Consider the following 41,736-nt stretch of genomic DNA (forward strand, 5'->3'; position numbering starts at 1 on the left):
GACGAGCGGACCCTGCTGCCCGACCCGATCGAACTGCTGGACGCGGCCGAGACCCTGGTCGACGACGGGTTCACCGTCCTGCCGTACACCAACGACGACCCGGTGCTGGCACGCAAGCTGGAGGACGTCGGCTGCGCGGCGATCATGCCGTTGGGCTCGCCGATCGGCTCGGGCCTGGGCATCCGCAACCCGCACAACTTCGAGCTGATCGTCGAGCACGCGCGCGTGCCGGTGATCCTGGACGCCGGGGCCGGTACGGCGTCGGACGCGGCGCTGGCGATGGAGCTGGGCTGCGCGGGGGTCATGCTGGCCTCGGCGGTGACGCGGGCGCAGGAGCCGGTGCTGATGGCGGAGGCGATGCGGCACGCGGTGGAGGCGGGCCGGCTCGCCCGGCGGGCCGGGCGCATCCCGCGCCGGCACTTCGCCGAGGCGTCCTCACCGACGGCCGGCCGGGCGGTGCTGGACCCGGAGCGCCCCGCCTTCTGACCGGAACCGGCGGCCCCGGCGCGGCTCGGCGCGGACGGGCACGGACCGGCACGGGCCGGCACTCACGGGCCTCGGCACCGGCACGCACGGGCACGGCCCCGGGCACCAACCTCGACACCGGCACCGACCGGTCCGGCCCCGCGTGGGTTGCGTCACAGCTCCGCTCCAGTACCGGCCCCCGGCGGCCGGGCCGGACCCCGTGTCGGTGGCGGCTCGTAGACTCACCTGCGTGGACACGACCCTGCAGGACCCTCTGGTCGGGCGGCTGCTCGACGGCCGGTACCGCGTCGACGCGCGGATCGCGGTCGGCGGGATGGCCACGGTCTACCGGGCCGTGGACACCCGCCTGGACCGCGTGCTCGCGCTGAAGGTGATGCACCCGACGCTGGCGGCCGACGGCGCGTTCGTCGAGCGGTTCATCCGCGAGGCCAAGTCGGTCGCCCGGCTCGCCCACCCCAATGTGGTGCAGGTCTTCGACCAGGGCACCGACGGGGGATACGTCTACCTGGCGATGGAGTACGTCTCCGGCTGCACCCTGCGGGACCTGCTGCGCGAGCGCGGGGCGCTCCAGCCCCGGGCCGCGCTGGACATCCTGGAGCCGGTGCTGGCCGCGCTCGGCGCCGCGCACCTCGCCGGGTTCGTGCACCGCGACATGAAGCCGGAGAACGTGCTGATCGGGGACGACGGCCGGGTCAAGGTCGCCGACTTCGGACTGGTCCGGGCCGTGGACACGGTCACCAGCAGCACCGGCGCGGTCCTGGGCACCGTCTCCTACCTGGCGCCCGAGCAGATCGAGCAGGGCACCGCCGACCCCCGGGTCGACGTGTACGCGTGCGGTGTCGTCCTGTACGAGATGCTGACCGGCGCCAAGCCGCACCAGGGGGACTCCCCCGCCCAGGTGCTCTACCAGCACCTCAACGAGGACGTGCCGCCGCCGTCGGCCGCCGTGCCCGGCCTGGCGTTCGAGCTGGACGAGCTGGTCGCCTCGGCGACCGCCCGGAACCCGGAGGTCCGCCCGTACGACGCCGTGGCGCTGCTCGCCGAGGCCCGCCGGGCGCGCGGCGCGCTCACCGACGAGCAGTTGGACGCCGTACCGCCGCAGGCGCTGGCCCAGGCGCACGACAACGCGGACGACCGCACCAGCGTGCTCCCGCGCTCCCTGGCCGTGCGGCCGCTGCCGGTGAACGAGGCCGACGAGGTCACGGACGCGTTCCACCGCACCAGCAGACTGGCGGCCCCGCCGCCGGAGCCCCCGCGGCGCGGCGGCCCGGGGGTGCGGCGCGGTCCGCTCGCCGTCGTCGTCGCCGTCCTGCTGGCGCTCGGCGTCGGCGCGGGCGTCTGGTACATCAACTCCGGCCAGTTCACCAAGGTCCCGCCGCTGCTGGAGAAGACCGAGGCGCAGGCCCGGGACCGGCTGGCGGACGCGGGCCTGGCCGTCGGCGACGTGGAGCACGCGTACAGCGACACGGTGAAGCGCGGGGCGGTGATCAGCACCGACCCGGCGGCGGGCACCCGGATCCGCGGCAACGACTCCGTCTCGCTCACCGTCTCCGACGGCCCCGAGACGGTGAAGCTGGCCGATCTGAACGGCTACAAGCTGGACCGGGCCCGGTCCGTGCTGAAGCAGGACGGGCTGGAGCCGGGCATGGTCACCCAGGCGTTCAGCGAGGACGTGCCCAAGGGCTTCGTGGTCGCCACCGCCCCGAAGGCGGGCACGACGGTGCGGGCCGGTTCCGCGGTGGCGCTCACCGTCAGCAAGGGCCGAGCGGTGGAGGTGCCGGACGTCACCGGCGAGGACCTCGCCGACGCGCGGGCCGACCTGGCGGAGGCCGGGCTGAAGGTGAAGGTCGCCGCCGAGCGGGTCACCTCCGACGACCACGAGGCCGGTCAGGTCGCCCGGCAGACCCCGGCCGACGGCAGCCGGGTCGCCGAGGGCGGCACGGTGACGCTGACCCTGTCCAAGGGCCCGGAGCTGGTCGAGGTCCCGGACGTGGTCGGCGACAGCGTGGACGACGCCAAGGAGGAGCTGGCGGCGGCCGGGTTCGAGGTGAAGGAGGACCGGGGGCTGCTCGGGCTGTTCGGCGACACCGTCAAGAGCCAGTCCGTCGAGGGCGGCGACACCGCCCCGAAGGGCTCCACGATCACCCTGAAGATCCGCTGACCCGGCCCCGTACGCGGTCGGCCCGGGGACCCTGGCATCCTGGGTCGGGAGATGAGTACGTCACCCCCGCCCCCGCCAGTCCCCCGCAACCCCGTCGGCGCGCACGTCCCCGTGGCCGGCGGACTGCACTCGGTGGGCCTGTCCTACGCCCGTGACCTGAAGGCCGAGGCCGTCCAGGTCTTCGTCGCCAACCCGCGCGGCTGGGCCACCCCGGCGGGCAACCCCCGGCAGGACGAGGCGTTCCGCGCCGCCTGCGCGGCCGGGTCGATCACCGCGTGGGTGCACGCCCCGTACCTGATCAACTTCGGTTCGCACACCGAGGCGACCGTGGAGCGGTCGGTGGAGTCGCTGCGGCACTCGCTGCGCCGGGGCCGGGAGATCGGCGCGCTCGGCGTGGTCGTGCACACCGGCAGCGCCACCGGCGGCCGGGACCGGTCGGTGGCCCTCGCCCAGGTGCGCGAGCACCTGCTGCCGCTGCTGGACGAGCTGACCCACGACGACGACCCGTACCTGCTGCTGGAGTCCACCGCCGGGCAGGGCGCCTCGCTGTGCTCGCGGACCTGGGACTTCGGCCCGTACTTCGAGGCGCTGGACGCCCATCCGAAGCTCGGCGTCTGCCTGGACACCTGTCACATCTTCGCCGCCGGGCACGACCTGACCGGCCCGTCCGGCGCCCACCAAACGCTGGACCTGCTGGTGGACACGGTCGGCGCGGGCCGGCTGAAGCTGATCCACGCCAACGACTCCCAGGACGTGGTGGGCGCCCACAAGGACCGGCACGCCAATATCGGCGCCGGCCACATCGGCGAGGACCCGTTCCGCGCGCTGATGACGCACCCCGCGACCGAGGGCGTACCGCTGGTCATCGAGACACCGGGCGGCAAGGAGGGCCACGCGGCGGACGTGGAGCGCCTGAAGAAGCTCCGGGACGGCTGACGCCCCGCCGGACCCGGGGCCCTACAGCTCGGGCCCCTCCCCCGGCTCCTCCTGGTACGAGTACCGCTGCTCCCGCCACGGGTCGCCGATGTTGTGGTAGCCGCGCTCCTCCCAGAAGCCCCGGCGGTCGGCGGTCATGTACTCGACACCGCGGACCCACTTGGGGCCCTTCCAGGCGTACAGGTGGGGAATGATCAGCCGGAGCGGGAAGCCGTGCTCGGCGGTGAGCAGCTCGCCGTCCTTGTGGGTGGCGAAGAGGGTGGTCGCGGCGGCGAAGTCGGAGAGCCGCACATTGGCGCTGTAGCCGTACTCGGCCCACACCATCACATGGGTGACTTCGGGGGCGGGCGGGGCGAGGTCGAGCAGCGCCGCGGCCGGGATGCCGCCCCACTCCGCGCCGATCATGCTGAACTTCGTCACGCAGTGCAGATCGGCCACCACGGTGGTGTACGGCAGGGCCGTGAACTCCTCGTGGTTCCAGCGGTGCTTCCCGCCGTCGGCGGTGGCGCCGAAGACCCGGAACTCCCAGCGCTCGGGCCGGAACCTGGGGACCGGTCCGTAGTGCGTGACCGGCCAGCCGCGCTGGAGCCGCTGTCCCGGTGGGAGATCGGGCTGTGCCGGTCCCCCTGACGCCCCTTCTCCCGGTTCCTGTCCCAGCGGCTGACCCATGTCCCCATCCTGACAGACCGGTGGCGATGCCCTCGAACGGGGCCCCGGCAAATCGCCTGATAAGCCGCAACTACCGCTAAGCATGTCCTTACTTACTAAGTCAAGACTTACTGGACGATCTTCGCCACCGATGCAATCATGCGGCGCAACCTGCCCGTTCCCGGTGGAAGGAGCCTCTGCGATGCAGGGCGACCCCGAGGTCATCGAATTCCTCAACGAGCAGCTCACCGCCGAGCTGACCGCGATCAACCAGTACTTCCTGCACTCGAAACTCCAGGACCACAAGGGCTGGACCAAGCTCGCCAAGTACACCCGCGACGAGTCCTTCGACGAGATGCGGCACGCGGAGCTGCTCACCGACCGCATCCTGCTGCTGGACGGCCTGCCGAACTACCAGCGGCTGTTCCACGTCCGGGTCGGGCAGACGGTCACCGAGATGTTCCGGGCCGACCGGGAGATCGAGGCCGAGGCCATCGACCGGCTGCGCCGGGGCGTGGAGGTGATGCGCAGCAAGGGCGACATCACGTCCGCGAACGTCTTCGAGGCGATCCTCGCCGACGAGGAGCAGCACATCGACTACCTGGACACCCAGCTCGAACTGATCGAGAAGCTGGGCGAGCCCCTGTACCTGTCGACGGTCGTCGAGCAGTCCCAGCCGGACTCCACGATGCCGTGAACCGGGCCCCGCGGGATCGTTAGGCCGCTTCGGGAAGCTCCGCGAGGGCCGGCGCGCCCTGGTCGATCAGCTCCCGGCGCGGGCAGGCGCCCCGGCCGAGCAGCGCCTGGATGCGGCGGACGCAGCCGCCGCAGTCGGTGCCGGCCTTGCAGGCGGAGGCGATCTGCCGGGGCGTGCAGGCGCCGGCCTCGGCGTGGGACCTCACCTGTTCCTCGGTGACTCCGAAGCAACTGCAGACGAACACGCCGGTTCACCTCCCGGGCGGGGTCAGGGTCGTGCCGTACCGACTGTCGACCGGAGAACCCGCTCTGGCCGGTGAGGCAAACCTAACCTTACCCAGGGCGCGGGTGGCGGGAAAGCGGAGGGGGCGCGGATCGTGTGTGACCCGCGCCCCATTCCCGCCCGCGAACGGGCCGGTGTCACTGATCCCGGTACATCTCCGCCACCAGGAACGCCAGGTCGAGCGACTGGCTGCGGTTGAGCCGCGGGTCGCAGGCCGTCTCGTAGCGCTGGTGCAGGTCGTCCACGAAGATCTCGTGGCCGCCGCCCACGCACTCGGTGACGTCGTCGCCGGTCAGCTCCACGTGGATGCCGCCCGGGTGGGTGCCGAGCGCCTTGTGCACCTCGAAGAAGCCCTTGACCTCGTCCAGCACGTCGTCGAAGCGGCGGGTCTTGTGCCCGGAGGCCGCCTCGAAGGTGTTGCCGTGCATCGGGTCGGTCACCCAGGCGACGGTCGCGCCGGAGGCGGTGACCTTCTCGACCAGCTCGGGCAGCTTGTCGCGGACCTTGTCGGCGCCCATCCGGACGATGAAGGTCAGCCGGCCCGGCTCGCGCTCCGGGTCCAGGCGCTCTATGTACCGCAGCGCCTCCTCGGCCGTGGTGGTCGGGCCGAGCTTGATGCCGATGGGGTTGCGGATGCGGGAGGCGAACTCGATGTGCGCGTGGTCGAGCTGCCGGGTGCGCTCGCCGATCCACACCATGTGCGCGGAGACGTCGTAGAGCTGCCCGGTGCGGGAGTCGACGCGGGTCAGCGCCGACTCGTAGTCGAGCAGCAGCGCCTCGTGCGAGGAGTAGAACTCGACGGTCTTGAACTCCTCCGGGTCGGTGCCGCAGGCCCGCATGAAGTGCAGCGCGTTGTCGATCTCCCGGGCGAGCTGCTCGTAGCGCTGGCCGGACGGGGAGGAGCGCACGAAGTCCTGGTTCCAGGCGTGCACCTGGCGCAGGTCGGCGTAGCCGCCGGTGGTGAAGGCGCGGACCAGGTTCAGCGTGGACGCCGAGGCGTGGTACATCCGCTTGAGCCGCTCGGGGTCCGGGACCCGGGCCTCTTCGGTGAAGTCGAAGCCGTTGACCGAATCGCCCCGGTAGGTCGGCAGGGTCACGCCGTCGCGGGTCTCGGTGGGCTTGGACCGCGGCTTGGAGTACTGCCCGGCGATCCGGCCCACCTTCACGACCGGCACGGACGCGGCGTAGGTGAGCACGGCCCCCATCTGCAGGAGGGTCTTCAGCTTGGCCCGGATGTGCTCGGCGGAGACCGCGTCGAAGGACTCGGCGCAGTCGCCCCCCTGGAGCAGGAACGCCTCTCCGCGGGCGACGGAGGCCATGCGGGCGCGCAGTTGGTCGCACTCGCCGGCGAAGACGAGCGGCGGATACGTCTCGAGCTCGGCGATCACATCGCGCAGAGCCTCGGCATCCGGGTACTCGGGCTGCTGCGCCGCGGGCAGGCTTCGCCACGTCGCCTGGGCGGCGACACTTCGGGAATCAGCGTTCACGGTCACCCGCCCAACAGTACGCGGTCGGTCACGGCGTCCACCACGACGCCCATTGGGTGAGACACGCACCGTCCGCGCGGCGGCCGGGTCGTGTACCGTGCCTGGCATGTTCGCGCACTCGACCCAGAACTGGTGGTGGACCGCTCCTTCGGCGGCCCGCTGACTGCGCGTATCCCGACTTCGCGAAGGCCGCCCGAGAGGCGGCCTTCGGCGTTCCACGGCCCGGGTCGTCTCTCCTTCCCCCGCAATGCTCCCGGAAGGAACCCGACCGATGAACCTGCTCGACCTGCTCGACGACCCCCGCCCCTTCGCCCTGCTGCGCCGCCGCCCCCCCGGCCGGGACCGGGACACGGTGGAGGTGCTGCTCGGCCCGGTGGCCCGGCACGACCGGCTCGCCTCGCTGCCCGGCGAGTGCCTGGCGCTGGTCCCGTTCCGCCAGATCCGCGAGCGCGGCTTCGACGTCCGCGACGACGGCACCCCGCTGCTCGCCCTGACCCCCGAGGAGCGGTACGAGGTCCCGCTCGCCGCCGCCCTGGAGCAGCTCCCGGACCGCGCGGTCCGGGTCGAGGGCGGGGGCTTCGACGTCGGCGACGAGGAGTACGAGGAGATCGTCGGGCGGGTGCTGCGGGAGGAGATCGGGCGGGGCGAGGGCGCCAACTTCGTGATCCGGCGGACCTACCGGGGCGTGCTCCCGGGGTTCGGCCGGGCCGGCGCGCTGGCGCTGTTCCGGCACCTGCTGGCCGGCGAGCGGGGCGCGTACTGGACCTTCCTGGTGCACACCGGGGACCGGACGCTGGTCGGGGCGAGCCCGGAGGTGCACGTCCGGATGAGCGGCGGCACGGTGGTCATGAACCCGATCAGCGGGACGTACCGCTATCCCGCCGAGGGGCCGACCCCGGAGCACCTGCTCGGCTTCCTCGCCGACCGCAAGGAGATCGAGGAGCTGTCGATGGTGGTCGACGAGGAGCTGAAGATGATGTGCGCCGTCGGCGACCGGGGCGGGGTCGTCGTCGGGCCCCGGCTGCGGGAGATGGCGCACCTCGCGCACACCGAGTACGAGCTGCGCGGCCGGTCCTCGCTGGACGTGCGGGAGGTGCTGCGGGAGACGATGTTCGCGGCGACGGTGACCGGCTCGCCGGTGCAGAACGCCTGCCGGGTCGTCGAGCGGTACGAGCACGGCGGGCGCGGCTACTACGCGGGCGCGCTGGCGCTGATCGGCCGGGACGCGGGCGGCGCGCAGACCCTGGACTCGCCGATCCTGATCCGGACCGCCGACATCGACGCGGCCGGGCACCTGCGGGTGCCGGTCGGGGCGACGCTGGTACGCGGCTCCGACCCGGCAGGCGAGGTCGCGGAGACCCACGCCAAGGCGGCCGGGGTGCTCGCGGCCCTCGGGGTACGGCCGGGCCGGCCCCGCCGGGAGGCCGCCCGGCCGGGGCTGGCCGAGGACCCCCGGGTGCGGGCCGCGCTGGACGGGCGCCGCTCCTCGCTGGCGCCGTTCTGGCTGCGGATGCAGGAGCGGTCCGGCGAGCTGACCGGGCACGCCCTGGTGGTCGACGGGGAGGACACCTTCACGGCGATGCTGGCGCACGTGCTGCGCTCCGGCGGGCTGGAGGTCACCGTCCGCCGCTACGACGAGCCGGGACTGCGGGCGGCGGTGCGCGGGCACGCGGGGCCGCTGGTGCTGGGGCCCGGCCCCGGCGACCCGGCCGACCCGGCCGACCCCAAGATGCGGCTGCTGCGCGGGCTGACCGCCGAGGCGCTGCGCGGCCACCGGCACGGGGTGCTCGGCGTCTGCCTCGGGCACGAGCTGATCGCGGCCGAGCTGGGCCTGGACATCGTGCGCAAGCAGGTGCCGTACCAGGGGGCGCAGACCGAGATCGACCTGTTCGGGCGGCCAGAGACGGTCGGCTTCTACAACAGCTTCGTGGCGCGCTGCGACGCGGAAGCGCACGAGGAGCTGGCCGCGCACGGCGTCGAGGTCAGCCGGTCGGCGGGCGGGGAGGTGCACGCCCTGCGCGGACCGGGCTTCGCCTCGGTGCAGTTCCATCCGGAGTCGGTGCTGTCGCTGAACGGCGCGGCGATCGTGCGGGAGCTGGTCGGTCAGCTCCGCGGCACCAGCACGTTGGCCGAGCGGCGTCCGGCCCGGTAGTCCAGGACGTTCTCCGCGGTGGCGGCGACGATCTGGCCGACGGCGTCCTTGGTGTAGTACGCCTGGTGCGAGGTGACCAGGACGTTGGGGAAGGTGACCAGGCGGGCCAGGGTGTCGTCCTCGATCGCTTCGAGGGACTTGTCGAGGAAGAACAGGCCCGCCTCCGCCTCGTACACGTCGAGGCCGACGCCGGTGAAGCGGCCCGCGCGCAATTCGCCGACCAGGGCGGCGGTGTCGACCAGGCCGCCGCGGCTGGAGTTGACCAGGATCGCGTCGTCGCGCATCGACTTCAGCGCGGCGGCGTCGATCAGGTGCCGGGTCTCGGGCATCAGGGGGACGTGCAGGGTGACCAGGTCGGCCTCGGCCAGCAGCCGGTCCTTGGGGACGTAGGTCATCCCCAGGTCGCGGCAGACGGGATTCTCGGTGACGTCCCAGCCGAGCAGCCGCATCCCGAAGCCGTGCGCGATCCGGGTGAACGCCTCGCCGATCTTCCCGGTGCCCAGGACGCCCGCGGTGCGGCCGTGCATGTCGCGGCCCATCAGGCCGTGCAGCCGGAAGTCGAAGTCCCGGGTGCGGGTGGAGGCGCGCACGATCCGCCGGTTGACGGCCATGGCCAGCGCCCAGGCGAACTCGGCGACCGAGTACGGGGAGTAGGACGAGACACGGGCGACGGTCAGGCCGAGGCGCTCGGCCGCGGTGAGGTCGATGTTGTTGAAGCCGGTGGAGCGCTGGGCGACCATCCGGGTGCCGCCGGCCGCGAGGATCTCCAGCACGCCCGCGCCGAGGTCGGCGTTGACGGAGGTGGAGATGATCTCGTGGCCGGCCGCGATCGGGGCGGTGTCCTCGTTGAGGAAGACGTCCAGGCAGCGGACCTGGGCGCGGCCCTGGAAGGCCCGCTCGATGAGGGGCTGCTCGTCGGCTTGCACTCCGAAGGCGAGGATCTCCACGGCCGCTCCCGGTTCGCTGGGCTCTGTCCCGGATGTCCGGACGTCCGGGGCATCCGGGTACCCGAATATACGGGCGGTGGCCCGGCGGCGCCGGTCAGCCGAAGAAGACCCCGACCTCCGCGTACAGCTCCGGGTCGACCGTCTTCAGCCGGGCCGTGGCCTGCGCGATGGGGACGCGGACGATGTCCGTGCCGCGCAGGGCGACCATCGCCCCGTGGTCGCCGTCGTGCACGCAGTCGATGGCGTGCAGCCCGAAGCGGGTGGCCAGCCAGCGGTCGAAGGCGCTCGGGGTGCCGCCGCGCTGGACGTGCCCCAGCACGGTGGTACGGGCCTCCTTGCCGGTGCGCTTCTCTATCTCCTTGGCCAGCCACTCCCCCACCCCGGAGAGCCGGACGTGCCCGAAGGAGTCCAGCGACTGGTCCTTGAGCACCATGTCGCCGTCCCGGGGCACCGCGCCCTCGGCGACCACCACGATCGGCGCGTACGACGCCCGGAAGCGGGAGGTCACCCAGGCGCAGACCTGCTCGGTGTCGAAGGGCTGCTCGGGGATGAGGATGACGTTGGCGCCGCCGGCCAGCCCGGAGTGCAGGGCGATCCAGCCCGCGTGCCGGCCCATGACCTCCACCACCAGCACCCGCATGTGGGACTCGGCGGTGGTGTGCAGCCGGTCGATGGCCTCGGTGGCGATGGAGACGGCCGTGTCGAAACCGAAGGTGTAGTCGGTGGCGGACAGGTCGTTGTCGATGGTCTTGGGCACGCCCACGCAGGGCACGCCGTACTCGTCGGCGAGCCGCCCGGCGACCCCGAGGGTGTCCTCGCCGCCGATCGCGATCAGCGCGGACACGTCCAGGTCGGCGAGGGTGTCCTGGACGCGCCGGATGCCGTCCTCGCGGCGCAGCGGATTGGTCCGCGAGGAGCCGAGGATGGTGCCGCCGCGGGGCAGGATGCCGCGCACGGCGGGTATGTCGAGGCGGACGGTGTCGCCCTCCAGTGGACCCCGCCAGCCGTCCCGGAAGCCGACGAAGTCATAGCCGTACTCCTGTACGCCCTTGCGGACGATGGCCCGGATGACGGCGTTGAGCCCGGGGCAGTCGCCGCCTCCGGTCAGTACTCCGACCCGCATCGCGCAACCCCTTTGCCACGGTGGGTGGTTGGGGCTTCACTGTCCCGCGCCGGGTCAGGCGTCGTCCAGACCCCGTTCGATCGCGTACCGGACGAGTTCCACGCGGTTGTGCAACTGGAGCTTGCCCAGGGTGTTCTGGACGTGGTTCTGCACGGTGCGGTGGGAGATGACCAGCCGTTCCGCGATCTGCTTGTAGCTCAGGCCCTTGGCGACCAGGCGCAGCACCTCGGTCTCGCGGTCGGTGAGCCGGGGTGCGCCGGGGGCGTCCGTGTCGGGGGCGGGCGCCGGTTCGGCGGCCAGGCGGCGGTACTCGCCGAGGACCAGTCCGGCCAGGCCCGGGGTGAAGACCGCGTCGCCGGCGGCGGTGCGGCGCACGGCGTCCTGGAGCTCCTCCGTGGAGGCCGACTTCAGCAGATAGCCGGTGGCGCCGGACTTCACGGCCTCCAGGACGTCGGCGTGCTCGCCGCTCGCGGAGAGCACCAGCACGCGCACCGCGGGGTCGGCGGCGACGACCTCCTTGCAGACCTGGACGCCGGGCTTGCCGGGCAGGTTGAGGTCGAGGACCAGGACGTGCGGCGCGGCGGCCCGGGCCCGGCGCACCGCCTGTTCGCCGTCCCCGGCGGTGGCCACCACCTCGAAACCGGACTCGGCCAGGTCGCGGGCGACCGCGTCCCGCCACATGGGGTGGTCGTCGACCACCATGACCTTGATCGGCCCCCGCTGCTCAGTCATCCGCCGCCGCCTTCCCCCGCGGGTACGGTACGCCCGCCCCGTCCTTCGGTACCTTCAGTTCGACCTCGGTGCCCTGTCCCGGCACGGAGATCAGCTCGGCCGAGCCGCCGAGGTCGCGCAGCCGTCCCCGGATCGACAGGGCCACGCCCATCCGTCCCTCGCCCTCGGCCTGGGCGAGGCGGCCCTCGGGGATGCCGGGGCCGTCGTCGCGGACGGTGACGATCACCTCGTCCGGTTCGTCCTCGACCAGGATCCACGCGCGCGCGTGCTCGCCGGCGTGCTCACGTACGTTGTCCAGGGCGGCGCCGACGGCGGCGGCCACCTCGCGGGCGGCGGGCGCGGGCAGCGGCACCGGCGCCCCGGGCTCGGCGAGCGCGACCCGGGACCCGGCGTACGGGGCGAGCAGCGCGCGCAGGTCCACGGGGCCGTCCTGGGCGTCCGGGCCGGGTTCGTCCACCGCGCGGACGACGGCGCCCTCGGCGCGGTCCTCCGACAGTTGGGAGACGGGCGTCAGGCCGCCGGAGACCAGGGTGCGCAGGGCGACCTCCTGCTCGCCGGCGAGCCGGCCCAGCTCGGCCGCCTCGCCGCCGATGACCGCGCCGCGCCGCTGCACCATCGCCAGCACCTGGAGCACGCTGTCGTGGATGTCCCGGGCCAGGCGCTCGCGTTCCCGGGTGGCGGCCTCGATCTCCAGGGCGCGGGCGAGGGTGCGCTCGGAGGCGCGGGCGACCTCGACGACGTAGCCGATGGCGATGGCGGCGACCCAGACCAGGATCACGTTGTGCACGGTGTCGCGGGCCGGGGCGCCGCGTTCGAGCAGGTTGGCGGCGGCGACCAGGGTGGAGGCGACGGCCGCCCAGCGCCAGCCGCCCTTGACGGCGAAGGCGAGGACGGACCCGGCGGTCCATATCGACGGCAGGGTCGGGCCGCCCGCGACGATCCGCTCGTGGGCGTCGGCGAGCGGGGTGAGCAGGATGCCGGTGAGCGCGACGGCGAGGTCGGCGGCGAGGAACCGCCGGGTGCAGGCGGCGGCGCCGGCCACCTTGGGCAGGGTGGCCAGCGTCCACCCGGTCAGCACCGCGAAGTAGCCGAGGGCGAGCCAGGGCCGGGTGAACTCGTGGTACGCGGTGGCGAACAGGCCGATCGCGTACACCATGGCGAGCACGCGGTAGGCGGTGAGCGCGCGCCACAGCGGCAGCTCGACCGACATCCGCAGGACCCGTTCGCGCCTGGCCATCTCCCCCACCCCCCGGCCGGTCCGGTCAGGACCCGGACCCCGGGCCCTCCGTCCGGTCCGGCGCGGCCTGTTCCTTCTCGGCCTGTGTCTTTTCGGCCCGCGCCTTCTCGGTCCGTTCCTTCTCGGCCTGCTCCTCGGCCTTTTCCTTCTCGGCCTGTTCCTGTTCCGCGCGGGCGAGCGCGGCCTTGGCCGCCTTGGCCGCTTCCTTCTCGGCCTTCGCCGCGTCCGCGAGCTGCCGCTTCATGGCGGTCGCGTACATGTCGACGTACTCCTGGCCGGAGAGCTTCATGATCTCGTACATGACCTCGTCGGTCACCGCCCGCAGCACGAAGCGGTCGTGCTCCATGCCCTGGTAGCGGCTGAAGTCCAGCGGCCTGCCGATCCGGATGCCGGGCCGCATCAGCTTCGGCACCACCTTCCCGGGCGGCTGGATCTTCTCCGTGTCGATCATGGCGACGGGGATGACGGGCGCGCCGGTGGCGAGCGCCACGCGCGCGAGGCCGCCCGGCTTGCCCCGGTACAGACGCCCGTCGGGCGAGCGGGTGCCCTCGGGGTAGATCCCGAACAGCTCACCGCGCTCCAGGACCTCTATGCCGCTCCTGATCGCCGCCTCGCCCGCGCCGCGCGCCCCGGAGCGGTCCACCGGGAGCTGGCCGACGCCCTTGAAGAACGCGGCGGTGAGCCGGCCCTTGAGGCCCGGGGTGTTGAAGTACTCGGCCTTGGCGATGAAGGTCACCTTGCGGTCGAGGACGGCGGGCAGGAAGAACGAGTCGGAGAACGACAGGTGGTTGCTCGCCAGGATGGCGGGGCCCTGCGCCGGGATGTGCTCCAGGCCCTCCACCCAGGGCCGGAAGGCGAGCTTCAGCGAACCGCCGACGGTGACCTTCATCGCGCCGTACAACAAGCGAGTGCCTCCTGGTGTGTGTCGCTGTCGACCTTAACCCGCGGGACCGTCAAAGGCCCCTGCGGCCCTGGTCGGTGTCAGTGCGGTCGCGTACCGTGAAGTACCCGCGCACGACGTGCCGCACCGAGCCCGCCCCCTTGACGACAGGAGACCGAGCCATGCCGGTCCTGCCCGGCGCCGAGCCGTTCCGCCACGAGGGCGGTGACGTCGGCGTCCTCCTCTGCCACGGCTTCACCGGTACCCCGCAGTCGCTGCGCCCCTGGGCCCGGCACCTGGCCGGCCACGGCATGACGGTCGCCCTGCCGCTGCTGCCCGGCCACGGCACCCGCTGGCAGGACCTGCAGATCACCGGCTGGCCCGACTGGTACGCGGAGGTGGACCGGGAGCTGCGCGCCCTGCGCGAGCGCTGCGCGCGGGTGTTCGTCGCCGGCCTGTCGATGGGCGGGGCGCTGGCCCTGCGGCTGGCGGCCCGGCACCCGGAGGTCAGCGGGGTACTGGTGGTCAACCCGGCCAACCGGCTGCACGGCCTGGCCCCGCACGCCCTGCCGGTGCTGCGGCACCTCCTCCCGGCCACCCGGGGCATCGCCAGCGACATAGCCAAGCCGTCCACCGCCGAGCTGGGCTACGACCGGGTGCCGCTGCACGCGGCGCACTCGCTCCGCGCCTTCCTGCGGCTCGTCGACGCCGAGCTGCCCCGGGTCACCCAGCCGCTGCTGCTGATGCGCAGCCCCCGCGACCACGTGGTGCCGCCGGCCGACTCGGCCCGCGTCCTGGGCCGGGTGTCGTCCCGGGACGTCACCGAGGTCCTGCTGGAACAGAGCTACCACGTGGCGACGTTGGACCATGACGCGGACCGGATCTTCGCGGAGAGCGTCACGTTCATCGCCCGGCTCGCCCCCGGCCTCGTCAAGGAGCCGGAGTCCTCTCTCGGCAAGGAAGGGACGGCCGCAGGTGGCTGAGCACGACTCCGACCGCGAGGAACGCGGAGAGCGCGAGGACCGGGACGGCCGCGACGCCCCGGACGGGCCCGCCGCCGCGCGGGAGCCGGGCGTGCCCTTCGACGAGGAGGCCGCCTGGGCGGCGATCGTCGCCGGGTACGGCGAGGAGCCGCCGGACCCGCCGGGCGCCAAGCCGTTCAAGTCGGTGGAGGACCTGGCGCTGCTGGAGCCGGAGACCAACGACCGGCCGGCCGGGCGGTCCGAGGAGAAGGCCGACAAGCCCGACAAGCCCGAGGAGCCCGGGCCGGTCCGGAAGCTGGGCGGCTCGGTCTCCTTCGCGCCGGGCGTCGGGCCCCGCGACTACAGCCCGTCCGAGCCCGCCGAGGACGACTTCGACGCCGACGACGAGGGCCACTTCGTCCCGCCCGAGCCGCCGCCGCTGCCGCAGGGCGACACCACCGCGAAGTTCGCCTGGCTCGGTGTGCTGGGCGGCCCGGTGCTGCTCCTGCTGGCGGTGCTGCTGGGCTGGGACATGACCTGGTGGCTGACCACGCTGTGCGTCGGCGGCTTCCTCGGCGGCTTCGTCACGCTGGTGCTGCGGATGCGCCCCGACGACGAGGACGGCGACGACCCGGGCCGGGGCGCGGTGGTCTGACCCCCGGGCTGCGGCGCGGGGACCGCCCGCTACGACGCGGGGATCCTGAGGGCGGCCAGGACCGGAAGGTGGTCCGTGGCCGCCCTCAGGTCGTCCTCGCGCACGCCGGGCAGGCCGAGCGGGACCCCGCAGCCGAGCACCTCGATGCCGGGGGTGGCGAAGACCGCGTCGATGCGCTGGTGGGGGTCGGCGGGGGTGGAGGTGTGCTCGCCGCCCCAGGGCGCGGTGGCCCAGCAGTCCTGGAGGTCCTTGGCGATCCGGCGGAAGGCGGGGCCGTCGGGGCGCTCGTTCAGGTCGCCGCCCGCGACGGCGTGCGGGGCGTCCAGGCCGGCCAGCTTCTCCAGGACCATGCCGCTCTGCTCGTACCGCTCGTCCTTCTGCAGGGAGAGGTGGCAGCTCAGCACGCCGACGCGGGCCGCGCCGAAGCGGACGACGGCGGTGGCCAGGCCGCGGCGGTGCAGGCCGGGGGTGAGCGGGAGCAGCACGTCCTCGGTGCGCTCGACGGTGGCCCGCAGGGAGCACAGCAGCGCCGGTCCCGCGGCGGTGCCGCCGCCGGAGAGGATCACCTGGCCGGAGGCCGCGGCGAGCCGGGCGAGCTTCTTGCGCCAGCGGAAGAACCGGGGCGCCTCCTGGAGGAGGACCAGGTCGGGGGCGCAGGCGGTGATCACGCGGGCGAGGGCGTCGGTGTCGTCGCGCAGCGAGCGGACGTTGTAGCTCAGGACGCGGACGACGGCGGAACCACCGGGTTCCGTACGGGAGTCGGGGAGGTTGTCGAGCGACGGCATGGTGATCAATGTACGCCCCAGGGGGGGAGGGGCGCGGGGGGTGTGCGCGGCTGCCGGTCCGTCGTGGCTCGCCGCGCGGTTCCCCGCACCCCTCAGGGCACGCGATCACCCCGGTTACATGATCGGGTCGGGCTCCCTGGCCAGGTCGGCCGCGCCCACCAGGCCCGCCTTGTTGCCCAACTGGGCGGCGATCACGTCGGCGACCGGGCGCCAGTGGGCGCCGACCAGCCAGCGCTTGTACGACTTGCGGATCGGGTCCAGGACCAGGTCGCCCTCGTCGGAGAGCCCGCCGCCGACGATGAACGCCGACGGGTCGAACAGCGAGGCCAGGTCGGCGAGGCCGGCCCCGGCCCAGCGGGCCAGCTCCCGGTAGGAGTCGACGGCGACCGGGTCGCCCTGGCGGGCGGCGACCGAGATGTGCTTGCCCTCGATGCCGTCGGGGGTGCCGTCGCCGAGGGCGAGCAGGGTCTCGGCGCGCTCCGGGGTGGCGTTGGCCCGCTGCTTGGCGTACCGCACCAGGGCGCGGCCGGAGGCGTACTGCTCCCAGCAGCCCTGGGAGCCGCAGCCGCAGAGCAGGCCGTCCGGCACCATCCGGATGTGGCCGAACTCGGCGGCCACGCCGAAGTGGCCGCGGCGCAGCTTGTTGCCGATGATGATGCCGCCGCCGAGGCCGGTGCCGAGGGTGATGCAGATGACGTTGCGGTGGCCCTTGCCGGCCCCGAACCTGTACTCGCCCCAGGCGGCCGCGTTGGCGTCGTTCTCCACCACGACCGGGAGGCCCACGCGGGCCTCGACCTTCTCCTTGAGCGGCTCGTTGCGCCAGTCGATGTTCGGCGCGAAGTAGACCGTGGAGCGCTGCCGGTTGACGTATCCGGCGGCGCCGATGCCCACGCCGACGATCTCGTGCCCCGCGCGTGCCCCCTCCACCGCCGAGGCGATGGCGTCCACGATGGCCTCGGGCGTGGTGGGGGTCGGCACCTTGAAGGTCGAGAGGATGTTGCCTTCCTCGTCGACCACGCCGGCCGCGATCTTCGTGCCGCCGATGTCGACGCCGATGGTGAGTCCCATGAATCCCTCAGTTTCGGTCGAGCCCCGCTACGGCCAACCGTACCCGAGGCGCCGCCGCCGAGGGCCGTCAGTCCAGGTCGATGCGCTGGCCGCCGCCGGTGCCCGCGTCGCCCTCGCCGGGCCGTTCGCCCAGGTCACGGGGGTGGTGGGAGTCGTGGGACGCGGTGTCGCGGGTGGTCCAGCGGCTCTCCTGGCGCTGGACGGCCGAGCGGTAGGCGGCGAGCAGTTCGCCGCCGGCGGCGGCGAGGTGGTCGAAGACGTCCGGGTTGCGCTCGATGACGGGTTCGACGGCGGCCTTGGCCTGCTGCACGACCTGCCGGACCACCTGCTGGGCGGCCGGTCCGGCGACCGTGCCGAGCAGCGGGGACTGCAGGCCGGACAGCTTGTCGGCGACGGTGTCGACCAGGCGGCGCAGCTCGTCCGCGGCGGAGCCGGGGGGCGGTCCGTACCGGGCGCGGCGGCGGTCCCGCTCGGCCTGGAGGTCCTCGGCGCACGCGGTCGCCCAGGCGTCGGCGTCGGCCGCCCGCGCCGCGTCGCCGGCGTCGTCGCGGGCGGCGTCGTCACGCGCGGCGCCGTTCGGGGGGAGCTGATCGCTCATGACGGGCTCCTGACTACGGTTCGTCCCTACGACGTTACCCGAACGGCCCCGGCCGGTTCAGCGCCCGCTCGGCCACAGCTCCGGGTCGGGCGCGAACCGCACGCTCAGCACCCCGTCGCGGAGCGCGGCCCCCTGGACGGTGCAGCGGCGCAGCGCGGAGGGCAGCGGAACGATACGGCGGTACGGTCCGGCGGCGACCGCCAGTTCGTCGCCGCGCCGGACGAGGTCGAGGTCGTCGCGGGTGGCGCCGGGCAGCGGGAGCCGCCAGAGCAGGACGCCGTCGGCGGCGAGCCGGTCGGTGACGGGCCACTCCACCGGGGCGGGGCCGGGTCCCGGGGCGGGCGCGGCGAGGGCGGCGAGGTCGTCGGTGCCGCGCGGGTCCCGGCCGAGGTGGGGCAGGGCGGTGACGTCGTGGGCGCCCCGCCAGTCGTCCAGGGTCTTGCGCTGCTGGGCGACCGGGCCGGCCAGCCAACTGTCGGCGGGGGCGTCCTCGGGCAGGACGCGGTTGGCGACCAGCCGTTCCACGGGCAGCCCCCGCAGGGCGAGGCCGAGGGCGGCGCCGCGCACGGCGTCGGCGGCGGCCGGGCCGGGCTCGGCGACCAGCAGGGCGCTGGTGCGCCGGTCGGTGAGGACGGCCTCGGTGGCGGCGAGTTCCAGGTCCCAGCGGGCGGCGTTCTCGTACAGCGCCTCGGTGGGCATGGGGACGCCGGCGAGGCGGCCGAGGACGGGGCGCAGGGCGCGGGCGGCCTGCCGCTCGGGCGGGAGCAGGCGGCGCAGGTAGCGGCGGAGCTCCTCGGGGAGGGCGAGCAGGGCGAGGGCGCGCGGGGCGGGCGGCAGGTCGACCACCAGCAGGTCGTGCCCCTCGGCGAGGGCGGCTTCGCGCAGGGCGCGCAGCAGGGCGAGTTCGTCGGCGCCGGGCAGCGGGGTGAGTTCCTCGGGGTCGAGGCGGCCGGCGCCGAGCAGGTCGAGGGCGGAGGAGGCGCGGTCCTGGAGGGTGGCGAGGGCGTCGCGGAAGCCCTGGGCGGGGTCGGGCCGCCAGACGGTGAGGTTCTCCTCGACCGGGGCCGGCGCCGGGCCGGTGGGGGTGCCGAGGGCGGCCCCGAGGGTGTCCTCGCGGTCGGCGCCCAGCAGCAGGGTCCGGGTGCCCGCGCGGGCGGCGGCGAGCGCGGTGGCGGCGGCGACGGTGGTCCGTCCGCCACCGCCCGGGCCCGTGATCAGGAGGGTGCGCATGAGGCTGAACGGTACCTTCGCGCACGGTCACGGGGCCGTGCCGGCTTCCGGACGGGGCGGCCCACCCGGGCCACCGGGGCGGCCCCGCAGGCCGCCGGAGGCTACTTCGAGCCCGACTCCACCCGCTTCTTCAGTCCCGCCAGCGCCCGGTCGATGATGACCTTCTCGGCCTTGCGCTTGATCATGCCGAGCATGGGGATCTTGACGTCGACGGTGAGCCGGTAGGTGACCTCGGTGCCGGTGCCGGCCGGCCGCAGCAGGTAGGAGCCGTCCAGGGAGCGCAGCATCTGGGACTTCACCAGCGTCCAGGAGACCTCGTGCTCCCCGTTCCAGGTGTACGCCAGGGTCTGGTCGTCCTTGATCGCTCCCGCGTCCATCACCAGCCGGACCTGCTCGGCGCGGCCCCGCGCGTCGGTCGCGAGGACCTCGGCCTCCTTCACCTCGCCGGTCCAGTCCGGGTAGCGGGCGAAGTCGGCGATCACCCCCATGACGTCGGCCGGTGCCGCCTCGATCGTGATGCTCGAGCTGGTGTGTTCCGCCATCGCGGGGGCTCCTCCAGATGCGGGCCGGTAGGGAAGTCGTCGCGCACGCGTGCGTGCGGTGTGAAGGCTACCGCGCGGTGAGCGGCCCGCCGTCACCCCCGCCCACCTGCGCGACTACCACTCCAGCACCCAGGGCCGCCCGGTCGCCGCGAAGTGCCCGACGTTCACGCACTCGGTCGCCCCGATCCGCATCCGCCGGGCCAGCGGCTGGTGCACGTGCCCGAACAGCGCGTACCGGGGCCGGGTGCGGCGGATGGCGTCCAGCAGGGCCCGGCTGCCCCGCTCGAAGCGCCGCGCCACCGTGTCGTAGACCAGTTCCGGCACCTCCGGCGGGATGTGCGTGCAGAGCACGTCGACCTCGCCGACCGCCTCGATCTTCGCGGCGTACTCCTCGTCGCCGATCTCGTACGGCGTGCGCATGGGGGTGCGCAGTCCGCCGCCGACGAAGCCGAAGACGCGGCCGCCGATCTCCACCCGCTGCCCGTCCAGGACGGTGGTGCCCGCCCCGGCGTACTCGCCCCACAGGGCCGGCAGGTCGACATTGCCGTAGGTGGCGTACGTCGGGGTGGGGAAGGCGGCGAACAGCTCGGCGTACTGCCGGCGTACCGCCTTCTCGATCACCGCGGTGCGGTCGCCGTCGATCCCCGCCCACAGTTGGGCCCCGAACTCCCGGGCCTCCGCGAAGCGGCGGGCGGTGCGCAGCTCCACGATGCGGTGGGCGTTCTCCACCCCGAACAGGTCGGGGAATATCCCGCGCGAGTGGTCCGCGTAGTCGAGGAAGAGGACGAGGTCCCCGAGGCAGACCAGGGCGTCGGCGCCGTCACCGGCCCGGGCCAGGTCACGGGCGTTGCCGTGGACATCGCTGACGACATGGACGCGGGTCGGTGTGGGTGCCATGCCGATCAAGGGTAGACAGCGGGCGGCAGTGGTGAACAGAAGCGGTCGGACCTGCGGTTACTGGCTGGTCGGCCGGCGTGTCGGCTACTGTGCGCCGGAGGAAACCCCAGCCGTGTGACGCAGCGAACATCTCGCCGGGTCCCCCTGTCGAAGACGCCATACCGGCGGGTAACGTCCGGGCAGTCCAGTCGTACTCAGGATTTCACCTGGTGAATCCCCGAGTACCCGCCCCAGCCTTGGACCGCACCGTCGCAGCACACAACGTCGTGGCGCCGGCGCCTTATGAGGAGCAGCAGTCTTGCGCGAGTTCAGCCTTCCGGCTTTGTACGAGGTCCCTGCGGACGGCAATCTGACCGACATCGTCCGCAGAAACGCCGCGCAGCACCCGGACGTCGCCGTCCTCGCCCGCAAGGCGGACGGCATCTGGCAGGACGTGACCGCCCGGGCCTTCCTCGCCGAGGTGCACGCCGCCGCCAAGGGCCTGATCGCGGCCGGCGTCCAGCCGGGCGACCGGGTCGCCCTGATGTCGCGGACCCGGTACGAGTGGACGCTGTTCGACTTCGCCATCTGGAGCGCGGGCGCGGTCACCGTACCGGTGTACGAGACCAGCTCGCCGGAGCAGGTGGAGTGGATCCTCGGCGACTCGGGCGCCACGGCCTGCGTCGTGGAGTCGGCGGCGCACGCCGGCACCGTGGAGTCGGTGCGCGACCGGCTGCCCGCGCTGAAGCACCTCTGGCAGATCGAGGCCGGCGCGGTGGAGGAGCTGGGGCGGCTCGGCCAGGACGTCACGGACCGCACGGTCGAGGAGCGCGGCTCGGTCGCCAAGGCCGACGACCCGGCGACCATCGTCTACACCTCCGGCACCACCGGCCGGCCCAAGGGCTGTGTGCTCACCCACCGCAGCTTCTTCGCGGAGTGCGGGAACATCGTGGAGCGGCTGCGCCCGCTGTTCCGCACCGGCGAGTGCTCGGTGCTGCTGTTCCTGCCGCTGGCGCACGTCTTCGGGCGGCTGGTGCAGATCGCGCCGATGATGGCGCCGATCAAGCTGGGCTGCGTTCCGGACATCAAGAACCTCACGGACGAACTGGCCGCGTTCCGGCCGACGCTGGTGCTCGGCGTGCCGCGGGTGTTCGAGAAGGTCTACAACTCGGCGCGGGCCAAGGCGCGGGCCGACGGCAAGGGGAAGATCTTCGACCGGGCCGCCGACACCGCGATCGCCTACAGCCGGTCCCTGGACACCCCGGCGGGCCCGTCCCTCGGGCTGCGGATCAAGCACAAGGTCTTCGACAAGCTGGTCTACGGCAAGCTGCGCGCGGTCCTCGGCGGGCGCGGCGAGTACGCCATCTCCGGCGGCGCCCCGCTGGGCGAGCGGCTCGGCCACTTCTTCCGCGGCATCGGCTTCACCGTGCTGGAGGGCTACGGGCTGACCGAGTCCTGCGCGGCCACCGCGTTCAACCCCTGGGACCGGCAGAAGATCGGCACGGTCGGGCAGCCGCTGCCGGGCTCGGTGATCCGCATCGCCGACGACGGGGAGGTGCTGCTGCACGGGGAGCACCTGTTCAAGGAGTACTGGAACAACCCGGCCGCGACCGCCGAGGCGCTGGCCGACGGCTGGTTCCACACCGGGGACATCGGCACCCTCGACGAGGACGGCTATCTGCGGATCACCGGCCGCAAGAAGGAGATCCTGGTGACCGCGGGCGGCAAGAACGTCGCCCCGGCGGTGATCGAGGACCGGATCCGCGCCCACGCGCTGGTCGCGGAGTGCATGGTGGTCGGCGACGGGCGGCCGTTCGTCGGCGCGCTGATCACCCTGGACGAGGAGTTCCTCGCCCGGTGGTGCGCGGACCACGGCAAGCCGGCCGGGTCGACGCCGGCCTCGCTGCGCGACGACCCCGAGCTGCTCGCGGCCGTCCAGGCGGCGGTGGACGACGGGAACGCGGCGGTGTCCAAGGCGGAGTCGGTACGGCGATTCCGGGTGCTGGACGCGCAGTTCACGGAGGACTCGGGGCATCTGACGCCGTCGCTGAAGCTGAAGCGGAACGTGGTCGCCAAGGACTACGCGCACGAGATCGAGGCGATCTACGCGAAGTAGGGCGCCTCAGGGGTGCCGGGGGCGGTCCGCCGGCGGCCTTCCGTCGATCGTGGCCGCTCGCGCGGTTCCCCGCGCCCCCTTCGGGCGCGTGTGCTACAGCAGCGTTTTCAGGTGCTCGGCCAGCAGGTCCCAGCGCCACTTCTCCTCCACCCAGCGGCGGCCCCGCTCGCCCATGCGGCGGCGCAGTTCCGGGTCGGCCAGGAGCGTGACGAGGCGGTCGGCGGTCTCGGCCGGGGAGCCGCCCCGGACGACCCAGCCGGTCTCGCCGTCCAGTACGGCGTCGGGGGCGCCGCCGGAGTCGCCGGCCACGACGGGCAGGCCGGTCGCGGAGGCTTCCAGGTAGACGATGCCCAGGCCCTCCACGTCCAGGCCGCCGCGCCGGGTGCGGCAGGGCATCGCGAAGACGTCGCCGGCGCCGTAGTGGGCGGGCAGCTCGGACCAGGGCACGGAGCCGGTGAAGCGGACGGACGCGGCGACGCCGGTCTCCGCCGCCAGCCGGCGCAGCTCCTTCTCGTACGGGCCGCCGCCGACGATCAGCAGCACGGCGTCGGGCTCGGCGGCCAGCACCCGGGGCATCGCGCGGATCAGCGTGTCCTGGCCCTTGCGCGGCACCAGCCGGGACACGCACACCACCACGGGACGGCCGGTCAGACCGAGCCGGGCCCGGACCTTGTCGCCGCCCGAGCCGGGGTGGAAGGTCCGCTCGTCGACGCCGGGCGGCAGTTGCGTCATCCGCGCGGCGGCCCCCGGGGTCAGCGCGGCGGCGATCCGGGAGCGCGTGTACTCCCCGAGGTAGGTGATCGTGTCCGTCGACTCGCCGATCCGGCGCAGCAGTTGCCGGGCGCCGGGCAGTTGGGCCCAGCCGGCCTCGTGGCCGTGCGTGGTGGCGACGATCCGCTCGGCGCCGGCCCGGCGCAGCGCCGGTGCCATCAGCCCGAGGGGCGCCGCCGCCCCGAACCACACCGACGTGCACCCGTGCTCGCGCAGCAGCCCGACCGCCCGCCGGGTCGCCCCGGGCGTCGGCAGCAGCATCGTCGTCCGGTCCCGTACGACGGTGAAGGGCTGCTCGGCGTCGAAGGCGGCGGTGGCCTCGATGCCCTCGCGGGTGCGCTTCCAGGTGGAGGCGTAGACGACGACCCGCTCGGGGTCCAGGCGCAGCGCCATGTTGTGCAGGAACGCCTGGATGCCGCCCGGCCGGGGCGGGAAGTCATTGGTCACGATCAAGGTCTTGTGCATCGCGGCCGACCCTACCGAACCGGCATTTCACAGCTCCTCCCGACCACATGTGTGGCACGCACACAGCCGTTCGGGACATCATGTCCCCATCGAACGCGGCCGAACGGCGGGCAGGGGACACGTGAAGACGACGAGCACGCTGCGGTCCCCGGCCTGGCTCCCGGCGGTCTGGTGCGCGACCCGGCTGGCGCTGCTGCTGTTCGTGTTCAAGGTGTACGTCTTCCCGGGCCCGGACGTCACCGTCGACGTCTCGGTGATCTACCGCAACTGGTACGAGGTGCTGCGCACCGGAACGTTTCCGCTGGGCGATGTCACCTGGCAGTACCCGCCCGCCGCCGCCCTCGCGCTCCTCTCCCCCGGGCTGCTGCCGTTCCTCGATTACGCGTCCGCCTTCTACGTGCTGGCCTGCGTCGCCGACCTGGCCGTCCTCGCGCTGCTGATGCACGGCGGCCTGCGGGACGGCGGGACGCTGCGCGGCGCCTGGGTGTGGGTGGTGGGCGTCCCGCTGCTGGGCCCCACGGTGTACGCCCGCTACGACGTGATGGTCACCGCGGTCGCCGTCGCGGCTCTGCTGGCCGCCGCCCGGCACCCCAGGGCGGCCGGCGCCCTGGCGGCGCTGGGGGCGCTGCTGAAGGTGTGGCCGGTGCTGGTGCTGGTCGGCGTGCGCCGGCGGTCCTCCTGGGCCGCCGCGGCGGTCACCGGCGCGGTGCTGGCGGGGGCGTTCGCGCTGGCGATGCCCGGGGCGTTCGCGTTCCTGACGTACCAGCGGGACCGGGGCACCGAGGTGGAGTCGCTGGGCTCGCTGGTCTTCCACCTCGCCCGGCACTTCGGCTGGGACGGGCAGGTGCTGCTCAACTACGGCTCGGTGGAGTTCCTCGGCCCGTACGTGGACGCGGTGAGCACCGGGGCGCTGGCGCTGACCGGGATGGCGTTCGGCTGGCTGCTGCTGTGGAGGCTGGCGGCGGTGCGGTTCACGGAGCGCACGGCGGCGGACGCGGCGTTCGTGGCGGTGCTGATGTTCACGGTGACCAGCCGGGTGATCAGCCCGCAGTACCTGGTGTGGCTGGTCGGCGTCGCCGCGGTGTGCCTGTGCTTCCGGGGGAGCCGGATGGGGATTCCCGCCCTGCTGGTGCTGGAGGCGTGCCTGATGACGGTGCTGGAGTTCCCGGTGTGGTTCGCGCACGTGGTGGCCAGCGACCTCACCGGGGTCACCCTCATCCTGACCCGCAACGGCCTGCTGGTCGCCGCGGCGGTCATCGCGGCCCGCGTCCTGTGGCGCGACACGACCACCCCCGAGCCGCCCCGCACCCGGCCCGGCCCCTCCGCCCGCACCGACGCCGACGCCGAGACCCCGGTCACCTCCTGACCCGCGCGCCCCGGCGGCTCAGCCGAACTCCGCCCGCAGGTACGCCCGCCACCCTTCGGTGAACTCCTGCGGTGTCGTCCCGAGCACCTCGGCCAGCGCGTCCTCGACCGCGCCCGCCCGGCGCTCGTGCGCGCCGACCGCGCGGTAGAACGCGTCGAGGCGGGCCTCGCCCCACCGGCCGGCGATCAGCCGGCAGGCCGTCCAGCCGCTCTCGTACGCCCGGGCCAGCTCGTCCGCGTCGCCGGTGAAGCCGAAGTCGTCGTCGTCCGGGAGCGCGCCGGGCAGTCGGCCCTCGGCGACCGCGCGGGCCAGTTCCGGCGCGGCCTGGGCGGGGGTGCGGGCGCTGCCCCGGTAGCCGACCCAGTCGGCGTACCCCTCCGACAGCCACAGCGGGGTGGCGGCGCCGGTGTGGGCGCGGGTGGCGACGTGGGCGGCCTCGTGGGTGAGCACCACCTGCTTGCCGAGGGAGCCGAGCAGCCCGAACGCCTCGGGGTTGACGATGATCCGGTCGGCGGGGGCGTCGGCGGCACCGCCGGTCTCGCCGGTGGTGACGGCCGCGATGCCCCGGTAGGAGGAGGCGGGCGAGCCGAGCAGCCCGGCCATGTCCTGCAGGGACTTCGGTACGAGGATCACCAGCCGCCCGGCCCAGTCGCCGTCCCAGGCGTCGGACACGGCCGGCACCGCCCGGTCGGCGAGCGCGGCGAAGGAGCGCAGTTCGGCGTCGGACCGGCCGACGCCGAGGACGAGGCTGTGCCGGCCCCGGACCACGTGGACCGTGCCCTGGTCCCAGGGCTGCTGGCCGGACCGCTCGGCGGGCCGCTCGGAGGTGACGTACCACTGCCCGGCGCGGTGGGCGAGCCGCAGGGTGCGGGCGGCGGTGACGGCGCCCCGGTCGTGACCGGCGAGGCGGTAGCCGAGCTGTACGTCGGCGGTGGCGCGGTCGCCGGTGCGGCGCACGTCCCGGACGCGGTAGCTCCAGTCGGCCAGCGGCACCGCGCGGACCCGGCCGAAGCCGGTGCGGGTGCCCGTGGCGGCGTACCCGGCGGCGTCGTGGCCGAGCAGGGCCGCCGCCCTGCGGTCCAGCACCCGCTGCACCTCCGCGCGCACCGGATCGGCGGCGGGCCCGCCGCCGCAGCCCACCAGGGCGGCGAGCAGCAGACACAGCACCACCACGAAGCACCCCGGCACCCGCCCACGACCAGCCATCTTCCCGATCGTACGGGCGCCGGGCCGCCGGGGTGAGAGGGCGTGGGGGCCTCCGCGTGAGTGCTAGGGCCGCGTCACCGAGGAGACCGGCATCATGCCGACCGGGTCGTAGCGGACCGCGGCGCCGGGGTAGGGGGCGTGGATGACCTGGCCGTTGCCGACGTACATGCCGATGTGGCTGGCGTCGTCCCGGTAGGCGACCAGGTCGCCGGGGCGGGCCGCGGCGAGCGGGACCCGGCGCCCGGCGTCGGCCTGCGCCTGCGAGGTGCGCGGCAGTCCGACCCCGGCCTGGGCGTAGGACCACTGGGTCAGGCCCGAGCAGTCGAAACCGGTGGGGCCGTTGGCGCCCCAGACGTAGGGCCTGCCGAGGGCGGAGCGGGCGGCGGCGACGGCGGCGGCCGCCCGGCCGGAGGCGGGGGCGGTGCCGCCGGGGCCGCCGAGCTCCGCGCGCTCGGAGCGGGAGGCCCGGCCGTAGGCGGCGCGCTCGTCGGCGGGCAGGGAGTTGAGCAGGCGGCGGGCCTGGGCCAGCTTGCGTTCGACGGTCCTGCGGTGCGCGGCGACGGCCCGGCGGCTCCGGGTCAGCTCGCCCAGCTTCTTCGTCGCCTCGGCGCGCTCCTCGGCCAGGCCCCGCATGGCTCTCTGCAGGCTGCGCAGCTCGCCGGCCTGGCGGGCGCCGATCCGGTCGAGCACGGACGCCTTGTCGAGGTAGTCGTCCGGGTCGGCGGAGAGCAGCAGCGCGACGGACGGGTCGATGCCGCCGGAGCGGTACTGGGCGCCGGCCAGCGAGCCCAGCGCGTCCCGCAGCGTGTTGATCCGCTCCTGCTGCCGGGCCACCCGGTCCTGCGCCCGGCCGACCTGGACGCGCAGCACGTCGGTGCGCTCGTCGGCCCTGTTGTACGCCTCGGTGGCCCGCTCGGCCTCCTGGTGGAGCCGGTCCACCTCGGCCCGGGTGTCGTCGGCGGGCGAGGCGAGGGCCGGTACGGCGCCCAGGACCGCGGCGGCGGCGGAGAGGAGGCCGGCCACGGCGGTGGCGCCGCGGTCGAACCCGGTCGGTGCAAGGCGGCGATGGGACCCCACGGGAAGCCGCACTCCTTCCGCTGGCGGACGGGGAAACGCGGCAGACAGTAGCCCCGCGGCGGGGCGCCGACCAACGACCTCGGCCCCCGCGCGACACGACGCCCCGCCGCTGACGCAGGTCAGCGGCGGGGCGCGGGGTCACAGCGCGGAGGTGTGATTCGCCCGTTCGGGCGGCATCCCGGAGTGGGCGTGACGGGCCCGGCGGGTCAGACGCGGACGCCCCACATGAAGGGCCCGCCGATGGTGCTCATCGACTCGTAGCGCACGACGGTGCCGGTGCGCGGGGCGTGCAGGACCTGGCCGTTGCCCGCGTACAGACCCACGTGGTGCAGGTCGTTGAAGAAGAAGACCAGGTCGCCGACCTGGAGGTCGCTCTGGCTGGTGATGCGGGTGCCGATCTGGGACTGGGCCTCGGAGGTCCGGGGTATGGAGACGCCGGCCTGGGCGTAGGCCCAGGAGGTCAGGCCGGAGCAGTCGAACGAGGACGGGCCGGTGGCGCCGTACACGTACGGGCTGCCGATCTTGCTCTGGGCGGCGGCGAAGGCGGCGCCGGCCCGGCCGGAGCCGGCCTTGACGGGGCCGTTGCTGTCGGCGGCGGAGAGCACCTGGCGCTCGGCGCTGCGGGTGGAGCGCTGCTCCTCGTCCTGCAGGGCGGCCCGCTCGGCGGCGGTGAGGCTGTTGAGCAGCTTCTGCGCGGCGGCCAGCTTGCCCTGGACCTCCTGCTTCTTCCGGCCGAGTTCCGTGCGGGTGGCGGAGAGGTCCTTGAGCTTGTCGGCGGCCTCGGCGCGCTGCTGGGCGAGGTCGCGCTGCTTGTCCTGGACCTTCTTCAGCGCGTCGACCTGCTGGGCGCTCAACTGGTCGAGGGTGGACGCCTTGTCGAGGTAGTCGTCCGGGTCCGCGGAGAGGAACAACTGCACGGAGGGGTCGATGCCGCCGGAGCGGTACTGCTGGCTGGCCATCGAGCCGAGGCCGTCGCGCAGCTCGTTCAGCTCCTCCTGACCCCGGGCGACGTTGTCCTGGATGGTGGAGATCTCCTTCTGGAGCTTCTCCTGCTTCTCCTTGGCCCCGTTGTACTTCTCGGTGGCCTGCTCCGCCTCTTCGTAGAGCTTGTCGACCTTCGCCTTGACCTCGTCCTTGGTCGGCTTCTCGCTCGGCGCGGCGTTGGCGGCCTGCGAGCTGAGCACGACGGCGGCTGCGGCGGCGGTGGTGAGCACGGTGACGCGCGCCCTGCTGGGCTGCTTGGGTCGACGGTGGGACGCCACGGAGGCGAACTCCTTCGTGTGAGTGATCACCCGTTCGCGGGTTCGAAGGCAGACCCTAGTGACCCACTCGTGATCAGTTCAAATCCTCCGCCGAAAAATCCCGGTTACGCACCGCAATTCTTCGCTCAACTCACGTGCGGTGATACCGGGTTGACACTACGTTGCGTGACGGATCGGTCAATTCCGGCATTGAGCCGGTACGTTGCGCTTGGGGCGCAGGTGCCGCAGGTGTCAGGAAAGCCGCTTGAGGAGCATCGCCGAGGCCACCGGCCGCGCCCCCGCCCGGGCCACCCCGTCGGCCACCTCCCGGTCGGTGGAGGCGACGATGACCGGCCGGCCCGGCGGCTCGGCGCGCACCAACTGGCGGATCAGCTCGTCCGCGGTGACCCCCGGCTTGGAGAACAGCACCCGCACCCCGCGCGGCGGCGCCAGCAGCACCGGCGCGACCAGCTCGGCCCCGTCGAAGACACAGGTCACCTCGGCGCCGGTCTGCGCGGCGAGCTGCGAGAGCTGCCCGAGCAGCCGCAGCCGCTGCTTCTCCAGCGGCATCTGCGGATAGCCGGTCTTGGTGACGTTGTAGCCGTCGACCACCAGATGGGCCTGGGGCAGCGCCAGCAACTGGTCCAGGACGGCCGGGTCGTGCTCGGACAGCGCCCGGGCGGCGATGTCCTTGGGCGTCATCCGGCCCGGCTCCACGGCGTCCACGGTCTCGGCGGGGCGCACCGAGACGGGCGGCAGCGCCAGCTCGCGGCGGAGCCCCTGGGTGGCGTCCAGCAGCGTGTCCAGCAGCAGCCGGACCCGCATGTCCTCGACGCTGCGGCCCTCCCGGGCGGCGCGGCGGGTGGCCTCCAGGGCGGCCTCCGCCTCGCCGAGCCGGGCCTTGAGCCGCCGGGTCTCGCTCTCCGCGGCGGACAGGTGCGCCTGCCCGTCGGCGCGCGCCGCCTCCAGCTCGGCCCGGGCCTTGCGCAGCGCCGCCTCGCCGCGCCGGACGTCGCTGAGCGCCGAGCGCAGCTTGCGGTGCAGCGACTCGGCCTCCTTGCGGGCCGCCTCCAGCTCGGCGCGGAGCCGCTCGGTCTCGGCGCGGCCCTGCTCCCGGGCGCGGTCCAGCTCGGCGCGGAGCCGCTCCAGCTCGGCGCGGGTCTCCTCGTCGGCGCGCTCGGCGTCGGCGCGCTGCGCCTCCTCGCCCGCGGCGGCCACCAGCTTCACCCAGCCGGCCGGCCGCAGTACGTAGGCCGCGGCCGCCACGTCGAGCGGGTCCGCGGCCGGGGGCGGGGCGCCGGAGTCGAGGGCGCCGGCCAGTTCCGGCTGGGCCTCTCTGAGCCGCTCGCCGATGCGCTGGCGGAACAGCGGGTCGGTCTCCAGGGCGGCGGCCATCGCGTTGCCCGCGAACTTGGCCCGCCGGCTCGGCGTGAACCGGGCGAACTGCCGCAACTGGGCGGGCAGTTCGGCCGGGGTCAGCGCGCCGAAGCCGTCCGAGACGAGCTGCACCACCCTGCGGCGCACCCCGTCGGGCAGGGGACGGTCGAGCACCTCAGCGGTGCCGTCGTCCGGCCCCCCGCCGTGTGTCTGCGCCATCCGTCACCCCAATCGCGTGCGGGGCCCGCTCCGCCTAGGAGCCGGCGCCCGGCCTGTCCACCAGTTCCACCTGGTCCACCGCGTTGCACCAGCGGCACCGCACCGACTCGATGCTCTCACTGACCACCTCGCGCTCCTCGACCTTCGGCTCGCCGGCCAGATCGAGGTGGACGTACTCCACGACCTTCGACGAGCGGGTCACGTCGAAGCGGGTGAGGTTGCCGCAGAGGGTGCAGCGCCACCGTGTGGTGTCCGTGGGCAGGGGAACCGTCACTGTTCGCTCTCTTCCAGTGTCGCCCGGCGCACCGGCCTCCCCGGTACGTGTGGCTCGTAACCCTACGGCCTGGCGCGTGTCCGCCGCCCGCCTGTCCACGGCGGCGAGGCGGTTCCTCCCGTTCCGTCCCGTTGCGCCATGCTCTGTAGCCATGATCCGCAACTGGAGCACGGCCCTCGCGCACCGCGTCAGAACGGCGGGATCCGGCCACACCGCCCGGGGGACGGCGGCGCCGGTGACGTACGGACTGATCGTCCTGTGCTGTCTGCTCTTCCTGGTCAGCCCCGCCGCGGGGGTCAACCCGGCGTACGGCTCCGGTGACGGGCTGCTCGCCGCGCAGCGCGCCTATTTCCGGCACTGGGGGGTGATCCCCACCGACCTGTTCGACGGCTCCCCGAGGGCGCTGCTGACCCCCGCCACGGCCCTCTTCGTGCACGGGAGCTGGGTGCACCTGCTCGGCAACATGCTCTTCCTCTACGTGTTCGGCGCGATGACCGAGGAACGGATGGGCCGGGTGCGGTTCACCGTGTTCTACGTCGGCTGCGGGTACCTGGCGCTGCTGGGCTACGCGGTGGCCAACTCCCGCTCCGAGCAGTCCCTGGTCGGCGCCTCCGGGGCGATCTCGGCGATCCTCGGGGCGTTCCTGTACCTGTTCCCCCGGGCGCGGGTGACCAGTCTCCTGCCGTTCCTGTTCTTCCTGCCGCTGCGGTTCCCGGCCTGGGTCGTGCTGCCGTTCTGGGCGGCCCTGCAGTGGCTGGCGGCCGGGCGGGCGGGCGACGGCCCGGGGGTGGCGTACCTGGCCCACCTGGTCGGCTTCGGCCTGGGGTTCCTCGTCGCCTGGGTGCGTTTCGGGCGGAGGACTAGAGTGAGGAGCACCCCAGCGCCCGTCCCCGAGGGAGAGAACCAGCCGTGATCACCGCGATCGTCCTCATCAAGACCAGCGTGGACCGGATCCCCGAGATCGCGGAACGGATCGCCGCGCTGGACAGCGTCAGCGAGGTCTTCTCCGTCACCGGCACCTACGACCTGATCGCCATGGTGCGGGTGCGGCAGCACGAGGACCTGGCGGAGATCATCCCGGGCCGGATCAGCAAGATCCCGGGCGTGGAGGGCACGGACACGCATGTGGCGTTCCGCACGTACTCGCAGCACGACCTGGAGGCGGCGTTCGCCATCGGCCTGGAGAGCTGAGCGGCCCGCTGCCGGCAGCGGGCCGCCACCCGGCTCAGGCGACCGCGGCGGAGGTGTCGGGCACGCAACGCCCGCCCTCGGTGCGGTAGTTCCACCGGGCGCCGTCCCGGACGAGTTCGCGTACGGCGGTCACGAACCGCTCCACGTGCTCGTCGGGGGTGCCCGCGCCGAAGCTGACCCGGACGGCGTTGAGGGACGTCTCGCCGGGCGCGGCCTCGGGGGCGCCGCACTCGCCCTGGGTCTCCGGGTCGCTGCCCAGCAGGGTGCGCACCAGCGGGTGGGCGCAGAACAGGCCGTCGCGGACCCCGATGCCGTACTCGGCGGAGAGGGCGGCGGCGAAGTGGCTGCTGTTCCAGCCGTCGACGACGAAGGAGAGGACGCCGACGCGCGGGGCGCCGTCCCCGAACAGGGAGAGCACCCGGACCTCGGGCACCCCGGCGAGGCCCTCCCGGACCTTCTCGATCAGGTACCGCTCGCGGGCGACCAGCGTGTCGAACCCGGCCTCGGTGAGGGCCTTGCAGGCTGCGGCGATGGCGTAGGCGCCGATCACGTTGGGCGAGCCGGCCTCGTGCCGGGCGGCGCCCTGGTGCCACTCCACCTCCACTCCGCCGTCCGCGCGCCGGGCGACCCTGCGGCTGGCGCCGCCGCCCGCGAGGTAGGGCTCGGCGGCGCCCAGCCAGTCGGCGCGGCCGGCCAGCACGCCGGAGCCGAAGGGGGCGTACAGCTTGTGCCCGGAGAAGGCGACCCAGTCGACGTCCAGGTCGGTCACGCTGACCGGGTGGTGCGGGGCCAACTGGGCGGCGTCCAGGACGATCCGGGCGCCGTGCGCGTGGGCGGCGGCGGCCAGTTCGCGCACCGGCCACAGCTCGCCGGTGACGTTGGAGGCGCCGGTGACGCAGACCAGGGCGGGGCCGTGCGGGTCGCGGTCGGCCAGCGCGCGCTCCAGGGTGGCGACGGCCTCGCCGTGGCTGCGCGGGGCGTCGAGGTAGGTCACGTCCGCGCCGCGCCAGGGCAGCAGGGCGGCGTGGTGCTCGGTCTCGAAGACGAAGACCCGGCAGTCGGCCGGCAGCGCGGCGGCGAGCAGGTTCAGCGAGTCGGTGGTGGACCGGGTGAAGACCACCTGGTCCCCCGCGCGGCAGCCGAGGAACTCCGCGACAGTCCGGCGGGCGTTCTCGAACAGGTCGGTGGACAACTGCGACAGGTACCCGGCGCCCCGGTGGACGCTGCCGTAGTACGGGGCATAGGCGGCCACGTCGTCCCAGACCCGCTGGAGCGCGGGGGCGCTGGCGGCGTAGTCCAGCGCGGCGTAGGCGACCTCGCCGCCGGTGACCAGCGGGACGGTGACATCCCGGCCGAGGACGGGCAGCGGAGCGGAGACAGCGGTGGGCACGGACATGGCGGACTCCCGTGAGAGGCAGACGCGGAGAAAGATGAAAAGGGGTGTGCGGAGGCGGGGCTCTGCGGCCCTAGCGCATTCGCTTGCTCACGGAAGGCTCCTCGACGACCAGGACCCCTGGCGGGCGAGGGGTCCGCGCTTGCCGTGGACCTTGCTGTCCACGGCCTGGTCTTCACCCGGGGCACCCCGCCACGGACGGAGGGTTGCCGGACAGTCGGCCGGGGCCTGATGACTGTCACTCATGACCTGGTGCAGAAACGTACGGGAGGTGATCGCCGTCCCGCAACCCGTGTCCGGATCGCGGGACGTACGTCACAGGGGGCGGGCCCTCAGGCGTGGCTGGCGGCGACCCAGCGCTCCAGGACCCGGCGGGCGGCGCCCGAGTCGATGGCCTCGGCGGCGCGGTCCATCCCGGCCCGGATCCGGTCCGTGAGCGGTCCGTCGCCGGGCTCCAGGGCGACCAGCGCCGCCGCCGCGTTGAGCAGGACCGCGTCCCGTACCGGGCCGGGCTCGCCGGCCAGCAGCTTCCGGGCCACCTCGGCGTTGTAGGCGGCGTCGGCGCCGCGCAGCGCCGCCACCGGCACGATCTCCAGGCCGACGTCCCGGGGGTCGAAGGTCTCCTCGGTGACCTTGCCCTCGCGCACGGTCCACACCCGGGAGGTGGCGGTGGTGGTCAGCTCGTCGAGGCCGTCGTCGCCGCGGAAGACCAGCGCGGAGTTGCCGCGCTCGGCGAAGACCCCGGCGATGATCGGCGCCATCCGGGCGTCGGCCACGCCGATGGCCTGGGAGCGGACCCGGGCCGGGTTGGTCAGCGGGCCCAGGAAGTTGAAGACCGTCCGGATGCCCAGTTGGCCGCGGGCCGCCGCCACATGGCGCAGCGCCGGGTGGAACTTCACGGCGAAGCAGAAGGTGATCCCGGCCTCCTCGGCGACCTCGGCGACCCGCCGCGGGCTCAGCTCCAGGTTGACGCCGAGCTGCTCCAGTACGTCGGAGGCGCCGGACGCGGAGGAGGCGGCGCGGCTGCCGTGCTTGACGACCTTGGCGCCGGCGCCCGCGACGACGATCGCGGACATGGTGGAGATGTTGACCGTCTTGGCGCCGTCGCCGCCGGTGCCGACGATGTCCACCGTGTCCCCGGGCACCTGGATCACGTTGGCGTGCTCGTACATGGTGCGGACCAGGCCGGTGATCTCCTCGACGGTCTCGCCCTTGGCGCGCAGCGCGACCGCGAACCCGGCGATCTGCGCGTCGGTCGCCTCGCCGCGCATGATCCGGTCCATCGCCCACGCGGCCTCGTCGGCGGAGAGGTCGCGGCCGTCCAGCAGGCCGTTCAGCACGGCGGGCCAGGAACGGCCCGCCGCGGTGTCGCCTCCAGCGGGGGTCACAGCGCTCATCAGCCGCTCCTGGGTCGTGTGTGCGGTCGGGAGAAGTCGCCCCCACCCTATCCAGCCCGGGGGCACGCCGAAGGGCCCCGTCCGAACACCGGACGGGGCCCTTCGTCGTCGTGTGGCGACGCGGGGAGATCAGTGGTGGCCGTGGCCGCTGGTGATCTCCTTGTACTCCTCGACGGTCGGCTTGGGGATCTGGGACCCCTCGCCGTAGTACGCCTTGCTGAGCTTGGCGCGCAGCTTCTGGCTGCCCTTGGCCTTGCGCTCGACGCCGTTGTCGTCGACCGCCGGGCCGATCTCGGCGGGCCGGTACTGCTCGTGCGCGGTGAGGGTGTAGAGCTGCTCCTGGCTGAGCGGCTCGTGCACCTCGATGAACTCACCGTGCGGCAGGCGCTTGATGATGCCGGCCTCGCGGCCGTGCAGCACCTTGTCCTTGTCCCGGCGCTGCAGGCCGAGGCAGATCCGCTTGGTGATCACGAACGCGACGACCGGGCCCACGAAGAAGCCGATGCGGACGAACCAGGTGACCGCGTTGATCGACAGGTGGAAGTGGGTGGCGATGATGTCGTTGCCACCACCGATCAGCATGATCATGTACGCGGTGACCCACGCGACGCCGAGGCCGGTGCGGGTCGGGGCGTTGCGCGGCCGGTCCAGGATGTGGTGCTCGCGCTTGTCGCCGGTGACCCAGGACTCGATGAACGGGTACAGCGCGATCGCCGCGAGGAACAGACCGAAGATCGCCAGCGGGATGAACACGCCCAGGACCAGGGTGTGGCCCCAGAAGTTGATCTCCCAGCCCGGCATGGCGCGGACCAGACCCTCGGCGAAGCCCATGTACCAGTCGGGCTGGGCGCCGGTGGAGACCTGGTCGGGCCGGTAGGGACCGAGCGCCCAGATCGGGTTGACCGTGGCGATGCCGGCCAGGATCGCGATGACACCGAAGACCAGGAAGAAGAAGCCTCCGGCCTTGGCCATGTAGACCGGCAGCAGCGGCATGCCGACGACGTTCTTGTTGGTCTTGCCGGGGCCCGCGAACTGCGTGTGCTTGTGGTAGAAGACCAGGATCAGGTGGGCGACCACCAGGCCGAGCATGATGCCCGGCAGCAGCAGGATGTGGATCGAGTAGAACCGCGCGACCATGTCGTCGCCCGGGAACTCCCCGCCGAACAGGAACATCGAGATGTACGTGCCCACGATCGGCACGGACAGGATCGCGCCCTGGGTGAAGCGGACACCGGTGCCGGAGAGCAGGTCGTCCGGGAGCGAGTAGCCGGTGAAGCCGGTGAACATGCCCAGGACGAACAGCAGGAAGCCGAACAGCCAGTTGATCTCACGCGGCTTGCGGAACGCGCCGGTGAAGAAGACGCGCATCATGTGCACGAACATGCCGGCGAGGAAGACGATCGCCGCCCAGTGGTGGATCTGCCGGATCAGCAGACCGCCCCGGACGTCGAAGCTGATGTCCAGCGTCGACTTGTACGCCTCGCTCATGAGCTGACCCTGCAGCGGGACGTAGCTGCCGTGGTACTCCACCTCGTTCATCGACGGGTGGAAGAACAGCGTCAGGTACACACCCGTGAGGATGATGATGAGGAAGCTGTAGAGGCAGACCTCGCCCAGCATGAAGGACCAGTGGTCCGGGAAGATCTTCCGCATGTTGGCCTTGGCCAGGGAGTAGATCCCCAGCCGGCCGTCGGCCCAGTCGGCGACGCGTTCGCCGGCCGGTGCCTTCCCGCGAGAGCGGGCCGTGGTGCTCTCTTGAGTGCTCATCCGCGCTCCCAGAATGCAGGACCGACGGGCTCTTCGAAGTCGCCGAGCGCTTCGAGGTAGCCCTCGTCGTTCACGCCGATCCGCAACTGCGGCAGGGCGTGACCGGCGGGACCGAAGATGACCCGGGCACCGTCGGACAGGTCGAAGGTGGACTGGTGGCAGGGGCAGAGCACGTGGTGCGTCTGCTGCTCGTACAGCGAGATCGGGCAACCGACGTGGGTGCAGATCTTCGAGTACGCGACGATGCCCTCGTGCGACCACTCCAGCTCGCGCTTGTCCTTGATGTCGTCCGGCTGGATGCGGACGATCATCAGGGCGGCCTTGGCGATCTCGTTCTGGAACGCGTGGTCGTGCTCCTCCAGGCCCTCGGGCTTGGCGAAGGTGAGCGAGCCCACCGCCACGTCGGAGGGGCGCAGCGGCTCGTTGGTGTTCATGTTCACCAGCAGCTTGCCCTTGGACCACAGCGTGTGGCGCAGCTTGTCCTCGGGCAGCGGGCCGAGGTCGCGCAGCAGCACGACGCCGGAGAGGGGCACCAGCGCGACCGCGCCGAGCATGGTGTTCCGGATCAGCTTGCGACGGCCGATCACGGACTCCTTGGCGCCCTGCTTGAAGTCGGCGTGCACCTTGGCGCGGACCTCGGGGGACGCCTCGATCGGGTGGCGCTCGTCGGCGACCTCGACGTCGGACATCAGGGTGCGGGCCCAGTGGACCGCGCCCGCGCCGATGCAGAACAGCGCCACGCCCAGGGTGAGGCCGAGGGCGAAGTTCAGCGCGTTGATGTGCCCGAGCGGGAAGACGAAGACCGACTTGTCGTGGTCGATCGCGACGTAGGACGCGATGAAGCCGATGGTGGCCAGCATCGAGACCGTGAACATCAGGGCGACGCTGCGCTCGGAGCGCTTGGCGGCCCGCTCGTCGACGTCCTGGATGCGGTGCTCGTGGGGCGGCAGCCCCGGGTCGGCGAACGGGTGCTTCTCGTCCGCCAGCTCGCCGTGGGCGGTGGCCTGCGCGGCCGGCAGGTTCTCTTCTGGAATGTCTTGGCTACTCATGACTTCTTGGCCTTTGCGGTCCGAGCGGCGACCCACACGGCGACGGCGATGAGGGTGCCGAGGCCGAAGATCCAGCCGAAGAGGCCCTCGGCGACCGGCCCGATGCCGCCCAGCTCGAGGCCGCCCCGGCTCACGGTGTCCTCCCCGTTGACCGCGTCGAGGTACGCGATGATGTCCTTCTTGTTCTGCTCCGTGAGCGTGCTGTCGGGGAACGAGGGCATGTTCTGCGGACCGGTCTGCATGGCCTCGTAGATGTGCTTGGCCGACACGCCTTCCAGGTTCGGCGCGAACTTGCCGTGGGTGAGGGCACCGCCCTTGCCCGTGAAGTTGTGGCACTGCGCGCAGTTGGTGCGGAACAGCTCACCGCCCTTGGCGATGTCCGCGCCCTCCGGGCCGTACTGCTCCTCGGTGGGGATCGACGGGCCGGCGCCCAGCGAAGCGATGTACGCGGCGAGCTGGTCGATCTCGGCCTGCGAGTAGATGTTCTTCTTCTTGGGCACCTGGGCGCCCGGCTGCTGGGCCGGCATGCGTCCGGTGGCCACCTGGAAGTCCACGGCCGCGGCGCCCACGCCCACCAGGCTGGGACCGTCGGTGGTGCCCTGACCATCGGTGCCGTGACAAGTGGCGCAGCCGACGGAGTAGAGCTGCTTGCCCTCTTCGATGGCGAGGGACTGGGCCGTTTCATCGGCCTGCGCCTTGTCCGCGGGCGCGAACACGGCGTAGAGCCCCCCGGTGCATGCCAGCGCGAGGAGTAGGACGACGAGTGCCGCCAGCGGATGGCGTCGTCGTGCGGAGAGCTTTTTCACGGATTACCCCGGTGTCAGGATCTTCTGCGTCGATGCTTCTGGAAGGGCGCGGGAGCGGTCCGCGCCTACTTGATCATGTAGATCGTGGCGAAGAGGCCGATCCAGACGACATCGACGAAGTGCCAGTAGTAGGACACGACGATGGCGGCGGTCGCCTGCTCGTGGGTGAACCTCCGGGCCGCGTAGGTGCGGCCGAGGACCAGCAGGAAGGCGATGAGACCGCCCGTCACGTGCAGGCCGTGGAAGCCGGTGGTCAGGTAGAACACCGAGCCGTACGGGTCGGACGAGAGCGACAGGCCCTCGTGCTTGACCAGCTCGGTGTACTCGAACACCTGACCGCCGATGAAGATCGCACCCATGACGAAGGTGACGATGAACCACATCCGGAGCTTCTTCACGTCCCCGCGCTCGGCGGCGAACACGCCGAGCTGGCAGGTGAGGGAGGAGAGCACCAGGATGACGGTGTTGGTCCCCGAGAACGGGAAGTTCAGGGCATCTGCCTTCTCACTCCAGAAGTCGGGACCGGTCACCGATCGCAGGGTGAAGTACATCGCGAAGAGGGCCGCGAAGAACATCAGCTCGGAACTCAGCCAGATGATGGTTCCGACGCTGGTGAGGTTCGGCCGATTGACCGACGGGTGCGCGTGCCCGGTATCTACTGTCGTTGCTGTCGCCACGACCGACATTATGTCGGTCGCTTATCCCGCCCTCACTCCCGGGGGTGCCGTTCGGAGTGTCCGCCCGGCCTGTACTGCCCGGATGGCCCAGCGAAGCGGCCGTTCCGGCCGTGTCCGGGCCGCTGTTGACGGGGTGTGGGAGGGAGTAGCATCCGGCGCAACGGGCTCCTACGTATCGGAGGAAGCATGCAGCCGACCGCCACGGTGCTGGTCTACAGCGACGACTCCACCACCCGCGAACAGGTACGGCTCGCCACCGGCCGCAGGCCGGCTCCGGACGCCCCCGTGGTGGAGTTCGTCGAGTGCGCGACGCCGGCCGCCGTCCTCAAGGAGCTGGACAAGGGCGGCATCGACGTCTGCGTCCTGGACGGCGAGGCCGTGCCGATGGGCGGCATGGGGATGTGCCGCCAGATCAAGGACGAGGTGTTCCGGTGCCCGCCGGTGCTGCTGCTGATCGCGCGGCCGCAGGACGCGTGGCTGGCGACCTGGAGCCGGGCGGACGCGGCGGTGGCGCTGCCGGTGGAGCCGGTGGAGTTCGCCGCGGCCCTCGCGGACCTGCTGCGGCAGCGGAAGCTGCAGAGCGCCTGACCGGGCGCCCGCTCAGGCGGCCGTCGGGCGGAGGCGGGAGGCGTCCTCCGCCCGCGGGGCGTCGACGCCGCCGCCCAGGACGGCGCTGCCGGTGCGCCACTTGTCCCAGTCGAGGTTCCAGTCGCCGAAGCCGTTGCCGAAGGTCTCCATGGTGTCGCCGAAGGAGTTGACCACCTCGACCAGGTCGCCCTCGCGGACGGTGTCGAAGAACCACTCGGCGTTCTCGGTGCTCATGCCGGTGCAGCCGTGGCTGACGTTGGCGGAGCCCTGGGAGCCGACCGACCAGGGGGCGGCGTGCACGTACTCGCCGCTCCAGGTCACCCGGGTGGCCCAGTGCACCGGCAGGTCGTACGCCTCGGAGGAGCCCTCGGCGATGCCGACGGTGGTGCTGCGCATCCGCACGAAGGCTTCCTTGCCGAGCACCACCTTGACGCCGTTGCGGGTTTCGAAGCCGGGCTTGCCGGTGGTGACGGGGATCTCCTTGATCTCCTCGCCGTTGCGGTAGACGGTCATCGTGTGCGACGAGGCGTCGGTGACGGCGATGACCCGGTCGCCGGTGGCGATCTTCAGGGGCTTGGCGGTGCCGCCCCACATCCGGTCGCCGATCTTGATGCCGTCCAGGGTGCTGCGGGCCCGGACGGTGGCGTGGGCGGGCCAGTAGTCCCGGGGCCGGTAGTGCAGTTCCTTGTCGTCCACCCAGTGCCAGGCGCCCTCCACGGCGGGCGTGGACTCCACCTTCAGGGCGCGTTCCACCACCGCCCGCTGGGCGGGGTCCCGGACCGGCCGGCTCAGCTCCGCGGTGATCGGCTGGCCGACGCCGTACGTGCCCGCCTTGGGGCCGAAGGCCACGTCCAGGCGCTGCTTGGTGGCGGGCCGGCCGGTGTCGAAGGTGAGGACCTTGCGGCCGGGCGCCCCGTCCGGGCTCTCGGTGCTGACCCGGACCGTGTACGAGGCGTCGGCGGCCAGCGGGGCGGTGCTGTGCCAGCGGGTGCCGTCGGCGGAGAGTTCGCCCGCCAGGTAGCGGCCCGCCCGGTCCACCGCCGTGACGTCCGTGATCCGCCCGTCCGCGCCCCTGGCGACGACCTCCAGGGGTTTGTCCGGGTCGGCCTTCTTCCCGCCGCCCGCGGGCCCGTCGAAGGAGATCTGGCCCGCCGCGTCGTAGGGCCTGGCCGCCAGCGGGTCGTCGTCGCCGCCGCAGCCCGCGCAGGCCGCGCCGAGGACCATCACCAGCAGCGTGCAGTGGACGGCGGCGCGCCCCCGTGCCGGGAAGTGAACTGAGTGGCTCATGGCCTCAACGTAGGAAGGTTCCCGGGCGGCGGCACGGCGGGTCGCCCGGACGGGTGACGCGGCCGGGCACACGAAGGGGCCCGGACGCTCCTGACGGAGTGTCCGGGCCCCTCGCGGTGCCCGACCGTGCTACTGGGTGCGGTTCTCACCGCGGTAGTACTCGAAGACCCAGCCGAACAGACCGAGGAGGATCAGCGGCGCCGAGAAGAACATCAGCCACCAGCCGATGGCGATGCTCATGAAGGCGAACGCGCCGCCGATGCCGAGGAAGAGCGGCTGCCAACTGTGCGGGCTGAAGAACCCGACCTCGCCGGCGTCGTCCGCCACGTCCGCGTTCTTGTTGTCCTGCGCGCCCGCGTCGACCCGCTTGGCCGTGAAGCCGAGGTAGAAGCCGATCATGATCGCGAGCCCGAAGGCCAGGAAGAGGGCCGTGGTACCGGCCGGCTCCTTCGACCACACGCCATAGACGACCGCCATGACGAGGATGAAGAGGCTCAGCCACATGAACATCTTGCCCTGGATCTTCACTTGCCGGCCTCCTTGCCGCCAGCGAGGGCCTTGTCGTCGTGACCGACGTTCTCGAGCTGGTCGAGCGCGGAGATCTCGGGGTGGTGCAGATCGAACGCCGGGGATTCGCTGCGGATCCGCGGCAGGGTGAGGAAGTTGTGCCGCGGGGGCGGGCAGGAGGTCGCCCACTCCAGCGAACGGCCGTAGCCCCAGGGGTCGTCGACGCCGACCGGCTTGCCGTACTTGGCCGTCTTCCAGACGTTGTAGAAGAACGGCAGGATCGACAGGCCGAGCAGGAAGGAGCTGATCGTGGAGACCGTGTTCAGGGCGGTGAAGCCGTCGGCCGCCAGGTAGTCGGCGTACCGGCGCGGCATGCCCTCGGCGCCCAGCCAGTGCTGGACCAGGAAGGTGCCGTGGAAGCCGATGAACAGCGTCCAGAACGTGATCTTGCCGAGCCGCTCGTCGAGCATCTTGCCGG

The 41,736-nt window shown here is 73.0% G+C and carries 41 protein-coding genes and 1 riboswitch (1 of these 42 cut by a window edge); of the genes, 12 read left to right on the forward strand and 29 right to left on the reverse strand.

Annotated elements, in window-relative coordinates:
* From IE316_RS33590 to IE316_RS33600, 3 genes are all read left to right on the forward strand, one after another.
* Nucleotides 1-486, forward strand: partial view of a thiazole synthase gene (locus IE316_RS33590; RefSeq protein WP_190208351.1) — the 3' portion only. It extends 309 nt beyond the left edge of the window; the window shows 486 of its 795 coding nt (coding positions 310-795); its start codon lies off the left edge, out of view; its stop codon occupies nucleotides 484-486.
* 229 nt (nucleotides 487-715) lie between these two features.
* Nucleotides 716-2,647 carry a Stk1 family PASTA domain-containing Ser/Thr kinase gene (gene pknB / locus IE316_RS33595; RefSeq protein ID WP_190208352.1) on the forward strand — a complete coding sequence of 644 codons (1,932 nt, stop codon included), beginning with the start codon at nucleotides 716-718 and terminating at the stop codon, nucleotides 2,645-2,647.
* A 51-nt stretch (nucleotides 2,648-2,698) separates the two neighbouring features.
* On the forward strand, nucleotides 2,699-3,583 hold the full coding sequence (locus IE316_RS33600; protein ID WP_190208353.1) for a deoxyribonuclease IV: 885 nt from the start codon (nucleotides 2,699-2,701) through the stop codon (nucleotides 3,581-3,583).
* 21 nt (nucleotides 3,584-3,604) lie between these two features.
* Here IE316_RS33600 and IE316_RS33605 read toward each other — a convergent pair whose 3' ends face one another.
* Complete coding sequence (locus tag IE316_RS33605) at nucleotides 3,605-4,252, reverse strand: sulfite oxidase-like oxidoreductase (protein WP_190208354.1); 648 nt, start codon at nucleotides 4,250-4,252, stop codon at nucleotides 3,605-3,607.
* Between the two features lie 181 nt (nucleotides 4,253-4,433).
* Between IE316_RS33605 and bfr the strand changes: the two genes are divergently transcribed.
* A complete protein-coding gene (gene bfr, locus IE316_RS33610) occupies nucleotides 4,434-4,928 on the forward strand; it encodes a bacterioferritin (protein ID WP_190208355.1) in 495 nt (164 codons plus the stop codon).
* Between the two features lie 19 nt (nucleotides 4,929-4,947).
* Here bfr and IE316_RS33615 read toward each other — a convergent pair whose 3' ends face one another.
* Nucleotides 4,948-5,172, reverse strand: a complete 225-nt coding sequence (locus tag IE316_RS33615) for a (2Fe-2S)-binding protein (protein WP_190208356.1) — start codon at nucleotides 5,170-5,172, stop codon at nucleotides 4,948-4,950.
* Between the two features lie 175 nt (nucleotides 5,173-5,347).
* Nucleotides 5,348-6,703: a class II 3-deoxy-7-phosphoheptulonate synthase gene (locus IE316_RS33620; protein WP_373311391.1), complete on the reverse strand. Its 1,356-nt coding sequence runs from the start codon at nucleotides 6,701-6,703 to the stop codon at nucleotides 5,348-5,350.
* 265 nt (nucleotides 6,704-6,968) lie between these two features.
* Between IE316_RS33620 and IE316_RS33630 the strand changes: the two genes are divergently transcribed.
* Nucleotides 6,969-8,849, forward strand: a complete 1,881-nt coding sequence (locus IE316_RS33630; RefSeq protein ID WP_190208358.1) for an anthranilate synthase family protein — start codon at nucleotides 6,969-6,971, stop codon at nucleotides 8,847-8,849.
* Here the strand turns inward: IE316_RS33630 and IE316_RS33635 are convergent.
* The 5 genes from IE316_RS33635 to IE316_RS33655 form a co-directional block, all read right to left on the reverse strand.
* A complete protein-coding gene (locus IE316_RS33635) occupies nucleotides 8,801-9,796 on the reverse strand; it encodes a 2-hydroxyacid dehydrogenase (protein ID WP_190208359.1) in 996 nt (331 codons plus the stop codon). The genes IE316_RS33630 and IE316_RS33635 overlap by 49 nt on opposite strands.
* 94 nt (nucleotides 9,797-9,890) lie before the next feature.
* Nucleotides 9,891-10,919: a 6-phosphofructokinase gene (locus tag IE316_RS33640; RefSeq protein ID WP_190208360.1), complete on the reverse strand. Its 1,029-nt coding sequence runs from the start codon at nucleotides 10,917-10,919 to the stop codon at nucleotides 9,891-9,893.
* A 54-nt stretch (nucleotides 10,920-10,973) separates the two neighbouring features.
* The gene (locus tag IE316_RS33645) at nucleotides 10,974-11,651 is read right to left on the reverse strand and encodes a response regulator (RefSeq protein ID WP_190208361.1); all 678 of its coding nucleotides are present in this window, start codon (nucleotides 11,649-11,651) and stop codon (nucleotides 10,974-10,976) included.
* A complete protein-coding gene (gene macS / locus IE316_RS33650; RefSeq protein ID WP_190208362.1) occupies nucleotides 11,644-12,888 on the reverse strand; it encodes a MacS family sensor histidine kinase in 1,245 nt (414 codons plus the stop codon). Before macS ends, IE316_RS33645 begins: the two co-directional genes overlap by 8 nt.
* A 25-nt stretch (nucleotides 12,889-12,913) precedes the next feature.
* Nucleotides 12,914-13,777 carry a lysophospholipid acyltransferase family protein gene (locus tag IE316_RS33655; protein WP_190208394.1) on the reverse strand — a complete coding sequence of 288 codons (864 nt, stop codon included), beginning with the start codon at nucleotides 13,775-13,777 and terminating at the stop codon, nucleotides 12,914-12,916.
* A 173-nt stretch (nucleotides 13,778-13,950) separates the two neighbouring features.
* Between IE316_RS33655 and IE316_RS33660 the strand changes: the two genes are divergently transcribed.
* Both IE316_RS33660 and IE316_RS33665 read left to right on the forward strand, forming a co-directional pair.
* The gene (locus IE316_RS33660; RefSeq protein ID WP_190208363.1) at nucleotides 13,951-14,751 is read left to right on the forward strand and encodes an alpha/beta hydrolase; all 801 of its coding nucleotides are present in this window, start codon (nucleotides 13,951-13,953) and stop codon (nucleotides 14,749-14,751) included.
* Nucleotides 14,744-15,385, forward strand: a complete 642-nt coding sequence (locus IE316_RS33665; RefSeq protein ID WP_190208364.1) for a hypothetical protein — start codon at nucleotides 14,744-14,746, stop codon at nucleotides 15,383-15,385. The genes IE316_RS33660 and IE316_RS33665 overlap by 8 nt, the downstream gene beginning before the upstream one ends.
* A 29-nt stretch (nucleotides 15,386-15,414) precedes the next feature.
* On the opposite strand, the gene IE316_RS33670 is transcribed toward IE316_RS33665, so the two are convergent.
* The 6 genes from IE316_RS33670 to IE316_RS33695 all read right to left on the reverse strand — a co-directional run bounded on the left by IE316_RS33670 (nucleotide 15,415) and on the right by IE316_RS33695 (nucleotide 20,505).
* Nucleotides 15,415-16,170, reverse strand: a complete 756-nt coding sequence (locus tag IE316_RS33670; RefSeq protein ID WP_190208365.1) for an endonuclease/exonuclease/phosphatase family protein — start codon at nucleotides 16,168-16,170, stop codon at nucleotides 15,415-15,417.
* Nucleotides 16,171-16,284: 114 nt separating this feature from the next.
* On the reverse strand, nucleotides 16,285-17,238 hold the full coding sequence (locus tag IE316_RS33675; protein WP_190208366.1) for an ROK family glucokinase: 954 nt from the start codon (nucleotides 17,236-17,238) through the stop codon (nucleotides 16,285-16,287).
* 67 nt (nucleotides 17,239-17,305) lie between these two features.
* Nucleotides 17,306-17,836, reverse strand: coding sequence for a DUF5304 domain-containing protein (locus IE316_RS33680; RefSeq protein WP_190208367.1), 531 nt, complete (start codon nucleotides 17,834-17,836; stop codon nucleotides 17,306-17,308).
* Nucleotides 17,837-17,893: 57 nt separating this feature from the next.
* Nucleotides 17,894-19,066: an ArsA family ATPase gene (locus IE316_RS33685; RefSeq protein WP_190208368.1), complete on the reverse strand. Its 1,173-nt coding sequence runs from the start codon at nucleotides 19,064-19,066 to the stop codon at nucleotides 17,894-17,896.
* A 101-nt stretch (nucleotides 19,067-19,167) separates the two neighbouring features.
* Entirely contained in the window at nucleotides 19,168-19,608 is a 441-nt protein-coding gene (locus tag IE316_RS33690) for an SRPBCC family protein (protein WP_190208369.1), read from the reverse strand.
* A gap of 114 nt (nucleotides 19,609-19,722) precedes the next feature.
* Nucleotides 19,723-20,505, reverse strand: a complete 783-nt coding sequence (locus IE316_RS33695; RefSeq protein ID WP_190208370.1) for a metallophosphoesterase family protein — start codon at nucleotides 20,503-20,505, stop codon at nucleotides 19,723-19,725.
* 298 nt (nucleotides 20,506-20,803) lie between these two features.
* Here IE316_RS33695 and IE316_RS33700 point away from each other — a divergent pair, with 298 nt between their 5' ends.
* The gene (locus IE316_RS33700) at nucleotides 20,804-22,600 is read left to right on the forward strand and encodes an AMP-dependent synthetase/ligase (RefSeq protein WP_190208371.1); all 1,797 of its coding nucleotides are present in this window, start codon (nucleotides 20,804-20,806) and stop codon (nucleotides 22,598-22,600) included.
* A gap of 93 nt (nucleotides 22,601-22,693) precedes the next feature.
* On the opposite strand, the gene IE316_RS33705 is transcribed toward IE316_RS33700, so the two are convergent.
* Complete coding sequence (locus IE316_RS33705; RefSeq protein ID WP_190208372.1) at nucleotides 22,694-23,836, reverse strand: glycosyltransferase family 4 protein; 1,143 nt, start codon at nucleotides 23,834-23,836, stop codon at nucleotides 22,694-22,696.
* A 121-nt stretch (nucleotides 23,837-23,957) separates the two neighbouring features.
* Between IE316_RS33705 and IE316_RS33710 the strand changes: the two genes are divergently transcribed.
* Complete coding sequence (locus IE316_RS33710; RefSeq protein ID WP_229910665.1) at nucleotides 23,958-25,202, forward strand: glycosyltransferase family 87 protein; 1,245 nt, start codon at nucleotides 23,958-23,960, stop codon at nucleotides 25,200-25,202.
* Between the two features lie 18 nt (nucleotides 25,203-25,220).
* Here IE316_RS33710 and IE316_RS33715 read toward each other — a convergent pair whose 3' ends face one another.
* The 5 genes from IE316_RS33715 to IE316_RS33735 all read right to left on the reverse strand — a co-directional run bounded on the left by IE316_RS33715 (nucleotide 25,221) and on the right by IE316_RS33735 (nucleotide 30,596).
* Complete coding sequence (locus IE316_RS33715; RefSeq protein WP_190208374.1) at nucleotides 25,221-26,408, reverse strand: hypothetical protein; 1,188 nt, start codon at nucleotides 26,406-26,408, stop codon at nucleotides 25,221-25,223.
* 63 nt (nucleotides 26,409-26,471) lie between these two features.
* On the reverse strand, nucleotides 26,472-27,485 hold the full coding sequence (locus IE316_RS35755) for a C40 family peptidase (RefSeq protein ID WP_229910666.1): 1,014 nt from the start codon (nucleotides 27,483-27,485) through the stop codon (nucleotides 26,472-26,474).
* 206 nt (nucleotides 27,486-27,691) lie between these two features.
* Nucleotides 27,692-28,747: a C40 family peptidase gene (locus tag IE316_RS33725; protein ID WP_190208375.1), complete on the reverse strand. Its 1,056-nt coding sequence runs from the start codon at nucleotides 28,745-28,747 to the stop codon at nucleotides 27,692-27,694.
* A gap of 231 nt (nucleotides 28,748-28,978) precedes the next feature.
* Nucleotides 28,979-30,322 (reverse strand): NYN domain-containing protein, encoded by a 1,344-nt coding sequence (locus IE316_RS33730; RefSeq protein WP_190208376.1) that lies wholly within the window; start codon nucleotides 30,320-30,322, stop codon nucleotides 28,979-28,981.
* Nucleotides 30,323-30,356: 34 nt separating this feature from the next.
* The gene (locus tag IE316_RS33735; protein ID WP_190208377.1) at nucleotides 30,357-30,596 is read right to left on the reverse strand and encodes a hypothetical protein; all 240 of its coding nucleotides are present in this window, start codon (nucleotides 30,594-30,596) and stop codon (nucleotides 30,357-30,359) included.
* Nucleotides 30,597-30,747: 151 nt separating this feature from the next.
* On the opposite strand from IE316_RS33735, the gene IE316_RS33740 reads away from it, so the two are divergent.
* Nucleotides 30,748-31,509 carry a rhomboid family intramembrane serine protease gene (locus IE316_RS33740; protein WP_190208378.1) on the forward strand — a complete coding sequence of 254 codons (762 nt, stop codon included), beginning with the start codon at nucleotides 30,748-30,750 and terminating at the stop codon, nucleotides 31,507-31,509.
* Nucleotides 31,506-31,787: an Lrp/AsnC family transcriptional regulator gene (locus tag IE316_RS33745; protein ID WP_190208379.1), complete on the forward strand. Its 282-nt coding sequence runs from the start codon at nucleotides 31,506-31,508 to the stop codon at nucleotides 31,785-31,787. The genes IE316_RS33740 and IE316_RS33745 overlap by 4 nt, the downstream gene beginning before the upstream one ends.
* Nucleotides 31,788-31,821: 34 nt before the next feature.
* Here the strand turns inward: IE316_RS33745 and IE316_RS33750 are convergent, their stop codons facing one another.
* The 6 genes from IE316_RS33750 to ctaE form a co-directional block, all read right to left on the reverse strand.
* Nucleotides 31,822-33,183, reverse strand: a complete 1,362-nt coding sequence (locus tag IE316_RS33750) for an aminotransferase class V-fold PLP-dependent enzyme (protein WP_190208380.1) — start codon at nucleotides 33,181-33,183, stop codon at nucleotides 31,822-31,824.
* 130 nt (nucleotides 33,184-33,313) lie between these two features.
* A riboswitch (SAM riboswitch) is annotated at nucleotides 33,314-33,430 on the reverse strand.
* 82 nt (nucleotides 33,431-33,512) lie between these two features.
* Nucleotides 33,513-34,577 (reverse strand): anthranilate phosphoribosyltransferase, encoded by a 1,065-nt coding sequence (gene trpD, locus IE316_RS33755; RefSeq protein WP_190208381.1) that lies wholly within the window; start codon nucleotides 34,575-34,577, stop codon nucleotides 33,513-33,515.
* A gap of 129 nt (nucleotides 34,578-34,706) precedes the next feature.
* Nucleotides 34,707-36,344, reverse strand: coding sequence for a cytochrome bc1 complex cytochrome b subunit (gene qcrB, locus IE316_RS33760; protein ID WP_190208382.1), 1,638 nt, complete (start codon nucleotides 36,342-36,344; stop codon nucleotides 34,707-34,709).
* Nucleotides 36,341-37,393, reverse strand: coding sequence for a cytochrome bc1 complex Rieske iron-sulfur subunit (gene qcrA, locus IE316_RS33765; protein WP_190208383.1), 1,053 nt, complete (start codon nucleotides 37,391-37,393; stop codon nucleotides 36,341-36,343). The genes qcrB and qcrA overlap by 4 nt, the downstream gene beginning before the upstream one ends.
* Entirely contained in the window at nucleotides 37,390-38,199 is an 810-nt protein-coding gene (gene qcrC / locus IE316_RS33770; protein WP_190208384.1) for a cytochrome bc1 complex diheme cytochrome c subunit, read from the reverse strand. The genes qcrA and qcrC overlap by 4 nt, the downstream gene beginning before the upstream one ends.
* 65 nt (nucleotides 38,200-38,264) lie before the next feature.
* Nucleotides 38,265-38,885: an aa3-type cytochrome oxidase subunit III gene (ctaE, locus tag IE316_RS33775; protein ID WP_190208385.1), complete on the reverse strand. Its 621-nt coding sequence runs from the start codon at nucleotides 38,883-38,885 to the stop codon at nucleotides 38,265-38,267.
* A 177-nt stretch (nucleotides 38,886-39,062) separates the two neighbouring features.
* On the opposite strand from ctaE, the gene IE316_RS33780 reads away from it, so the two are divergent.
* Nucleotides 39,063-39,464 carry a response regulator gene (locus tag IE316_RS33780; RefSeq protein ID WP_190208386.1) on the forward strand — a complete coding sequence of 134 codons (402 nt, stop codon included), beginning with the start codon at nucleotides 39,063-39,065 and terminating at the stop codon, nucleotides 39,462-39,464.
* A 12-nt stretch (nucleotides 39,465-39,476) separates the two neighbouring features.
* On the opposite strand, the gene IE316_RS33785 is transcribed toward IE316_RS33780, so the two are convergent.
* The 3 genes from IE316_RS33785 to IE316_RS33795 form a co-directional block, all read right to left on the reverse strand.
* Nucleotides 39,477-40,751: a L,D-transpeptidase gene (locus IE316_RS33785; RefSeq protein WP_190208387.1), complete on the reverse strand. Its 1,275-nt coding sequence runs from the start codon at nucleotides 40,749-40,751 to the stop codon at nucleotides 39,477-39,479.
* A gap of 129 nt (nucleotides 40,752-40,880) precedes the next feature.
* On the reverse strand, nucleotides 40,881-41,279 hold the full coding sequence (locus tag IE316_RS33790; RefSeq protein ID WP_190208388.1) for a cytochrome c oxidase subunit 4: 399 nt from the start codon (nucleotides 41,277-41,279) through the stop codon (nucleotides 40,881-40,883).
* Nucleotides 41,276-41,736 (reverse strand): cbb3-type cytochrome c oxidase subunit I (locus tag IE316_RS33795; RefSeq protein WP_190208389.1); only part of this gene is annotated, 461 nt, incomplete at its 5' end. The genes IE316_RS33795 and IE316_RS33790, both read right to left, overlap by 4 nt.

This window comes from Streptomyces fumanus (genome assembly GCF_014655295.1).
Lineage (GTDB): Bacteria > Actinomycetota > Actinomycetes > Streptomycetales > Streptomycetaceae > Streptomyces > Streptomyces fumanus.

Excerpts from the sequence above, each read along its gene's own strand:
- IE316_RS33705 (WP_190208372.1), bottom strand. The coding sequence starts at position 23,836 with ATGCACAAGACCTTGATCGTGACCAATGACTTCCCGCCCCGGCCGGGC.
- IE316_RS33695 (WP_190208370.1), bottom strand. The coding sequence starts at position 20,505 with ATGGCACCCACACCGACCCGCGTCCATGTCGTCAGCGATGTCCACGGC.
- bfr (WP_190208355.1), top strand. The coding sequence starts at position 4,434 with ATGCAGGGCGACCCCGAGGTCATCGAATTCCTCAACGAGCAGCTCACC.
- IE316_RS33685 (WP_190208368.1), bottom strand. The coding sequence starts at position 19,066 with ATGCGCACCCTCCTGATCACGGGCCCGGGCGGTGGCGGACGGACCACC.
- macS (WP_190208362.1), bottom strand. The coding sequence starts at position 12,888 with ATGGCCAGGCGCGAACGGGTCCTGCGGATGTCGGTCGAGCTGCCGCTG.
- IE316_RS33730 (WP_190208376.1), bottom strand. The coding sequence starts at position 30,322 with ATGGCGCAGACACACGGCGGGGGGCCGGACGACGGCACCGCTGAGGTG.
- IE316_RS33750 (WP_190208380.1), bottom strand. The coding sequence starts at position 33,183 with ATGTCCGTGCCCACCGCTGTCTCCGCTCCGCTGCCCGTCCTCGGCCGG.
- trpD (WP_190208381.1), bottom strand. The coding sequence starts at position 34,577 with ATGAGCGCTGTGACCCCCGCTGGAGGCGACACCGCGGCGGGCCGTTCC.
- IE316_RS33785 (WP_190208387.1), bottom strand. The coding sequence starts at position 40,751 with ATGAGCCACTCAGTTCACTTCCCGGCACGGGGGCGCGCCGCCGTCCAC.
- IE316_RS33690 (WP_190208369.1), bottom strand. The coding sequence starts at position 19,608 with ATGGCGGAACACACCAGCTCGAGCATCACGATCGAGGCGGCACCGGCC.
- IE316_RS33660 (WP_190208363.1), top strand. The coding sequence starts at position 13,951 with ATGCCGGTCCTGCCCGGCGCCGAGCCGTTCCGCCACGAGGGCGGTGAC.
- IE316_RS33655 (WP_190208394.1), bottom strand. The coding sequence starts at position 13,777 with ATGAAGGTCACCGTCGGCGGTTCGCTGAAGCTCGCCTTCCGGCCCTGG.
- IE316_RS33645 (WP_190208361.1), bottom strand. The coding sequence starts at position 11,651 with ATGACTGAGCAGCGGGGGCCGATCAAGGTCATGGTGGTCGACGACCAC.
- qcrB (WP_190208382.1), bottom strand. The coding sequence starts at position 36,344 with ATGAGCACTCAAGAGAGCACCACGGCCCGCTCTCGCGGGAAGGCACCG.
- IE316_RS33605 (WP_190208354.1), bottom strand. The coding sequence starts at position 4,252 with ATGGGTCAGCCGCTGGGACAGGAACCGGGAGAAGGGGCGTCAGGGGGA.
- qcrA (WP_190208383.1), bottom strand. The coding sequence starts at position 37,393 with ATGAGTAGCCAAGACATTCCAGAAGAGAACCTGCCGGCCGCGCAGGCC.
- IE316_RS33600 (WP_190208353.1), top strand. The coding sequence starts at position 2,699 with ATGAGTACGTCACCCCCGCCCCCGCCAGTCCCCCGCAACCCCGTCGGC.
- IE316_RS33670 (WP_190208365.1), bottom strand. The coding sequence starts at position 16,170 with ATGCCGTCGCTCGACAACCTCCCCGACTCCCGTACGGAACCCGGTGGT.
- IE316_RS33630 (WP_190208358.1), top strand. The coding sequence starts at position 6,969 with ATGAACCTGCTCGACCTGCTCGACGACCCCCGCCCCTTCGCCCTGCTG.
- IE316_RS33680 (WP_190208367.1), bottom strand. The coding sequence starts at position 17,836 with ATGAGCGATCAGCTCCCCCCGAACGGCGCCGCGCGTGACGACGCCGCC.
- ctaE (WP_190208385.1), bottom strand. The coding sequence starts at position 38,885 with ATGTCGGTCGTGGCGACAGCAACGACAGTAGATACCGGGCACGCGCAC.
- IE316_RS33640 (WP_190208360.1), bottom strand. The coding sequence starts at position 10,919 with ATGCGGGTCGGAGTACTGACCGGAGGCGGCGACTGCCCCGGGCTCAAC.
- IE316_RS33740 (WP_190208378.1), top strand. The coding sequence starts at position 30,748 with ATGATCCGCAACTGGAGCACGGCCCTCGCGCACCGCGTCAGAACGGCG.
- IE316_RS33675 (WP_190208366.1), bottom strand. The coding sequence starts at position 17,238 with ATGGGACTCACCATCGGCGTCGACATCGGCGGCACGAAGATCGCGGCC.
- IE316_RS33715 (WP_190208374.1), bottom strand. The coding sequence starts at position 26,408 with ATGGCTGGTCGTGGGCGGGTGCCGGGGTGCTTCGTGGTGGTGCTGTGT.
- IE316_RS33780 (WP_190208386.1), top strand. The coding sequence starts at position 39,063 with ATGCAGCCGACCGCCACGGTGCTGGTCTACAGCGACGACTCCACCACC.